This is a genomic window from Pseudomonas caspiana (assembly GCF_040224095.2).
Lineage (GTDB): Bacteria > Pseudomonadota > Gammaproteobacteria > Pseudomonadales > Pseudomonadaceae > Aquipseudomonas > Aquipseudomonas caspiana.
In genome coordinates this window covers 3,790,838-3,848,508 of record NZ_CP167995.1, presented here as the reverse complement: position 1 = coordinate 3,848,508, position 57,671 = coordinate 3,790,838, and the positions used below count along the sequence as shown (strand labels likewise).

49 protein-coding genes and 1 pseudogene (2 of these 50 running past the window's edge) are annotated in these 57,671 nt (G+C 58.1%); 24 read left to right on the top strand and 26 right to left on the bottom strand.

The features are described from left to right. The 3 genes in view from ABRP31_RS17615 to ABRP31_RS17605 are tightly spaced (at most 1 nt apart) and all read right to left on the bottom strand, a layout consistent with a single transcriptional unit that may run on beyond the window. Positions 1-536, bottom strand: partial view of an efflux transporter outer membrane subunit gene (locus ABRP31_RS17615; RefSeq protein WP_349969511.1) — the start only. Its footprint begins 874 nt before the window's first position; only the first 536 of its 1,410 coding nucleotides appear in the window; it begins with the start codon at positions 534-536; the stop codon falls past the left edge of the window. Position 537: 1 nt separating this feature from the next. After that, entirely contained in the window at positions 538-1,569 is a 1,032-nt protein-coding gene (locus ABRP31_RS17610; protein WP_349969510.1) for an HlyD family secretion protein, read from the bottom strand. After that, entirely contained in the window at positions 1,566-3,095 is a 1,530-nt protein-coding gene (locus ABRP31_RS17605) for an MFS transporter (RefSeq protein WP_349969509.1), read from the bottom strand. The genes ABRP31_RS17610 and ABRP31_RS17605 overlap by 4 nt, the downstream gene beginning before the upstream one ends. Before the next feature lie 86 nt (positions 3,096-3,181). On the opposite strand from ABRP31_RS17605, the gene ABRP31_RS17600 reads away from it, so the two are divergent. Continuing rightward, positions 3,182-3,937, top strand: coding sequence for an IclR family transcriptional regulator (locus ABRP31_RS17600; RefSeq protein ID WP_349969508.1), 756 nt, complete (start codon positions 3,182-3,184; stop codon positions 3,935-3,937). A 104-nt stretch (positions 3,938-4,041) separates the two neighbouring features. Here the strand turns inward: ABRP31_RS17600 and ABRP31_RS17595 are convergent, their stop codons facing one another. Continuing rightward, positions 4,042-5,079: an ABC transporter substrate-binding protein gene (locus tag ABRP31_RS17595; protein ID WP_349969507.1), complete on the bottom strand. Its 1,038-nt coding sequence runs from the start codon at positions 5,077-5,079 to the stop codon at positions 4,042-4,044. Positions 5,080-5,368: 289 nt separating this feature from the next. On the opposite strand from ABRP31_RS17595, the gene ABRP31_RS17590 reads away from it, so the two are divergent. After that, positions 5,369-6,529: a DUF1624 domain-containing protein gene (locus tag ABRP31_RS17590; protein ID WP_349969506.1), complete on the top strand. Its 1,161-nt coding sequence runs from the start codon at positions 5,369-5,371 to the stop codon at positions 6,527-6,529. Positions 6,530-6,726: 197 nt separating this feature from the next. Here the strand turns inward: ABRP31_RS17590 and ABRP31_RS17585 are convergent, their stop codons facing one another. The 4 genes and pseudogenes from ABRP31_RS17585 to ABRP31_RS17570 form a co-directional block, all read right to left on the bottom strand. Next, complete coding sequence (locus ABRP31_RS17585) at positions 6,727-7,455, bottom strand: DUF4198 domain-containing protein (RefSeq protein WP_349969505.1); 729 nt, start codon at positions 7,453-7,455, stop codon at positions 6,727-6,729. A gap of 16 nt (positions 7,456-7,471) precedes the next feature. Continuing rightward, entirely contained in the window at positions 7,472-9,586 is a 2,115-nt protein-coding gene (locus ABRP31_RS17580) for a TonB-dependent siderophore receptor (RefSeq protein WP_349969504.1), read from the bottom strand. 141 nt (positions 9,587-9,727) lie between these two features. Next, a complete protein-coding gene (locus ABRP31_RS17575; protein WP_372489447.1) occupies positions 9,728-10,456 on the bottom strand; it encodes a methyl-accepting chemotaxis protein in 729 nt (242 codons plus the stop codon). A 129-nt stretch (positions 10,457-10,585) separates the two neighbouring features. Beyond that, positions 10,586-11,518: pseudogene (locus ABRP31_RS17570) on the bottom strand (cache domain-containing protein); the annotation flags it as partial. 466 nt (positions 11,519-11,984) lie between these two features. On the opposite strand from ABRP31_RS17570, the gene ABRP31_RS17565 reads away from it, so the two are divergent. Continuing rightward, positions 11,985-12,494: a ferritin-like domain-containing protein gene (locus ABRP31_RS17565; RefSeq protein ID WP_027898837.1), complete on the top strand. Its 510-nt coding sequence runs from the start codon at positions 11,985-11,987 to the stop codon at positions 12,492-12,494. Positions 12,495-12,641: 147 nt separating this feature from the next. Here ABRP31_RS17565 and ABRP31_RS17560 read toward each other — a convergent pair whose 3' ends face one another. After that, positions 12,642-13,334 carry a hypothetical protein gene (locus ABRP31_RS17560; RefSeq protein ID WP_087265176.1) on the bottom strand — a complete coding sequence of 231 codons (693 nt, stop codon included), beginning with the start codon at positions 13,332-13,334 and terminating at the stop codon, positions 12,642-12,644. 222 nt (positions 13,335-13,556) lie between these two features. Between ABRP31_RS17560 and ABRP31_RS17555 the strand changes: the two genes are divergently transcribed. Next, positions 13,557-13,910, top strand: a complete 354-nt coding sequence (locus tag ABRP31_RS17555; protein ID WP_087265175.1) for a hypothetical protein — start codon at positions 13,557-13,559, stop codon at positions 13,908-13,910. A 134-nt stretch (positions 13,911-14,044) separates the two neighbouring features. Here ABRP31_RS17555 and rutF read toward each other — a convergent pair whose 3' ends face one another. The 5 genes from rutF to rutA all read right to left on the bottom strand — a co-directional run bounded on the left by rutF (position 14,045) and on the right by rutA (position 17,802). After that, on the bottom strand, positions 14,045-14,572 hold the full coding sequence (gene rutF, locus ABRP31_RS17550; protein ID WP_087265174.1) for an NADH-dependent FMN reductase RutF: 528 nt from the start codon (positions 14,570-14,572) through the stop codon (positions 14,045-14,047). A 13-nt stretch (positions 14,573-14,585) separates the two neighbouring features. Beyond that, on the bottom strand, positions 14,586-15,365 hold the full coding sequence (gene rutD, locus ABRP31_RS17545) for a pyrimidine utilization protein D (protein ID WP_349969502.1): 780 nt from the start codon (positions 15,363-15,365) through the stop codon (positions 14,586-14,588). A gap of 221 nt (positions 15,366-15,586) precedes the next feature. Then, a complete protein-coding gene (rutC, locus tag ABRP31_RS17540; protein WP_027898842.1) occupies positions 15,587-15,970 on the bottom strand; it encodes a pyrimidine utilization protein C in 384 nt (127 codons plus the stop codon). Positions 15,971-15,979: 9 nt separating this feature from the next. After that, the gene (gene rutB / locus ABRP31_RS17535; protein ID WP_349969501.1) at positions 15,980-16,720 is read right to left on the bottom strand and encodes a pyrimidine utilization protein B; all 741 of its coding nucleotides are present in this window, start codon (positions 16,718-16,720) and stop codon (positions 15,980-15,982) included. Then, positions 16,720-17,802 carry a pyrimidine utilization protein A gene (rutA, locus tag ABRP31_RS17530; RefSeq protein WP_349969500.1) on the bottom strand — a complete coding sequence of 361 codons (1,083 nt, stop codon included), beginning with the start codon at positions 17,800-17,802 and terminating at the stop codon, positions 16,720-16,722. Before rutA ends, rutB begins: the two co-directional genes overlap by 1 nt. A 405-nt stretch (positions 17,803-18,207) precedes the next feature. Here rutA and rutR point away from each other — a divergent pair, with 405 nt between their 5' ends. The 7 genes from rutR to ABRP31_RS17495 all read left to right on the top strand — a co-directional run bounded on the left by rutR (position 18,208) and on the right by ABRP31_RS17495 (position 26,797). Further along, the gene (rutR, locus tag ABRP31_RS17525; protein WP_087265170.1) at positions 18,208-18,966 is read left to right on the top strand and encodes an HTH-type transcriptional regulator RutR; all 759 of its coding nucleotides are present in this window, start codon (positions 18,208-18,210) and stop codon (positions 18,964-18,966) included. A 428-nt stretch (positions 18,967-19,394) separates the two neighbouring features. Next, complete coding sequence (locus tag ABRP31_RS17520) at positions 19,395-20,486, top strand: BMP family ABC transporter substrate-binding protein (protein WP_144443233.1); 1,092 nt, start codon at positions 19,395-19,397, stop codon at positions 20,484-20,486. Further along, a complete protein-coding gene (locus tag ABRP31_RS17515; RefSeq protein WP_349969499.1) occupies positions 20,483-21,997 on the top strand; it encodes an ABC transporter ATP-binding protein in 1,515 nt (504 codons plus the stop codon). Before ABRP31_RS17520 ends, ABRP31_RS17515 begins: the two co-directional genes overlap by 4 nt. Continuing rightward, positions 21,990-23,111 (top strand): ABC transporter permease, encoded by a 1,122-nt coding sequence (locus tag ABRP31_RS17510; RefSeq protein WP_349969498.1) that lies wholly within the window; start codon positions 21,990-21,992, stop codon positions 23,109-23,111. The genes ABRP31_RS17515 and ABRP31_RS17510 overlap by 8 nt, the downstream gene beginning before the upstream one ends. Next, entirely contained in the window at positions 23,111-24,049 is a 939-nt protein-coding gene (locus ABRP31_RS17505; RefSeq protein WP_087265167.1) for an ABC transporter permease, read from the top strand. Before ABRP31_RS17510 ends, ABRP31_RS17505 begins: the two co-directional genes overlap by 1 nt. A 129-nt stretch (positions 24,050-24,178) precedes the next feature. Beyond that, complete coding sequence (locus ABRP31_RS17500; protein ID WP_238599520.1) at positions 24,179-24,670, top strand: GAF domain-containing protein; 492 nt, start codon at positions 24,179-24,181, stop codon at positions 24,668-24,670. Between the two features lie 228 nt (positions 24,671-24,898). Next, positions 24,899-26,797, top strand: a complete 1,899-nt coding sequence (locus ABRP31_RS17495; RefSeq protein ID WP_349969497.1) for a methyl-accepting chemotaxis protein — start codon at positions 24,899-24,901, stop codon at positions 26,795-26,797. A gap of 135 nt (positions 26,798-26,932) precedes the next feature. On the opposite strand, the gene ABRP31_RS17490 is transcribed toward ABRP31_RS17495, so the two are convergent. From ABRP31_RS17490 to ABRP31_RS17475, 4 genes are all read right to left on the bottom strand, one after another. Then, positions 26,933-28,396 (bottom strand): D-aminoacylase, encoded by a 1,464-nt coding sequence (locus ABRP31_RS17490; protein WP_349969495.1) that lies wholly within the window; start codon positions 28,394-28,396, stop codon positions 26,933-26,935. Positions 28,397-28,399: 3 nt separating this feature from the next. Beyond that, positions 28,400-29,260 (bottom strand): MurR/RpiR family transcriptional regulator, encoded by an 861-nt coding sequence (locus ABRP31_RS17485; RefSeq protein ID WP_349969494.1) that lies wholly within the window; start codon positions 29,258-29,260, stop codon positions 28,400-28,402. Then, positions 29,261-30,610, bottom strand: a complete 1,350-nt coding sequence (locus ABRP31_RS17480) for a gluconate:H+ symporter (protein ID WP_087265163.1) — start codon at positions 30,608-30,610, stop codon at positions 29,261-29,263. Between the two features lie 503 nt (positions 30,611-31,113). Continuing rightward, positions 31,114-32,097 (bottom strand): GlxA family transcriptional regulator, encoded by a 984-nt coding sequence (locus ABRP31_RS17475; RefSeq protein WP_349969493.1) that lies wholly within the window; start codon positions 32,095-32,097, stop codon positions 31,114-31,116. A 108-nt stretch (positions 32,098-32,205) separates the two neighbouring features. Here ABRP31_RS17475 and ABRP31_RS17470 point away from each other — a divergent pair, with 108 nt between their 5' ends. Beyond that, positions 32,206-32,883 carry a DJ-1/PfpI family protein gene (locus ABRP31_RS17470; RefSeq protein WP_349969492.1) on the top strand — a complete coding sequence of 226 codons (678 nt, stop codon included), beginning with the start codon at positions 32,206-32,208 and terminating at the stop codon, positions 32,881-32,883. On the opposite strand, the gene ABRP31_RS17465 is transcribed toward ABRP31_RS17470, so the two are convergent. Next, positions 32,880-33,503, bottom strand: a complete 624-nt coding sequence (locus tag ABRP31_RS17465; protein WP_349969490.1) for a TetR/AcrR family transcriptional regulator — start codon at positions 33,501-33,503, stop codon at positions 32,880-32,882. The two genes, ABRP31_RS17470 and ABRP31_RS17465, sit on opposite strands and share 4 nt — an antisense overlap. 186 nt (positions 33,504-33,689) lie before the next feature. Here ABRP31_RS17465 and ABRP31_RS17460 point away from each other — a divergent pair, with 186 nt between their 5' ends. Then, complete coding sequence (locus tag ABRP31_RS17460) at positions 33,690-34,772, top strand: MBL fold metallo-hydrolase (protein WP_349969489.1); 1,083 nt, start codon at positions 33,690-33,692, stop codon at positions 34,770-34,772. A 133-nt stretch (positions 34,773-34,905) separates the two neighbouring features. On the opposite strand, the gene ABRP31_RS17455 is transcribed toward ABRP31_RS17460, so the two are convergent. Continuing rightward, complete coding sequence (locus ABRP31_RS17455; protein ID WP_349969593.1) at positions 34,906-35,166, bottom strand: hypothetical protein; 261 nt, start codon at positions 35,164-35,166, stop codon at positions 34,906-34,908. Positions 35,167-35,261: 95 nt separating this feature from the next. Between ABRP31_RS17455 and ABRP31_RS17450 the strand changes: the two genes are divergently transcribed. The 4 genes from ABRP31_RS17450 to ABRP31_RS17435 all read left to right on the top strand — a co-directional run bounded on the left by ABRP31_RS17450 (position 35,262) and on the right by ABRP31_RS17435 (position 41,907). Further along, entirely contained in the window at positions 35,262-36,140 is an 879-nt protein-coding gene (locus ABRP31_RS17450) for a DUF4123 domain-containing protein (RefSeq protein WP_349969488.1), read from the top strand. Between the two features lie 92 nt (positions 36,141-36,232). Further along, positions 36,233-39,541, top strand: coding sequence for a toxin VasX (locus ABRP31_RS17445; RefSeq protein ID WP_349969487.1), 3,309 nt, complete (start codon positions 36,233-36,235; stop codon positions 39,539-39,541). Then, on the top strand, positions 39,531-40,712 hold the full coding sequence (locus tag ABRP31_RS17440; RefSeq protein ID WP_349969486.1) for a DUF6708 domain-containing protein: 1,182 nt from the start codon (positions 39,531-39,533) through the stop codon (positions 40,710-40,712). Before ABRP31_RS17445 ends, ABRP31_RS17440 begins: the two co-directional genes overlap by 11 nt. A gap of 4 nt (positions 40,713-40,716) precedes the next feature. After that, on the top strand, positions 40,717-41,907 hold the full coding sequence (locus tag ABRP31_RS17435) for a hypothetical protein (RefSeq protein WP_349969485.1): 1,191 nt from the start codon (positions 40,717-40,719) through the stop codon (positions 41,905-41,907). 18 nt (positions 41,908-41,925) lie between these two features. On the opposite strand, the gene ABRP31_RS17430 is transcribed toward ABRP31_RS17435, so the two are convergent. Together ABRP31_RS17430 and ABRP31_RS17425 are read right to left on the bottom strand one after the other, a co-directional pair. Beyond that, positions 41,926-42,603 (bottom strand): response regulator, encoded by a 678-nt coding sequence (locus ABRP31_RS17430; protein ID WP_349969484.1) that lies wholly within the window; start codon positions 42,601-42,603, stop codon positions 41,926-41,928. Beyond that, positions 42,578-45,979 carry an ATP-binding protein gene (locus tag ABRP31_RS17425; RefSeq protein WP_349969483.1) on the bottom strand — a complete coding sequence of 1,134 codons (3,402 nt, stop codon included), beginning with the start codon at positions 45,977-45,979 and terminating at the stop codon, positions 42,578-42,580. The genes ABRP31_RS17430 and ABRP31_RS17425 overlap by 26 nt, the downstream gene beginning before the upstream one ends. Before the next feature lie 379 nt (positions 45,980-46,358). On the opposite strand from ABRP31_RS17425, the gene urtA reads away from it, so the two are divergent. From urtA to ABRP31_RS17390, 7 genes are all read left to right on the top strand, one after another. Then, on the top strand, positions 46,359-47,603 hold the full coding sequence (gene urtA, locus ABRP31_RS17420) for an urea ABC transporter substrate-binding protein (RefSeq protein WP_349969482.1): 1,245 nt from the start codon (positions 46,359-46,361) through the stop codon (positions 47,601-47,603). Positions 47,604-47,753: 150 nt separating this feature from the next. Next, the gene (urtB, locus tag ABRP31_RS17415; RefSeq protein WP_349969481.1) at positions 47,754-48,671 is read left to right on the top strand and encodes an urea ABC transporter permease subunit UrtB; all 918 of its coding nucleotides are present in this window, start codon (positions 47,754-47,756) and stop codon (positions 48,669-48,671) included. A gap of 10 nt (positions 48,672-48,681) precedes the next feature. After that, the gene (urtC, locus tag ABRP31_RS17410) at positions 48,682-49,854 is read left to right on the top strand and encodes an urea ABC transporter permease subunit UrtC (RefSeq protein WP_349969480.1); all 1,173 of its coding nucleotides are present in this window, start codon (positions 48,682-48,684) and stop codon (positions 49,852-49,854) included. Continuing rightward, positions 49,851-50,612, top strand: a complete 762-nt coding sequence (gene urtD / locus ABRP31_RS17405) for an urea ABC transporter ATP-binding protein UrtD (protein WP_349969479.1) — start codon at positions 49,851-49,853, stop codon at positions 50,610-50,612. The genes urtC and urtD overlap by 4 nt, the downstream gene beginning before the upstream one ends. A gap of 13 nt (positions 50,613-50,625) precedes the next feature. Further along, entirely contained in the window at positions 50,626-51,315 is a 690-nt protein-coding gene (urtE, locus tag ABRP31_RS17400) for an urea ABC transporter ATP-binding subunit UrtE (protein ID WP_243245768.1), read from the top strand. A 124-nt stretch (positions 51,316-51,439) separates the two neighbouring features. Next, positions 51,440-52,669 carry a formamidase gene (gene fmdA / locus ABRP31_RS17395; RefSeq protein WP_349969478.1) on the top strand — a complete coding sequence of 410 codons (1,230 nt, stop codon included), beginning with the start codon at positions 51,440-51,442 and terminating at the stop codon, positions 52,667-52,669. A gap of 116 nt (positions 52,670-52,785) precedes the next feature. After that, a complete protein-coding gene (locus ABRP31_RS17390) occupies positions 52,786-53,133 on the top strand; it encodes a zinc ribbon domain-containing protein (protein ID WP_349969477.1) in 348 nt (115 codons plus the stop codon). 293 nt (positions 53,134-53,426) lie between these two features. Here the strand turns inward: ABRP31_RS17390 and ABRP31_RS17385 are convergent, their stop codons facing one another. The 4 genes in view from ABRP31_RS17385 to ABRP31_RS17370 are tightly spaced (at most 9 nt apart) and all read right to left on the bottom strand, a layout consistent with a single transcriptional unit that may run on beyond the window. Next, positions 53,427-54,842 (bottom strand): lipid II flippase MurJ, encoded by a 1,416-nt coding sequence (locus ABRP31_RS17385; protein ID WP_349969475.1) that lies wholly within the window; start codon positions 54,840-54,842, stop codon positions 53,427-53,429. Between the two features lie 9 nt (positions 54,843-54,851). Further along, the gene (locus ABRP31_RS17380) at positions 54,852-55,673 is read right to left on the bottom strand and encodes an acyltransferase (protein ID WP_087265150.1); all 822 of its coding nucleotides are present in this window, start codon (positions 55,671-55,673) and stop codon (positions 54,852-54,854) included. Continuing rightward, a complete protein-coding gene (locus ABRP31_RS17375) occupies positions 55,670-57,076 on the bottom strand; it encodes an O-antigen ligase family protein (protein ID WP_349969474.1) in 1,407 nt (468 codons plus the stop codon). Before ABRP31_RS17375 ends, ABRP31_RS17380 begins: the two co-directional genes overlap by 4 nt. After that, positions 57,076-57,671, bottom strand: partial view of a glycosyltransferase family 1 protein gene (locus ABRP31_RS17370; RefSeq protein WP_087265148.1) — the 3' portion only. The gene runs 505 nt beyond the window's last position; the window shows 596 of its 1,101 coding nt (coding positions 506-1,101); the start codon falls outside the window, past its right edge; its stop codon occupies positions 57,076-57,078. Before ABRP31_RS17370 ends, ABRP31_RS17375 begins: the two co-directional genes overlap by 1 nt.

The window sequence follows — 57,671 nt, the reverse complement described above, 5'->3', positions numbered from 1 at the left end:
TAATCGGTGGCGGTTTCGGCGGCGATGCTCAACAGCACGCCGTCGCGCTGGGCCTGGGTCAGTTCGATTTCCGCATCGGCGGCTTCGACGTTGCGCCGTACATGGCCCCAGAGATCTAGCTCCCAACTGGCATCCAGCGTCGCGCTCCACAATTCGAACGGGGACTGGCCTTGTTCGCCGGAAGGATCATTGAGACCTTCGGCGCTGTTGCGCGCACGGCGATAACTGCCATTGGCGGCAACGCCGGGCAATTGCTGGCTGCCGGTGACCTGACGCATGACCCGGCTTTGCTCCAGGCGATTACTGGCTTCGCGCACGTCGAGATTGGCCTTGGCGGCGCGTTCCACCAGCGCAGTCAATTGCGGGTCGCCCAGTTGCTGCCACCATTGGCTGTCCGCAGGGCTGCCCGGCGTAGCGCCGGGGCGCACGCTACCTTGCCAGGTCTGCGGCAGCTGCGCTTGCGGGCGTTGAAAGTCAGGGCCGACCGAGCAGGCACCGAGGCTGACCATAGCGGCAAACAGCAGGCAACGTTTCATCTCAGTGCTCCTGCGCGGTGTCGATTCGCGCCACGACCGACATGCCGATCCGCAGCTTTTGCAAATCTGGCTGATCGGCATCGAACCTGATTTTCACCGGCAGACGCTGGGTCACTTTGGTGAAGTTACCGGTCGCGTTATCCGGCGCGATAGGCGAGAACGAGACACCGGTCGCCGGGGCAATACTGTCGATGTAGCCGCTGAAGGTGTGATCAGGAAAGCTGTCCACGCTCAGTTCGACTTTCTGTTGCGGCTGCATGTGAGCCAGTTGGGTTTCGCGGAAGTTGGCGACCACGAAGGCGTCCTGCAAAGGAACAATGGCCATCAAGGCTTGCCCCTGAGAAACATACGCGCCGACGCGGACCGAGCGCTGACCGACCATGCCGTCTTGCGGCGCGGTAATGCGGGTGTAAGACAGATTCAGATCAGCCTGTTGCAAGGCGGCCTCGTCTTTGGCCAGCGCTGCCTTGGCGACTTCCAGCTGCGCCTTGAGTACGTCGAGACTCTTGGACGCGGCGACACGCGAGGCTTCATCGCGATCACGAGCGGCTTGCCAGCCCAGCAGTTCGGCATCGGCTTTCTGGCGTTCCTGCTGAGTACCGGCCCCGGCGTTGGACAGGTTCAGGTAACGCTTGGCGTTTTCCTGGGCAAACTTGAGCGATGCAGCCGTGGCGCGCGTGGTCGCGGCGGCTTGATCAATGACCGCAGCCTGCCGTTCGATACTGGCCTTGAGGTTCTGGATTTGCGCGGACGCCGCTTCAACGTTGGCCTTGGCCGACAGTTGCGCGACGCGGTAATCGGCATTGTCGATTTCAGCCAGCAGGTCGCCAGCCTTGACCCGCTGGTTGTCTTCAACGGCTATGTTGATGATCTGCCCGGAAAGGCGCGGCGAAACCATTACCGAGTCGGCGCGGATGTAAGCGTCGTCGGTCTGTTGCACGGTGCCGCCGCTGATCAGGCGATAACCGATGTAAGCGACGCAAACGACGACGGCGACGCAGGCCAGGGAGAGGGCGGTTCTGTGCTGTTTCATGACGGTACCGGAGATTGCGGTGGATAGGCGCGCTTGGGCAGGGTCAGCAGAATGACCAGCAAAACGCCGATGATGGCCAGCAATGCGAGGAAGGCATCGCTGAAACTCAATACGTAGGCTTGTTCCTTGACCTGACGGGCCAGTGCTGCGGTGCTCTGAACGCTGTGCAGAGGTTCCAGGCCTTGCAGCCTTGTGCCCACACCGTCGAGCAATACGTTGGAGTGGAAGTGCTCGCGGTGGGTGACAAAGTTTTCCAGCGCAGCCCCGGCAATCACCGAAAACAGCCCGCGCAGTGTGTTGACCATCGAAGAGGCGAACGGCCCTTCAAGGGGCTGAATTACCCCTGTCGCATTCATCAGCAACGGCACCACCACCATGGGCTGGCCGAAGGTGTGGAGTAATTGCAGCAGGTAGAAGTCGTCGCGGATCCATTCGCTGGTGATCTGCGAGCCGCCCAGACAGGCGAGGGTCAGCAACCCGAGGCCGAAGGCAATTACATAACGCGAGTCGACCCAATTGCGATTGATCATCCAGGCCACCAGCGGCGCAATCAGCAATTGCGGCAGGGCGATGATCAACGCAGTCGGCATGGTTTGCAGCGGGCGGTAGCCTTGAATTTGGGTCAGGTAAGACGCCGGGATTGCGCTGCCCGCCAGCCCGACAAAGAGAAACAGGCACAAGGTGATCAGGCCGTAGCTGAAGTTGCGACGCTTGAGCAATTGCAGTTTGAACAGCGGCAGCGGATGAAACCATTCGTTGATCAGAAACGCGGGCAGACACACCGCAGCACCCAGTAACAGGAAGCTGATCAGCGACGAGTTGAGCCAGTCCAGACGCTCGCCCTGTGTCAGCGCGATGATCAGCATGGAGACGCCGCTGACCCCCAGCAACGCCCCGCGCCAGTCTGCCTGTTTGAAGCGTTCCAGACGCAACGGATCCTGCGGCAATCCATAAGCAATCAGCGCAGCCCCGATCAGCCCGGAGGGGATGATCTGCCAGAAGACCATTCGCCAGTCGACACCTTCGGTCCACAGTGCGGCCAGCGGCATCGCCAGATTAGGGCCGAAAGTCGCCGTCAGCGCATAGGCTGACAAACCGTACAACTTGATATGCCACGGCAGAAAGCGTAACGCGGCAGTCATCAGCAACGGCGGTAGCGCACCGCCTGCGATGCCTTGCAATACGCGCAGGGTGACAAGACTTTCCAGATTCGGCGCGAAGGGGATGATTGCGCCGAAAAACGTAAAGGCGAAGGTCGCGACGATGGCAAAGCGACGCAGGGAAAAGGTCACTGCAAACCATGGCGCAAGCAGCATGGCCGAGACTTCGGCAGCAGCGTAGACCGAACTGATCCACGTGCCGTCATCGTGTCCCAGACCGTACACGCCTAGAATGTCGGCCAGCGTGATATCGGTGACCCGATCGTTGATTCCGGAAGTCAGCGCAGCAATCAGCACGCCGACCAGACCCAGTGCCAGGCGGATCGTAAACGGTGCGGGAGAGGGCGGTGGTGGAGGCGCTGACACGTAAAAATCCTGCTGAGAGTGTTTCAGTTATTAACTGTAAGGCGGTACACTGTATCAATCAGTGGTACTTATGACAAGGTGTGTCCATGACGACAACGGATCCAGATCGCGGTGGCGTGCAGGTTATTTCCCGGGCAGCAGCGATCCTGCGCAGCCTTGAGGGAGAGCCTGCCGGTTTGAGCCTTGGGGAAATCGCCAAGCGTTGTGAGTTGCCTCGTTCCACGGTGCAACGATTGGTCGATGCACTGGCACTGGAAGAGCTGCTGGAAGTACACGGGCGAGGCGGAATCTGTCTGGGCCCGGCGTTGATGCGTCTGGCTTCCCATAGCCATGTGGATATCGTGCAGAAGGCGCGCCCTTACCTCGAAAGGCTGGGAGCGGAGACTGGAGAAACAATTGTGCTGGCCAGTGCTGCGGGGGCTGAGCTATTGATTTTGCACACCGTGGTGTCGAGTCATTCCTTGAGGGTTTCCTCCGGGCCGGGGGGCATTTTGAACATCTATGGCATTGGTGGGGGTAAAGCCTTGCTGGCCAGGATGGACAACGAATCAGTGGTCAAACTGATCGGCCGCAAGATCAAGCCGCTGACGGCCAACACCCTCACGTTGCCCGAGCTGCTCGAGCAGTTGGAAGGCATCAGGAAAACCGGGATTTCCTATGGCAACGAAGAGCACACCCAAGGCGTGGCTTCGGTGGCCGTGAGTCTGCAAACTCCGCAGGGCTTTTATTCGATTGACGTCGCAGGCCCAGCCTGGCGAATTGCCCAGGCCAGAGAGAGCATCGAGAAAGCGCTACTCAAGTGCCGGGAAGAGTTGATGAGTGGGTTGCGGGGTGTTGAATAAGAGCAGGAGCAGGACCCTGTAGGAGCTGCCGAAGGCTGCGAAAGCGATCTTCCCGATATGCCGCCATCGCAGCCTTCGGCAGCTCCTACAGGTAGGTATACCTCTCAGCTACCCTGCAACGGCTTGGCATCCTGGAAAAAGTAGTCCTTCCACGATTCAGGCTTGTTCTTGATCGCTCCGACGCGGTGCAGGAACTCGGCCAGTGGGTAGGTATTCTTCGGTGTGATGGTGAACTCGAAGTCCTTGTTGTCGATGATTTTCAACAGCTCATCCCGATCGATCTTCGCCTTGGTGACACGAATGTAAGTGTCTGCCGCAGCGCCTTTGTCCTTGCGGATAAAGTCTTCAGCTTCGCTCAGTGCCTCAATGAACGCCTTGTAGGTCTTCGGATTTTCCTTGCGGAATTTCTCAGTGGCGAACAACAGCGTCGGTGAATTTGGACCCAGCAGGTCGTAGGTGTTGAGCACCACATGTACGCCTTTGGCGGCTACTTCCTGCTCCTGGAATGGCGGGTTGGAGAAGTGCCCGGTCAGTTCGGTGCCGCCGGCAATGATGCTCGCGGCTGCGTCAGGGTGGGGCAGGCTGACGGTGTATTTGTCCAGGCGCGCATATTCCGCATCGCCCCACAGTTTGGCCGAAGCGTATTGCAGATAACGTGATTGCACTGAAACGCTCACCGCCGGGACCGCAATGCGATCTTTATCGGTGAAGTCAGCGATGGTTTTTACCTTGGGATTGTTGCTCACCAGGTAATACGGGAAGTTACCCAGCGAAGCCACGGCCTTGACGTTCTGTTTACCGTGAGTCCGGTCCCAGATGGTCAGCAATGGCCCGACACCCGCACCGGCAATATCCACCGCGCCGGTCAGCAGTGCGTCATTGACGGCTGCGCCACCCGACAATTGCGTCCAGTCGACCTTGATGTCCACGCCATCTGCTTTGCCGTGTTTCTCGATCAGGTTCTGATCGCGCACCACGTTGAGCAGCAGATAAACGATGCCGAACTGCTCGGCGATGCGCAGTTGCCCTTCAGCCTGGGCGGCGGTCGGCATGGCGAGGCTGCCCGTCAGCAGCGTAGCCGCCAGGCCAAGCGAGGTGGCCAGACGGGAAAGTCGGGGGCGACGTGTCGAGGTTTTAGTCATGCCGTGCTCCAGCGTTTAGCAGAGAAAGATGTTAGCGATGGAGCAGACGATATAGGTATAAGAAAAAATATTTAAATAACATTAATGAATAACGTTATGGTCAATAAATGGCTGTTCGCCAAATGATCTTGCGCGCCCTCAAGCAGCTCATGCGTGACTTTACCGCAGTCAATTGTGCTGGTTGTTGATATAACATAACATTGTCCTGTCTTATCAAGATTGTGCGCAGCCGTTCGTTTTTTACTGATAGCAGCCGCTTTTGCTTCAACCCCTCACCATGAGTTTCTCGATGACGACCCATCTTCTGAAGCCGTCGGCTTCCACTCGATTGCAATCGATCGACGCGTTGCGCGGCCTGATCATTCTGTTCATGTTGCTCGACCATGTTCGCGAGACCTTCCTGCTGCATCTTCAGGTTTCGGACCCGATGGACGTGGCCACCACGCCGCCTGAGTTGTTTTTCAGCCGTACGCTGGCGCATCTGTGTGCGCCGCTGTTCATCTTCCTGACCGGCCTGTCGGCATACCTCTATGGCGAACGCCATGGGGCGAGTGAGGTGTCGGGCTTTCTGTTCAAGCGCGGGCTGTTCCTGATTGCTCTGGAAGTTACGCTGGTGAACTTTGCCTGGACCTTCCAGTTTCCGCCGACCACGGTTTATTTGCAGGTCATCTGGGCCATCGGTCTGAGCATGGTGGCATTGGCAATTCTGGTGCGGCTGCCAAGACCTGCATTGGTGTTCATCGGTGTGGTGATCATTGCCGGGCATAACCTGCTGGACGCGCTGCACTTCACTCAGGAATCAGCGATGTATGTGCCGTGGGCGATCCTGCATGATCGGGGTTGGCTGGTGCCTTGGGATGGTCTGCGTTTGCGCACTTCGTATCCGCTGTTGCCGTGGATTGGGGTCATTGCCCTGGGTTACGCGGCGGGTCCGTGGTTCGCTTCCGGGGCTGATGCGCGCAAGCGTCAGAACAGGCTCGCACTGGCTGGTCTGGGTCTGCTGGTGCTGTTCTTCCTGTTGCGTCTGGTGAACGGTTACGGCGAGAAGCCCTGGTCGGTGGGTGAGACCAGCGTGCAGACGCTGATGAGCTTCTTCAACATCACCAAGTACCCGCCATCGCTGCTGTTTCTCAGCCTGACGCTGGGCATCGGTCTGTTGTTGCTGGTCTGGTTTGAAAAGGCGGCAGGGCGGGCGTGGTTCAAGCCGCTGCTGGTGTTCGGTGCCGCACCGATGTTCTTCTACCTGCTGCACCTGTATGTGCTGAAGATTCTGTACCTGATTGCCGTGGCGATCTGGGGTACGAACAAGGGCAATTACTTTGGCTTCGATTCGGTGGGCGCGGTCTGGCTGTGCTCGGTTGTGCTGGCGGTGGGGCTGTTCCCAGCCGTCAACGCGTTCGCCAGCTTCAAGGCGCGGCGCAAGGACATTGCGTGGCTCAAGTATTTCTGAAATCTGAACGTGTAGACGCGGTGTCTCGAGGCAAACGCTAGACCTGTAGGAGCGCACGAGCACCGCGAGGCCGCGATAGCGGTGTGTCAGGCAAATGCTATCGCGGCCTCGCGGCGCTCGTGCGCTCCTACAGGTTTTGGGTGTTTCGCGACAGTGCGGTAATCAGGGACGCGGGCGACCTCGCATCTGTCATGCCGTTACTCGTGATGCGGCTCACCGACAAACGTCAGCGACGTAAACAACCCTTGCTCATCGATGTCCGGGTTGCCGCTGACCTTCACCACAGTCTCGGCGGCGATGATGTTCAGGCCTTCGTTACGCACCACAACATTGGCCCGGCCCTGGGCGTCGGTGGTTGCGCTTACTTCATCCGGCTGGCTGCGGTAGTCACCGATCAATTTGATCCCCGCCAATGGCTTGCCATCCAGCAGCACTTGCACCGGTAACGCTTTACCCGGCCCGACACTCAGCGGGTCGGCCTGGGGCACAATGACCAGCCGCAGACGTTTCAGGGGCGGCAGTTTCACGCCCGGTTCATAGATCGCCAGGCTGTACTTGAACGTTTCCAGCGCCGTGACTGCGCTAGGGACTTTCGTGCGGCCTTCATTGGTCCATTTTTTGTCGGCAGTCTGCGACCACATGCCGTTGTTCAGCGCCATAAACATCACTGCGGGCCTGCTCAAAGGTTGCAGGCGCGCATGGTCGGCAAGCCGCTCGACCGTCACCGGGATCATCTTGCCATTCACGTCATAGGCCCACGCGCCGCTGACTTTTTCCGCTTTGAATTTGCTGTCCTCGGCGCCATGGCCATAAACCACTTCGATGTTGCCGCGACGTTCTTCCGTCCACAGGCCATGAGCGCCGGCTTGTTGGACGGAGAAAGCGCCGAGCAGGCTCAGGGCCAGAATTGTTTTTGTAGCGTGCATGGTAAGTCCTTGTTAATCAGAGGCTGAGGGTAAGGCTGACGGTCAGATTGCGTGGTTCGCCGGGGGCGACCCAGTAGTTGCTGTAGGAACGCTCGAAATATTTCTCATCGAACAGGTTGTTCAGGTTCAGGCCGACGGTGACGTTTTCAGTGGCTTTGTAATGGGCCAGCAAGTCAACGGTGTGGTAGGCGGGCAGTTCGAAGCTTGTGCCAGCCTCGCCGGATCGATCACCGACATAGGTGAATGCCGCGCCCAGATCCGAGCCTTTAAGCAGACCATTCTGAAACTCGTACACCCCCAGCAGACTGCCGCTGTGTTTGGCGACGCCAAGGATGCGGCTGCCAGTCGGGATCGTCGTATCGCCTTTGGTGACCTCTGCGTCGATGTAGGCGAATGCGCCAATCACTCGCACCGCGTCTGTCACTTGCCCGGCAAATTGCATGTCGACGCCCTGGCTGCGAGCTTTACCTACAGCCCGGTTTGAGTCGGTGCCTGGATCAAGCGCGAGTACATTTTCCTTTTCGATACGGAAAGCGGCGAGGGTGGCGCTCAGGCGGTCGTCGAACAGCTCCGTCTTGATCCCGGCTTCATAGCCCACGCCTTCCTCGGGCTTGAAGCTCTTGCCCGCGGCATCAAAACCGTTATTGGGTTTAAACGAGGTAGACGCGTTGGCAAACAGGCCGACGTGCGGGGTGAGTTGATACAGCAGGCCGGTGCGATAGGTCAGCGCATCGTGTTGCTGTTTGTTGGTGACGCTGCGGGTGTAGTCGTCGGTGCTTTGCTCGAAGTGCTCGAAGCGCGCGCCAATCATGCCGCGCAGTTTGTCGGTGAACACGATCTGATCCTGCAGGTTCAGCGCCTGACTTTCGACGTGCTCAAAGAAGTCTGTACCGGAGCGCACGCCGTTGGGCTTGGGCTGGCCATAAACTGGCTGGTAGATATCGATGGCATAAGGGCTGCCGGCGGTATTGGTCACGCGCTCGTTCTTGCGGTAGTTCTCGTACTCGGTACCGATCAACAGCTGATGCTCCCAACTGCCGATGTCCACCAGACCACGCAGCTCAAGCTGGGTAATGCTGTCGTGCCAGTTCATATCCCGTTCGCGGTAGCGACGGTTGACTGTGCGACCATCAGCATTCAGTGCGCGGCTTTCCGAGGCGTAACCGGACAGCTCACCTTCCTTGTAGTGGCTTGCCAGACGCAGCGACCAGAAGTCATTCAACTGGTGCTCCAACGCCGCCTGAATCATGTTGTTGTCGTTATCAATGTCGCCGTCGTTTGGCTCTCCAAGGAAGGTTCGGCGAGACATGCCGCTCCATTTGTTATTGGGGGCAACGATGCCGCGATCAAAGGTTGAGCTGTGGCGGACGAACTCGGTCTCCACCGATAAATGCGTGTCCGGACTCAATTGCCAGCTGAACGTCGGGGCGACGAAGACCCGCTTGCTTTCGACGTGATTGCGAAAGCTGTTGTTGTCTTCCACGGCGAGGTTCACTCGGGAAAGTACAGTCTTGTCGTCGTTCAGCGGAGCATTGACGTCCAGTGCTGTGCGATAACGATCCCAGCTGCCTGCGCTGGTTTGCAGGGTGGTGAAGGCATCGGCCTGGGGTTTCTTGGTGACGATGTTGACCGTACCGCCGGGGTCGCCGCGACCATACAGGCTCGCTGCGGGACCTTTGAGCACTTCAATGCGCTCGACGCTGGCCGCGTCCGGTGTGCTTGGATAACCGCGATTGGCGCTAAAACCGTCCTTGTAGAACTCGGAAGTTGTGAAGCCGCGAATGCTGTATTCGTAGAGCGTCAGGCCGCCGAAGTTGTTCTGTTTCGATACGCCACCGGCGTAGTCCAGCGCACGTTCCACGTTAGAGCTGCCCAAGTCCGTCAGAACGCTGGCGGGGATCACGCTAATGGCTTGTGGGATGTCTTTGATCGCGGTGTCGGTCTTCGTCGCAGTGGCGGAGCGGGTGGCACGGTAGCCGCTGACCGGGCCTGTGGCTGACTCATAGTGGGCGTCAGCATTAACCGTAATCGTATCGAGTTCGTAAGTGTTCGGTGTTTGTTCTGCGTAGCTGGCGTCGGCCAAAAGACCAAAAGCGAGGCCTGCGAATGAAGCCATTTTGCGAGGGGGCATTTCTGACATTCCTTATAGATTCGTTACAGTATAACGTCTCTATCAGGAATTATTTCTATTTGTGTGTTGGAGTGAGTCAGGGCTGATTGTTTCTGAATGTTGCGGCGGGTCGAGGTTTGACGCTCGACCCGCCGCTATCAATCAAGTCCGGAAACGCTTGACCAGGCCGTCCAGTTCGGTGGACAGCGCTGCCAGACTGCGCGAGTCGGCACGGGCTGATTCGGCTAGTTCGGCCACCAACTGCGCATCGCCATGGATCTGGCTGATGTGCCGGTTGATGTCTTCCGCCACGTGATGTTGCTCTTCGGCGGCGGTCGCGATCTGGGTATTCATGTCGCGGATCACGTCCACCGACTCACGGATCTGCCCGAAGCTGCTGCGCGCCTGACCGATTTTCTCCACCGATTGCTGCGATACAGCGAGGCTGGCGTTCATCTGTTGCGTTACCGACGACGTGCGGCGGGCGAGGGTGCCGAGCAGGTTGTCGATCTCGGCGGTTGAGTCGGCAGTCCGTTTGGCCAAGGCCCTGACCTCATCGGCCACCACCGCAAACCCACGACCTTGCTCACCGGCACGCGCCGCCTCGATGGCTGCGTTGAGGGCCAGCAGGTTGGTCTGTTCAGCAATGGAGCGGATCGTGTCGAGGATTGACTGAATCGCGTTGCTGTCTTTTTCCAGTTGCACCATGGCGGTGGCGGACTGGGACAATTCCGAGCTCAACTGATCAACGCTGCTGACCGCATCGTCGATCTGGCGCTGGCCTTCACGGGCCTGACGCTGACCGTTGTCTGCCGACTCGGCGGCCTGACTGCACGAGCGGGCGACTTCGTTGGCGGTAGCGACCATCTCGTGGAACGCGGTAGACACCATGTCCACCGCTTCACGCTGACGTCCGGCGGCGTCGGCCATGTTGTTCGACACCTGAGTCGAGCTGGTGGAGGTGTCGAGAATCTTGTTCGCCGCCAGACCGATGTGCTGAATCAGGCTGCGGATTGCCGCGAGGAATTTGTTGAACCAGTTAGCGAGCTGGGCGGTTTCATCGTTGCCGCGCACGTCCAGGTTATGGGTCAGGTCGCCTTCACCCTGGGCGATACCTTCCAGACCGCTGGCTACGCTGCGGATCGGCCGCACGATGAGCGACGCAAAGCTGGCCCCGACTAAAGCAAAAATGACCGCCAACACGGCGGCGATAATAGCGATCAGCCAGGTCAGGCGGGTGGCCGAACCCATGACTTCTTCCTGCTTGATCAGACCGATGAAGCTCCAGCCCAATTGCTCGGAAGGAAACACGTTGGCCATATACCGTTCGCCATCCAGTGTCACTTCTGTCAGGCCGCTGCCAGCCTTGGCCAGTTGCGCGTAACCGTCGCCCAACTCGCCGATTTTCTTGAAGTTGTGCTCGGGTTTACGCGGGTCGACCAGAATGGTGCCGTTGTTTTCCAGCAGCATCAGGTAGCCGCTTTCACCCAGCTTGATCTGCTTGACGATAGTCGTCAGTTGCTTGAGGGAGACGTCAATCGCGACCACGCCCCCGGGGTTGCCCACCGTGTTGGCGACCGTGCGGACTGTGCTGACCAGCACTGCGTCATCGTTGGCCCAGTAGTAGGCGTCGGTGCGTACGGTTTTGCCAGGGTTGGCCATGGCGGTTTTGTACCACGGGCGCTGACGTGGGTCGTAATTGGCCAGCTTTGCGTCGGCGGGCCAGATTGCATAGCTGCCATTGGCCAGACCGTACGATACGTAGGAGTAAGCGGGATGGCTTTTGCCTATGCCTTCAAAAAACTGGAACAGTGTTTTGTGTGCATCGGATTCAGGAAGGTTTGGCGCATCGGCGCTCATGTAGCTTTTGATACTGTCCCCGGCCCCGGTGACCAGTGGGTTAAGGGCCAGGTAGTCTGCGTTCTGGCCAATGCTTTCGAAAAACAGCTGCATTGCATTGGCGACCTGCCGTATTTCGCGACCGCTACTGTCGGAGAAGCCATCAGTCGCATCGCTGCGCAGGTTGATGATGACGATGCTGGCCACGACGATGATTGGCAAAGACGCGATCACCGCGAATGCCCACGTCAATTTCTGTTTGATGTTCATCCATGCTCCGATTGCAGTTCTGGCTCACGTCCCGGGTATAGCCCGGGTTAGTTTTGGCAGGCACGCAGTAGTGTGGCGAATTTATTGTTGTGGTAATCGGCTATCGGCTTGGCAAACCGGTTCTTGAAGGTCTTCAGATGATATGTCGGTAATTGATCGGCGCATTTCGTCGGCATTAGCCTGCGATGCTCTGAACGTCTGCCATCAGGGGCCACTCCACCTAACTGACGGTTGCGTCATTCAGGTGTTTTCGCAGCGGTTTACGTCCCAGGAATCCAAGACGATCCATAACCGATCTACGAGGTGCCGCATGGCCAAGACAAACACCAGAACGACCGTTGCAGACTTGTTCATTCATGAGCTGTCCGACGTTTACAGCGCAGAGAAACAGATCACCAAGGCTTTGCCCCGTCTGGCGCGAGCGTCAACCAACCCACTGCTCAAGGAAGCCTTTGAGGCGCACCTTGAGGAGACCTACGGGCAGATTGAGCGTATCGATCAGTTGGTGGAGCAGGGCGAACTCAAGCTTAAACGCATGAAATGCGCAGCCATGGAAGGGCTGGTTGAGGAAAGCAAAGAATTGCTTGAGGAGATCGAGAAGGGCGAGGTGCTGGATGCGGCATTGATTGGCGCCTGCCAGAAGGTCGAGCATTACGAAATCGCGGCTTACGGCACGTTGATCGCCATGGCGAAACAGCTGGGCATGAAAGATGCCGCCAAGCTGTTGGGCGAGACGCTGACAGAGGAAAAGTCTGCGGATGAAAAACTGTCGGCGATTGCCGAGCAAGGTGGGAATCAGGCGGCGACTATAGCGTCGTAGGTTCTGCCTGAGAGCTTCGGCTGATGTGGTAATTCTGTAGGAGCGCACGGAGGTTACGACGGCCGCGATGCGGTGTGTCAGGCAGACCGCTATCGCTGCCTCGCGTTGCTCGTGAGCTCCTACAGTCCAGTGTGCTGTGAAACAAATTCAAGCGATGCTGTAACCCTCAAACGCCTTACCCTGCTGCAGCGCAGTGACGACGTTCTTGCGGTTGACCGGCAATTCGTTGCCTTCGTTATCGGTGAATGTCTCGCTCTGCAGGGTGGCTTCATCGCCTTCGCCTACAAACGTGAAGCCGAGGAATTCAAAGGCTTCACGGTCGACATTCAGGTTGGAGCGAGGCGTACGCAAAGGCAGGCTGACACTTTGGCCGTCCTTGCTGATGGTATAGACCTCGGCTTCTTTCTTGGCGCGGGCCGTTTTGCTTTTACCGGTGCTCGGATTGCTGATCGCCTGATGAGTCTGGTTCAGTACCTTGAGCGCGAGGCTGTAAACCAGTTCCTGAAAGGCTGGATCGTCTTTGTAGCTGGACAGGATCCGGCTGATCGGGAACTGCGTGCTCAGGTCGGCCAGTGCCAGACTGTCGGCCGCTTCGGCGTCCTTCAGGCGCTTGAGTTCGCCCATCAGTTCGTAAGCCTTGTCATCGTCGTAACTGTCCTGGGCGGTACGGATCGCGGCACGCAGTTGACGGATTTCGTCACTTTCCTTGGCAGTCTGGAACGCATCAAGCACCATCTCGCTGATGGTCTTGGCTTGAGGCACGTGCTGTGAAAGACCGATGGCGTTTTCGTATTCGAGCTTGGCGGAAGTCACGGATTCAGTTGTCTGGGAATCAAGCATTGAATTTCACTATTTCAGGTTTGAGGCGCGAAAAGTCACTGGCCTTTCGGGGCGCATAATCTAGTGGACACAAGCGCTGTTGTCACGGACCAATACCGGATCGGTCTATTCCGGGCGTTTCAGGCGAGTAATAGCAAAACCGTACAATACCGCACTTGTTTTTTCCCTTGCGCCTGTTGATCATCGCGCCCTTGAATCACTGACCAACAGAGAAAGCGGCACATGAGCACAGGGTTGACCGAAGACGATATGCGCAGAGCGCTGGGTCTTGATGTTCCTTCACCAGCTACACCCGCGCCCGTGGAGCCTGAGCCAAAACCCGAGCCGGTTCCGACGCCAGCGCCTGCTCCGGTGGCCAAAAAAGAGCCGCCTGCGCCGCGCCCGAAAGCCAAACGCTTGTCGCCAGCCTTGGTGGTGACGTTGCGGGTAACCAAAGAGTTTGAAGGCGACGAGACGCTGTTTGTCCACGAAGCCAAAACCCTGAGCACCTTCGACGCCGAGCAGGAAGCCCGCAAGGCGGCAGCGAAAGAGAAGTACAAGTATTTTGAAGTGGTATCGATCAAGCGGGTTGAGTGACGCAACTTTTTCAGATGAAACACGTTACTGGTAGGAGGCAACTTGTTGGCGAGGCGTTAGTCGAGTTAACACAGGGCAAAAAGCCTCGCCAACAAGTTGCCTCCTACCGGTTGTGCGGCGGGTAAAGATAGCTGTCACCCCGCAGCGCTCAAACCGTGATACCCCCGGTCAAAATAAACCAGTGCCGCGGCATCCTGCTGCCTGCTCAGCGCTAAAACCTCGCAGAACAGAATGTCATGAGTACCGACGCTGACGGTCTGGCTGACCCGGCAATCAAACGACGCAGCGGCACCTTCCAGCACCGGCGAGCCGGTGACCCAGGATTCCCATCGCGCGGCGGCAAAACGCTCAGCCATTGGCGTCTTGCCGCCAAACAGATTGGACAAGTCCCGTTGCTCGCAGGTCAGGGTGTTGACGCACAGGGTCGCGTTGGCCGTCAGCGCTGCATGCACTGACGCTGAACGATTCAGGCAGACCAGCAAGGTCGGCGGTGTGTCAGTGACGCTGCACACGGCGGTCGCGGTGAATCCGCAGCGCCCGTGCGGACCGTCGGTGGTGATCACGTTGACCGCCGCAGCCAGACCGGCCATGGCGTTGCGGTAGTCCTGTTGCGGGATCGGCAGCAACGTCTGGGCGACGGCGAGAAGTTCGGATGCTTGCATGGTTTTTCTCCGCTCAGGCCTGGCTGGCCAGGTAATCGAGAATGACGCGATTGAAGGGTTCGCCATCGCTGACGCTGGATGCATGGCCGCCATAGTCGAGTAGCGTTAATTGTCCCGCCGAAAGCTTGCTCGCCAGATGTTGCGAGCGCTGCCATGGCACTAACATGTCATCGCGGTTGGCGAGCAGCAGGGTCGGCGTGGTGATCTTGTGTAACTGATCTTCGATATCGAATGCCTGCAACGCGGCAATCCGGCGCAGCAGGTTGTTGGTCTCGGGAAAGTGCGCCAGCGCGTGGGCTTCATCTTCGGCCAGTTGCGCGCTGTGCCCGGCGATCCAGTCGGCGGGGTACAGAAACAACGCTTGAGCCTGGACGTAAGCTGCCGGACCGCTGTCGCGCAATAGATTCTTGCGCACCGCGAAGCAGCGTTCGCTGTGCGGATTCGGGCTGCTCCAGGCGTTGATCAGAATCATGCTTTGCAACAGTTGCGGGCGTTGCAGAGCCAGCTCAAGGCCTACCAGTCCACCCAGCGCATGGCCCATGAAGTGACAGTGCTGCACTTCAATACTGTCGAGCAGCGCCAGTAATTCGCTGGCCATGCTCGCAATCGAATAATCCTCGGCAAGGGTCGCCGGGCTGCGGCCGGTACCGGCCTGATCGTAAACCACCACCCGATAGTTTTCGCCCAGGACCGGCAGTTGCGGTGCCCAGAATCTGGCCGAACCGCCCAGGCCTGAACTCAGTACCAGCGTTGGCGCATCGGCGGCCCGGCCGCCGAGGATTTCGTAGTGCATGCAAGACTCCATTACAGGTGCTCAAGCGCCTGCTTATTGTGGGTGGGGCTCTGTCCCTGACACCGCGCTGCCGCTTGTCAAACCTTGCACCTGTAGGAGCGCACGAGCACCGCGAGGCCGCGATGGCGTCTTGTCTGACACACCGCCATCGCGGCCTCGCGGCCTCGCGGTGTTCGTGCGTTCCTACAGATCCAATGCAGCGCAGCTTCTATCCTGTGAGATCAGCCGATGTGAGCGATGCTGGCGATTTCGATCAGGGCTTCGGGTTTCACCAGGCCGCACTGGATGCAGTAACGCGCTGGTTTTTCTCCCGCAAAGTATTCGGCGTAGACCTCGTTGACCTTCGCGTAGTCGGCCCAGTCCTTGATCATGATCATGTTGAACGTAACGTCGTCCATCGTGCCGCCTGCGGTTTCAATCACGCTCTTGATGGTTTCCAGTACGTGGCGGGTCTGCGCGGTTGCGTCGCCCACATGCACGACGTTGTTGTCTTTGTCGAAGGGCAGGGTGCCGGACACATACAGCACGCCGTCGGCCATGGAACCCGGAACGAACGGGGCGATGGGCTTGGTAGTGCCAGCTGGGATGATCGCTTTCTTGGTCATGGGTTTTCCTCAGAGAGTGGACGTTTTTGGAGTGAAAGTGCTGCAGAAATCTTCAACGCTGGACACCCAGCCGAAAAACGTTTCGATGTTGAACAGCGCCGCCTGCTGCGCAAATGCCGGACCCGCCTGATGGGTGGCATCGGCCAGCACCACGCCGAAGTATTCGAGGAAGAATCCGTCGCGCAGGGTCGACTCGACGCAGACGTTGGTGGCGATGCCGGTGAACACCAGATTGCGAATGCCACGGCTGCGCAGCACGCTGTCGAAGTTGGTGTTGAAGAAGCCGCTGTAACGGGTTTTCGGCAATACGATGTCGCCCGGCTGCGGCTGCAGTTCGTCCACCAATTGGTAGTCCCAGCCGCCTTTGGCCAACAGTTGACCTTGCAGCTCGGGGCGTTTGCGCATGGTTTTCAGGGCATTGGATTTATGCCAGTTGGGCGAACCCGGTCCGCCAGCTTCGACGTAGTCCGGGTCCCAGCCGTTCTGGAAGAAAATCACTGGCATGCCTGCGGCGCGCGCCGTGACCAATGCTTTCTGAATGCTGGCGATTACCGGGCCGGTACTGCTCACATCAAATCCCGCGAGGTCCAGATAGCCGCCCAGTGTTGAGTAGGCGTTCTGCATGTCGATCACGATCAAGGCCGTTTCGCAGGCTTTCATGCTCAGCGGTTCCGGGCTGGCCGGGAGTTGACGGGCGGGCTCGTCGGAGTGGATTGGCAGATAACCCGATACGGTGGCAAGTGCATTCATCAGGCAGATTCCTTGAGCAGATTGATGTGTTGGCGACTGGTCATCAGTGGCTGAATCTTCTGCCCGAAATCTTCCACTCCTTTGACGAAGTCATCGAAGGTCAGCATCACGCCCTGGGTGCCGGGTACGCTGGCCACTTCATCAAGCATGCGGGCTACCGAGGCCCAGGAACCCACCAGCGTGCCCATGTTGATGTTCACTGCCGAAGTCGGGTCGGCCATCTGCCGCATATTCGAGCCGGGGCTCTTGTCGGCTGAGCCTTTATCGCTGAGCCAGGCGATGGCTTCCTCGTCGGCCCCAGCCTTGATGTGCTCCCAGCGGGCGCGGGCGGCTTCATCGGTGTCATCGGCGATGATCATGAACAGCGGGCAGGAAGTGACGTTGCGGCCGGTTTTTTCGTTGGCCTCAATCAGCTTGGCAGCGGTCGGCGCGTAGGCCATCGGGGTATTCACGCCCTTGCCGAAGCAGAAGTTGTAGTCAGCGTATTGCGAGGAAAACGCCATGCCTGCTTCGCTCTGGCCTGCGCAGATGATTTTCATATCGGCCTGAGGTTTAGGGCTGACGCGGCAGTCATTCATGGTGAAGTATTTGCCTTTGAGATCGCTGTGCCCGGTGCTCCACAGGTCCCGCAATACCTGGGCGTATTCGGCCAGGTATTCATAGCGCGTCGAGAAGAAATCATCCCCCGGCCACATGCCCATCTGCTCGTATTCCGGCTTCTGCCAGCCCGTCACCAGATTTACACCAAACCGCCCGTTGGAAATCGAGTCGATAGTCGAGGCCATGCGCGCCACGATCGCTGGCGGAATAGTCAGGGTCGCAACAGTAGCGAACAGATGGATGCGGCTGGTGACAGCGGCCAGACCCGCCATCAACGTGAAGGACTCCATGTTGTGTTCCCAGAACTCGGTCTTGCCACCGAACCCGCGCAACTTGATCATCGACAGGGCAAATTCGAAGCCGTAATGCTCTGCCTTCTGCACGATTGTCTTGTTCAGTTCGAACGTCGGCATGTACTGCGGCGCGTTGCTGGAAATCAGCCAGCCGTTGTTACCGATAGGGATGAAGATTCCAATATCCATGTGAAGGCCTCTTGCATGCGGTGGCAATGAACGGTGCACCCGGAGAAGTCCGGCAGCACGCTACACAAGCTGTTTTGCATGAAGCAGGCCAGTTTTAGATTGTCTTTTTAAAACAAAGGGTTGATTGAATAGTGGAATAAGTTTCAGACCATTTGGTCTGGATTAGAGCACTTGGTTTGTGCGTGGTGCACGCAGACAGGGCATGGGCCTGGATTTGATTGTGCCGCGCTGTCTCGCAGTTAACACCGAGCTGTAGGAGCGCACGAGCATCAGACAAAACGCTATCGCGGCCTCGCGGTGCTCGTGCGCTCCTACAGGTTTCGTGTTTTCTGCATGAGTGCTTTACCCAGCCCCCATCTGCCAAGGTAAAGTGCCCCGGTCTTCAATGTTGATGCGGTCGTAAATGTGAACAAAGAACCTCCAGTGGCGCCGTCCAAACCCGTCAAACGTAGCCGTGTGGTGAAACCCAAGGCACCTGCGGTCAAGGCTAAAGCCAAGCCTGTGGCTAAAGGAAAAGGCAAAGCCACGCGCGAGGCCAGTGCGTCGACGGTCAAGCGGCGGATGCGTCTGGTAGAAGGCAAGCGTGCCGCGATTCTGGAAGCCGCGCTGGAAATCTTCTCGCGCTTCGGCCTGCATGGCACCAGCCTGGACCAGGTGGCGAGCATGGCCGATGTCTCCAAGACCAATCTGCTTTATTACTTCGCCAGTAAAGAAGAGTTGTACACCAGTGTGCTGCGCCAGTTACTGGATGTCTGGCTCAAACCGTTGCGCGGGTTCAGTGCAGAGCAGGACCCGATTGAGGCGATCAGCGAGTACATCCGGGTCAAGCTGGAGTTGTCCCGTGACCATCCCGCCGAGTCGCGCCTGTTTTGTCTGGAGATTATTCAGGGCGCGCCGTTGATGCTGGCTGAACTGGAGCAGCCACTGCGCGATATCGTCGAGGCCAAAGTCTCGGTGATCCAGGGCTGGATCGAGGCGGGCAAACTGGCACCGGTTGAACCACATCACCTGATCTTTTCGCTGTGGGCAACCACTCAGCACTACGCGGACTTTGCCAGCCAGATCAATGCGGTGACCGGCAAGACGCTTGATGATCCGGTGTTCTTTGCGCACACGCTGGAAAACCTGCAGGCGCTAGTCCTCAATGGCATCAGGCCGCGTTAACTGTCTTATTTGGGTTTTGACGAGCGCCGCGAGGCAGCGATGGCGTCCTGCCTGATGCACCGCGATCGCGGCCTCGCGGTGCTCGTGCGCTCCTACAGATCCTGTGTGTGCGTCGCGACGGCGCGGCGTACGGACGACGCGGCACCGCTCATGCCCGCGATTGTGTCGGGTCAGCAATCTTTTTCAAGCCCATCTCTTTGACCCATCTCAACCCCCATGCCCGCTTTTCGTGCTTGCCCCGCCCAAACCAAGTGCTCTGCTTCGGACCATTTGATCTGTTTTTGCCTGCTTAAAACGCTAAGCGACTGAAACCTATAGCTATTCATGGAATGGCACAGTTACTGCTATCTCCTGAGCAGCTGTTCGATCGGGGGTTCTGATCGGGCGAGCTTTATCCCGCTGCTGGCCTACCATCAGGATGATCAACAATGCTCAACAGATTTCTTAAGCAAACTTTGGGTGCGGCAATATTGCTGGGTCTGGCGCACGGCGCTTCGGCAGAGGGCCTGACCCTGGAGAAGCCGGCGAAGATCGCCATGGTTTATATCAGTCCACGCAATGACGGTGGCTGGACTCAGGCGTTCGATGAGTCGCGGGTCAAGCTGGAGAAAGAGCTGGGCACCAAAATCCAGTACGTGGAAAGCGTTCCGGAGAACGCCGCTGCAATCACTCCGGTGGTTGATCGACTGATCGCTCGAGGCGCGAATGTCATCATTGGTACCGCCTTCGGCTACTCCGATACTTTTCTCGACCTGGCGAAGAAGTACCCGAAGATCGCTTTCCTCAACGGTTCGGGCACAACCAATGCGCCCAATCTGGAATCCTTCTACGGTCGTACTTACGAAAGTCAGTACCTGTGCGGCATGGTGGCTGGCGCGGCATCGAAGACCGGCAAACTGGGTTTCGTCGCTGCCAACCCCTTTGGCCAGGTCAACTGGACAGTCAATGCCTTCGCGCTGGGTGCGCAGCAGATCAACCCCAATGCCACGGTCAACGTGATTTACACCGGCGCGTGGAACGATCCGGTCAAAGAGCGCGCGGCCGCCATGGCCTTGATCGATAACGGCGCGGATGTGATCGGCCAGCACGTGGACAGCCCGACGCCACAAATCGTTGCGCAGGAGCGCGGCGTGCTGGGCACCGGTTATCACCGTGACTTGAGTGAGTTTGCGCCCAAGGCCACCGTGTGTTCTTCGGCCTGGGTCTGGGATCGCTTTCTTGCCCCTGAGTTGAAGAAAGTCATCGCCGGTAACTGGGTGCCCGACCCCAAAGGCGCACTGCTGTCCATGGAGCAAGGTGGCACAGACATTACGCTGACGGCTGGCGATCATATTTCTGCCGAGAACAAACAAAAGATCGAGGCCGCTCGCGAGCAATTGATGAAGGGTCAGAAGATCATTTACAGCGGCCCGATGAGTGATCGGGATGGCAAGGAGCGGATAGCGGCGGGCACGAACATGCCAGATGCCGACTTGTGGAAAATGGACTGGTTCGTCAAAGGCGTGGCTTCGCAGCAATGAGCCAGGCGACCGCGATCCAGCTCACCGGTATCAGCAAATCATTCGATGGCTTCAAGGCCCTGACTGACGCGCACTTCACTGGCAAATGGGGGGAAGTGCATGCGTTGCTCGGCGAAAACGGCGCGGGTAAATCATCGCTGATGAACATCGCCGCCGGTTTGTATGCGCCGGAGAGCGGGTCGCTGTTGATCGATGACAACCCGGTACGGCTCAGCGGCCCCAAGGACGCGAGCCGTTACCACATCGGTATGGTCCACCAGCATTTCAAGCTGGTGCGACCGTTCACCGTTGCCCAGAACATTCTGCTGGGCTTGCCTGATTCTGTGGGGCAGGGCAGCTACAGCAAGCGCTTGAGAGCACTTGAGCAGCAGATCAGCGGCAAGGCTCAGGAACTTGGCTTTGCCATTGATCCGCGCCAGACCATCGAAAACCTGTCGATTGCCGAACAGCAACGGGTCGAGATTCTCAAGGTGCTGCTGGCCGGTGCGCGGATCCTGATTCTCGACGAGCCCACCGCCGTACTCACCGATCAGGAAGCCGAACGCTTGCTGGCGACCGTGCAGTCTTTCGCTCGGCAAGGTGCGGCGGTGATTCTGGTGACACACAAAATGTCCGACGTTAAACGCTATGCCGACCGGGTGACGGTGATGCGTGGCGGGCGGACGGTGGAAACTCTGGATCCGCAAAGCGTATCGGTTGAGCAACTGGTGCGTTTGACGGTGGGCGAGTCTCAGGCAAATACAGAACATCCGCAGGCTGCGGCGGGCGAGGCGAAACTGGTGGTGCGCAATCTGCGTTCTGCACCGGGTCAGGGCCCGCTCGCTGGTGTCGACATGACCCTGCATGCCGGGCAGATTTACGGCATCGCCGGGGTAGGCGGTAACGGCCAGAGTGAATTGGCCAATGCCTTGATGGGCCTGCCTCAAGCGGTAGAAGGCGAAATGCTGCTGCAGGGTTTCGGCGATTTGTGCGGCGCATCTGCCGAGCAGCGCCGGGAACTGCGCATCGCGTCGATTCCTGCCGACCGTTATGGCGCAGCGTTAGCCGGTTCACTGTCCGTGGCCGAGAACTTTGCTATCGGGCAGATTCACAGCGGTCGTTACGGTTCTTTTTTACACCTGCGCAGCAAGCGGATGGATGAGGACGCTACGGCCGCTATCAGCGCTTTCGACGTGCAGGGCGTTCGCTCCTTGCAGCAAAAAGCCGCGCTGCTGTCCGGTGGTAACGCGCAGAAACTGGTGATCGCCCGGGAATTCAGCCGCGATCCGCAACTGGTGCTGGTGCACAGCCCCAGTCGTGGTCTGGATGCCAAAGCTACTGCTGCGGTGCACGGTCGTTTGCGGGCCGCGCGCGATGCGGGAGCTGCGGTGTTGGTGATCAGCGAAGACCTTGATGAGGTGCTGATGCTCGCTGATCGCATCGGGGTCATGAACAGCGGCCGGATCGTCGCAGAATTCGAACGCCCGGCGGATCGTCAGGCGATAGGCAAAGCCATGGTGAGTCATGACTGAAGTCACACTGCAATCCCCGACCCATAAGCCTGCACGACGTCAGCCCCTGCTTTCCCGCCGCTATGCCCTGGAAATTCGTCAGCAACTGGCCTGGTACTGGCAGGCGCTGGTAATTGCTCTGGCCTTGGTGGTCGGTCTGGCGGTTTCGGCGGCGATTCTGGTCGGCGCCGGTGTTCCGGCTGAAGAGCTGCTCAATGAGTTTGTCGTGCTGACCGTGATGGACCCGCAGAACTTCAAAGCGGTGCTGTTCCAGGCCGCGCCGATGATTCTGGTGGGGCTGGCCGGGTGCATGGCGTTTCGGGCGCGATTCTGGAACCTGGGCCTGGAAGGCCAGATGATCTGGGGCGGGATCGGGGCCACGGCGATCTCCCTGTTCGAAGTCGGCCCGCCGTCGATCCGTCTGCCGTTAATGCTGGCAGCGGCGGTGGTTTGCGGCGTGCTGTGGACTATCGCCCCGGTGTTGCTCAAGTTACGTCTCAAGGTCAACGAAATCATCTCGACCCTGATGCTTAACTACATTGCCGCCAACTTCCTCCTGCATCTGCTCTACGGCAGTTGGAAAGACCCCCGCGACAACTTTCCATACTCTCCGGCATTCCGCAGTTTCGAGCGCTTGCCGGATCTGCTTGATGGCTATAACGCAGCAATCATCCTGGCGATCCTCGTGACCTTGTTCGCACTGTGGTTTGTCGGCATTTCCCGAGCGGGTCTGTACCTGCGTTTCGTGGATGCCAATCCGCGAGTTGCCGATGCTGTGGGCGTGCCGGTACGCAAGATGATCATCGGCACGGTGTTGCTTTCCGGGGCTTTGGCCGGGATTGCCGGATTTATCGTCACCGCCGGGCAGGAAGGTCGTCTGACCCAATCGTTCTATCAGGGTTACGGATTTTCCGGAATCCTGATTGCCTTCCTGGCGCGCAACAACCCTGTGGCGGCCACCATCGTTGCGTTGCTGGTCGCGCTGCTGTTCGTCGCCGGTCGCAGTTTGCAGGTTTTCTACCAGATCCCGTTTTCCATGGTGCAACTGATCCAGGCGATTCTGGTGATCTGTGTCGCCTCGTCGGACTTTTTCATTCGTCATCGCATGCGACTGATTCAAAGGGGAGAGCAGTGATGGACATGATTGCCAACTGGCTGGGCAATTCCCCGGACTTTGCCGTGCCATTTGCCTTGGCTGCTCTTGGCCTGATTCTGACCGAGCGTGCCGGAGTTCTTGCGCTGGGTGCCGAAGGCTTGATGCTGGTCGGTGCGCTGGCGGCGATTGGTGCACAACTGAGCTTCAGCACGCCGATGATCTCGCTGATCATGGCGATGCTGGCCGCCAGTGTGGTGTCGCTGCTGTTTGCGCTGATGGTGCTGGTGATGCGTATCAATCAAGTCATCGCGGGGCTCGCACTGGTGTTTTTCTGCCAAGGGCTGACCGGATTGCTTGGCACCTTGTTGGAATGGACCAATCAACCGGTGACCGGGCTCGCCGCCGTCGCTCTTTGGCCGCTTTCCGAGTTGCCGCTGATCGGAAAAATCTTTGTACAAAACCCGCTGGTTTATCTGACGCCGCTGATTTTTCTCGGCGTAGTCTGGTTTCTTTATCGCAGTCATACGGGCTTGCGCTTGCGAGCCGTTGGCGAAAATCCTCAAGCGGCGGATGCGGCGGGTATTTCGGTACTGGGTTATCGACTGGCTGCCATTCTGGCAGGTGCCGCGCTGATCGGTCTGGCAGGCGGCTACATCTCGGTGCTCAGCACCAAAATGTGGATCGCGGACATGACCGGCGGACGCGGCTGGATCGCGGTGTCGCTGGTGATTTTTGCTCGCTGGTCGCCATGGCGGGCGCTGGCCGGTGCGATTCTGTTCGGCTGCATTGAGGCGCTTATTCCACAACTGGCGTCCACCGGAATTCGCTTGCCGCAATACTTCGTGCTGATGACGCCGTATGCGGTGACGTTGCTGGTTATGATCTGGGTGGCGATGGCCAGGAACGGTGCTTCGACAGGTTCAGGTAATCAACCCGGCGCGCTGGGCGAAGCGTTCATTCGTGAGGAGCGACGCTAAGGCGCTGAGGGTGCGGCAACGCAGGCAGTTGCCCGGCAGGGGACTGCCAACGTACGATGCGCAACCACCCGGTGGTTTGTGACGGTGCTCACAGCATCTCGGGAATCCGAAACATACGAGTAGACAAACGTGACAGCCATCCAATTGACTGATGCAGAAGTCGCTGCGATCGCCGAGGTTGAGGCGACTTCCAACATTTTGCGTCTGATGACGCGCCTGACATCCCTGCGCTTTGCGGCCATTGCCCGGGTCACCGATCAGCGCTGGATTGCCTGCGCTGTCCATGACGAAATCCAGTTTGGGGTCGGCCCTGGCGATGAGCTGGACGTCGAGGCGACCATCTGCAAGGAAATTCGTCAGCACCACGCCGCCGTTGTGATTTCCAAAGTCAGTGAAGACCCGCGCTTCGTCAACCATCCTGTGCCCAAGCAATATGGCTTCGAAAGCTATGTGTCGCTGCCGATCATCCTGGCTGACGGCGCATTTTTCGGCACGTTGTGCGCCCTTGATCCGTTGCCCGCCAGGCTGGATGATCCGGATCTGATCCACACTCTGGAGATCTTTGCGCGCTTGATCGGCGTAACGCTCGATCTGCAGACGCGGGTTGCTGCTGCGGCCTAGAAATAATCTGAAATACTGTCCTGCAATTCCCGCATCACACCTGCATTCCCCACAAAACAAGCCTCTGGGCCGGTAGCGTCAGCTAACCGGCCTTTGTGCTTTGGTGCTTTTTTTCTTGAAGCTGAAACGTTTCTGATAGGGTGATGTCATTTTGATGTCGCGCAAAACGGACGCGCGGGTAAGAGAGCAAGGCCGCCCTCACACACTCAACTACTTTCGGACGGTTCTATGCTTACAGCGATTAACACGACTCTGGCGAATATCAGTGTCAAAGCAAAACTCTCACTGGGCTTCGCTCTGGTGTTGATCCTTACGTGTCTGATCGCTTTTACTGGCTGGTCCGGTTTGCAGTCGTTGGCTGAGCGCGGTGACAAAGTCGCATCCATTGCGACGCTCAACGAGCAGGCTCGCGATCTGCGTATTGCCCGTCTGTCTTACATGCTTAGCCCCGACGCTGAGCGTGCCGCGTTGGTCACCAGCAGCCTTGGCAAGCTGGAGACTCAGACACGCGGGATGAAAACTCTTTTCGTCACCGGCGCCAGCCTTGGCCTGATTGGCGAAGTCAGTGATGCCGTGACCATTTACAAAACTCACTTCAATGAGTTTGTTCAGGCGACCCAAAACCGTGAAGCGGCACGCAACACAATCGGCGCTCAGGTCGACACGATGATTGCCGAACTGGAGAAGATCCAGGATCAAGCGGGTGAAACTGAGTCTCAGGCTCGTGTCATGACCGCGCAACAGCGCCTCATTCAGCAGGCACGCTCACAAGCCCAGACTTACACTTACAGTGCTAAACCTGAATACCTCCCGCCTGCGCTCGCTGCTGTTGAAGCGGCGCGCAATAACCTGAAAAACCTCAATCAGGTTTCACCTCAAGTGGCTCAAGGCATTGATCAGTCTCTGGTGGCGTTCCGTGCGGCAATCGGTCAGTTCAGCGACAGCCTGGCCAAAGCCAATCAGGCGCAGATTGCGCTGACGGACGACGTGACCCGCTTGCTGGACGCCAGCAAGAAGATGACTGCCAACCAGATTGTCCTGCGTAACGACGATGTTCACGACGCCAACATGATGCTGGCCGGGGCGACGATTGCCGCGCTGTTGTTCGGCATTCTGGCTGCCTGGGTGATCACTCGTCTGATCGTCGCGCCGTTGATGGAAACGCTGCGCAATGCCGAGCTCGTGGCAAACGGTGATCTTAGTCACGACATGGTGGTGACGCGTAAAGATGAATTGGGCCAACTGCAAACCAGTATGCAGCGCATGACGGTTGGGCTGCGTGACCTGATTGGCGGGATCCGTGACGGCGTAGTGCAGATCGCCAGCGCTGCCGAGCAGCTGTCGGCGGTCACCGAGCAGACCAGCGCTGGCGTCAACAGCCAGAAGGTGGAGACTGATCAAGTGGCTACGGCCATGAACGAAATGACCGCCACTGTGCAGGAAGTCGCTCGTAACGCCGAAGAAGCGTCTGAAGCCGCGATCAACGCCAGCCGCGAAGCGAAGCAGGGCGATGAAGTGGTCACCCAGGCCATGCAGCAGATCGGTCGACTGGCTGAAGAAGTGAGCCACTCCACGGTCGCCATGAACGATCTGCAAAGCGAAAGCGACAAGATCGGCAGCGTGCTCGACGTGATCAAGTCGGTGGCACAGCAAACCAACCTGCTGGCCCTCAACGCTGCCATTGAAGCGGCACGTGCCGGTGAGGCCGGACGTGGTTTTGCGGTGGTGGCCGATGAAGTCCGTAGCCTGGCGCAACGTACCCAGACCTCCACCGAGGAGATCGAAGGCCTGATTAGCGGCCTGCATACCGGCACTCAGCGCGTCGCGACGATTCTGGAAAACAGCCGTTCGTTGACCGACAGCAGCGTTGAGCTGACTCAGCGCGCCGCAACATCGCTAGTCAGCATCACGCGTTCTGTGTCGTCCATCGAGTCGATGAATCAGCAGATCGCGGCAGCGGCTGAACAGCAAAGCGCCGTCGCCGATGAGATCAACCGCAGCGTGCTCAATGTCCGGGATATCTCCGAACAGACCTCTGCGGCCAGCGAAGAAACGGCAGCGTCCAGCGTTGAGTTGGCGCGCTTGGGTGTGCATCTGCAGAGCATGGTGGGCAAGTTCCGGCTTTAACGGCAAACAACCTGCAACCGCTAAATTGAAATGCACTTCCTGTAGGAGCTGCCGAAGGCTGCGAAGCATTTGCCCTGACACTCAGCCATCGCAGCCTTCGGCAGCTCCTACAGGTTTTACCTTGCGGTTTAGCTTCTACTTTGTGGCGAACCCCGCCACCAGCGAGCCACTGCGTGGCAAAAACTTCCCTTGCCGCTCGCCGCGCGCCTTGCCTTCGGCATAGCTCAATTGCCCGTTGACCCACACCCCGTCGATGCCTTCGGCGGCGCGTTTCGGGTCCTTGAAATCCGCCACATCACGCACCGTGTGCGGGTTGAACAACACCAGATCTGCCCAGTACCCCTCGCGAATCAAGCCTCGTTCGTGCAAGGCAAAGCGCGCTGCCGATAACCCGGTCATCTTGTGCACGGCGGTGTGCAGCGGAAACAGGCCCAGATCGCGACTGAAATGCCCAAGCACACGGGGGAATGCACCCCAGAGTCGTGGATGCGGAAACGGATCCTCGGGCAGCCCGTCAGAGCCGATCATAGCCAGTGGATGACTCATGATCCGCTCGACGTCCTTCTCATCCATGCCGTAATACACCGCGCCCGCCGGTTGCAGTTTGCGGGCGGTATCCAGCAGCGACAGTTGCCAGTCAGCAGCAATGTCTTTCAAGTCGCGGCCACTCTGATCCGGGTGCGGTGTTGACCAGGTAATTGTGATGCGGAACGCGTCAGTCACCTGCTTGAGATCCAGAGTCGAAGAGCTGGCTGCGTAGGGGTAACAGTCGCAGCCTACTGGATGATCCTGAGCGGCTTTTTCCAGGGCCGCGAGCAGTTGCGGGCTGCGTCCCCAGTTACCAGCGCCTGCGCATTTCATGTGGGAAATCACCACGGGCGATTTTGCGTGGCGACCGATATCGAACGCTTCGTCCATGGCCTCCAGTACCGGCTCGAATTCGCTGCGTAAGTGGGTGGTATATACCGCGCCGAACGCAGTCAATTCCTCGGCCAGTTGCTTGACCTCGGTGGTTTCTGCCGAGAACGCAGAAGCGTACGCGAGACCGGTGGACAGCCCCAGCGCACCCGCTTCAAGGCTGTCGCGCAATTGTTCGCGCATGGCGCTGATTTCGTCCGGGGTGGCGGTGCGCTGAAGATCGTCCATGTGATTGCTACGCAACGCAGTATGGCCGATCAGTGCGGCGACATTGACCGCTGGGCGCGCCTTGTCGACAGCACTTCGATAGTCGCCAAAGCGCGGGTAAACGAACGCCGCAGCGTTGCCCAGCAGATTCATCGGATCAGGCGGATCACCGGCCAGAGCAACCGGCGAAGCGCTGATTCCGCAGTTACCGACGATCACCGTCGTCACCCCTTGGCTTATCTTGGGCAGCATCTGCGGATGACGAATCACTACCGTGTCATCGTGGGTGTGTACATCAATGAAACCCGGCGCCAGAACACGGCCCGCCGCGTTGACTTTTTCTTTCGCCTGCACGCCGTCGAGGTCGCCGACACGCTGGATGCGACCTTCGTAAATCGCCACGTCAGCGCGGAAGCCGGGAATATCGCTGCCATCGATCACCAGCGCATCGCGAATGATCAGGTCATAAAGCATGGTTCAATCTCCAAGCGGCAAGCCGTCTTCACCGCCGCGATAGTCATCGAGGGCGAGTTTGATGCGCCGCAGTCGTTCCTGATTTTCCTCAGGGGCGAGCAGGGCCAGTTCAGTCGCAAGCACGTCGATGGTCAGCAGCATGCCGTAGCGCGCTGCCGTGGGTTTGTAGATGAAATTGGTTTCGGCAATCTGCAGCGGCAGCACCACGTCGGCGAGTTGACCTAGCGGTGAGTCGGGCAGCGTGATGGCGAGAATCTTCGTGCCGTAGCTGCTGGCCAGCTTGACGGCGTCCAGCAGTTCCGGAGTGCGACCGCTGAGTGAGCAGGCAATCAGGCTGTTTTCCGGGCCAAGCGTTGCGGCGATCAGGCGCATCATCACCGGGTCACGACTGGCGGCGATGGGATACCCAAGGCGCACCAGGCGTGTTTGTAACTCTTCGCTGCACAGGCTGGAACAGCCACCCATGCCAAACGCATGAATCATCCGTGCCTTGCCGAGCAGTTCGATAGCCGCGGTAAAGCGCGACTCGTCAAAGCCGGACAGATGCTGACGCAGGGTGGATTCGATATCGCCAACGATCTGAGTGAAAAACGCCGACTGCTCGGGGGCCTGTTCCGGGTTGAGGAAACGATTTCCTACCGTACTGGCCTGAGCCAGTTGCAGGCGCAGGTCGCGCAGGTCCCGGCAACCGATGTTGCGTGCGAAACGCGACAGGGTTGCGCTACTGACTTGCGCCTGGCTGGCCAGCTCATCGAGGCTGGCACTGGCGGCAAATGCCACGTCGCTGAGAATCAGTCTGGCAATCCGGCTTTCGCCTGCGCTGAGGGAGTCCTGGCGCGCGCGGATCTGGTAAAGGATATCCACTCAGAGCACCTGGGCCAGGCCCAGCGTCAGGGCGAACGCCACAACGGAAATCAACGTCTCCAGCACCGTCCAGGTTTTGAAGGTTTGTGCCACGGTCATGTTGAAGTACTCCTTGATAAGCCAGAAACCGCCGTCGTTGACGTGGGAAAAGATCACCGAGCCTGCGCCTGTTGCCAGCACCAGCAACTCCGGATGCGGGTAGCCAAGGCCCAGCGCAACGGGGGCAACGATACCGGAAGCGGTGGTCATGGCCACCGTCGCCGAACCGGTAGCAACCCGCATCAGCGCGGCGAACAGCCAGCCCATGAGCAGCGGCGACAGGTGAAATTGCTGAGCCAGGCCAACGATTTCGTTGGTCACGCCGCTGTCGATCAGAATCCGGTTCAAGCCACCGCCAGCGCCCACCAACAAGGTGATGCTCGCAGTAGGGGCCAGGCATTCGTTGGTGAATTTCAGGATCGAGTCGCGGTTGAAGCCTTGGGCGATGCCCAGTGTCCAGAAGCTTAGCAAGGTGGCCAGCAGCAGGGCGATCACCGAGTTGCCAATGAACAGCAGAAAACTGTTGAAGCCACTGCCCGGGGTGCTGATCAGGTTAGCCCAGCCGCCCAGCAGCATGAGGACCACGGGCAGCAGAATCGTGGTCATGGTCAGGCCGAAGCTTGGCAGTTTCTGACGCGGTTCACGGTCCAGGAACTGCTTGCCTAGCGGGTTCTCGGCGGGCAGTTGAATGCGCGGCACAATGAACTTTGCGTACAGCGGACCGGCGATGATCGCGGTAGGAATGCCGATCAGAATGGCATAGAACAGGGTTTGTCCGACCGACGCCTGATAGGCCTGAACCGCCAGCATCGCTGCCGGGTGCGGCGGCACGAGCGCATGCACGACAGAGAGACCAGCGACCATCGGCAAGCCGACCATGAGGATCGAAACGCCAACCCGACGCGCCACGGTGAAGGCAATCGGCACCAGCAATACGAAGCCAACTTCGAAGAACAGCGGCAGGCCCACCAGGAAGGCAATGCAGACCATCGCCCAGTGCGCGTTACGCTCACCAAAGCGGTCGATCAAGGTCCGCGCAACCTGCTCGGCGCCACCGGATTCGGCCATCATCTTGCCAAGCATCGTCCCCAGTGCGACGACCAGAGCAATGTGCCCAAGGGTTTTGCCGACCCCGGCCTCATAGGACGCGACCACGCCACTGGCGGGCATGCCCGCGACCAGCGCCAGGCCGACGGAAATCAGAGTGATGACAATGAACGGGTTAAGGCGGTAACGCGCAATCAGAACGATCAACGCAATGATCGCGACGGCAGCGTAAACCAACAGCGAAAGACCAGCGGACGGCGGCATAGGGCGGTTCCTTGCAGAGAATGGAAGTCGAATGGCTCAGCACGGGCGGGATAAACCGTCAGTGAGGAGGCGTTCCGGAAAAACTCGGCAGAGGTATCGCTAAAGATTTGCACGCTGGAGCAAGGGGAGAGCAACGGCGATCACAGGCAGTCATTATTGTTATCTCTGTTTTCGTGATGAAATTAAATTACACGAAATCAAAAACAGAAATCAATACATGAAAATAGTTTTCTATGGTGCGGTTTGTTTTCTGGCGTAGATACTTGTGGGAGCAGAGCTTGCTCGCGATCAGGCCAGGCATGATTTGCCTGAAACCTGCGGCGTCCTCATCCCTGGCAAGCTTGGTTTTTATCAAACAAAAGTAGTTTTCTGAGTTGACCCAAACCCTGTAGGAGCTCACCGAGGTTACGAGGCCAGCGATAGCGATTTTGTCTGACACTCCGCCATCGCTGGCCTCGTAACCTCGGTGAGCTCCTAAAAATTTAGGTACACAAATGTTTTACCTACTCGCTAAACCGCTCCCGATAAGCCATCGGTGTCACTCCCAATCCGCGCAAGAAGCTACGCCGCAAGGTCTCCTCGCTGCCAAACCCACACCGCGCCGCAACGCGTTTGATCGGCTGTGTGCTGTCCGCCAATAACCGCCGGGCCGCTTCGACCCGCAATTGTTCGATGGCCTTGGCCGGGGTAATGCCGGTCTGTGTGCGGTAGTGGCGGACGAAACTACGTTCGCTCATACCCACCTTTGTAGCCAGAGCGGTAACACTGAGGTCGCTGGTCAGGTTCTCGATAATCCAGCCATGCAGATCGGAAAAACGTCCATCGTCAGCGGCGCTGGCCTGCTGCATTGACAGGGTTGCGCTGAATTGCGACTGGCCGCCCGGCCGCTTGAGGAACACCACCAGATCGCGCGCCACGGCCAGTGCCATGGCGTGGCCCAGATCCTCTTCGACCAGTGCCAAGGCCAGATCAATGCCTGCTGTAACACCGGCTGAGGTCCAGTAACCATGGTCGTTGATGAAGATCGGATCGGGATCGACCCGTAACGCTGGATATTGCCGGGCCAGCGCCTCGCAACTGTGCCAATGGGTCACCACGCGGCGGCCGTCGAGCAAGCCGGTCGCGGCCAGCAGAAACGCGCCACTGCACACCGAGGCCACGCGTCTGGCAGCGCGGGCTCGTTCGTGCAGCCAGCGCACCAGCTCAGGATCGCTGGCCGCTACTTGCACACCGCGGCCTCCCGCCACGATCAACGTGTCGCTGGGTTCACTGGCCAGCGGCAAAGGCCAGGTCAGCAAGCCCAATCCGGCGGACGACTCTACCGCCTGATCCTGCGCCGCGATGACCTTCACCTGGTAGGGCAACGGCAAGCCTTGTTGCCGGGCTTGCACGTTAGCCGATGCAAAGACCTGCAAAGGGCCGCAGACGTCGAGGACCTGAACATTTGGAAACGCAAGAATGTGCACGGATCTGGGTTGATCGGTCATGAGCGTGATCCGCAAACCGTTGGCGTAAAAAGAGGGGTATATGGCGAATGCGCCAAAGGCTAAACCGCTAGAGTTGTTGCGTCTACCTCAACCTCAAGCGAACTCCATATGACCCTGCACATCGGCTTGCTCGTATTTCCCAAAGTGCAACAACTGGACCTGACCGGTCCTTACGACGTGTTTGCCTCAACACCCGGTGTGACCGTGCATTTGATCTGGAAGGACATCGAACCTTTGTATTCCAGCACCGGCCTGCAACTCAAACCGACTCAGACCTTTGCTGCTTGCCCGCCACTGGACGTGTTGTGTATTCCGGGCGGGCAGGGCATCGACACCCTGCTGGAGGACGAACAAACCCTGGCTTTCATCCGCGAGCAGGCGCCGACCGTGAAATACCTGACCTCGGTCTGCACCGGTGCATTGGTGCTTGGCGCGGCCGGGTTGTTGAAGGGCAAGCAAGCGACCACTCATTGGGCCTCGCATGAATTGCTGGAGAGTTTCGGTGCAATCGCCGTGCATGAACGCGTGGTCCGCGATGGCAACCTGATGACGGGTGGCGGTGTGACGGCGGGAATTGATTTCGCCTTGACGCTGGTAAGCGAAATGTTCGGAGCGGTGCAGGCGCAGACCGTGCAGCTGCAACTGGAATATGCCCCTGCGCCGCCTTTCCATGCAGGCCACCCCTCAACCGCACCCGCCGAAGTCCTGGCATTGGCCAGCGAGCGACTCCGGGAGTCCATCGCGCAACGCCGCGAGATCGTGGCGCGACGGGTGGCGAAGTCTTAGGGGTTTACGGCAGGAACTTCATACCAGCCGAGGAACATGTCGAGTGTCGACTCGATGACACGGGTTTGATCTTGGGCACTCAGTACCGGCTTGTTGAAAGTCACCTGAGGCCAGAACGCGAAGCCCTTGAGCAGACCATGCATCTGCGTGGCGGCGAAGGTTGGGTCGGCAGGCTTGAGACGGCCGTCGGCCTGGGCAGCGCGGATCCATGCGGCAAAGGTTTCTTCGCGTTCATCCAGACGCGCCAGCCAGGCTTGCGCGCGTTCGGGTGAGTGGATCGTTGCACCCAGCGCAACCCGGGCCAGATCAAGGCAATTAGGATCAGAAAGGGTCTGCATTTTTGCCTGCAACATACTGCGCAACTGATGACGCAGTGTCACGCCGGGCCGATAGATTGAATCCGCAATCTCGCCAATACGGCACCAGAGGCGCTGAAGGATTTCCGCGAACAGTTCTTCCTTGCTCGGGAAATGGTTGTAGACCGTGCGTTTGGAAACCTCCGCCCGTGCGGCAATGCGGTCCATGCTGGTCACTTCAAACCCGGTCTCGCGGAACTCGGCAATGGCTGCCAGCACGATAGCTTCGCGTTTTCGGTCGGTGAGTCGCAGGGGAGCAGTCATAGGTCTCGCTTCAAACAAGTGTTTTGATAAAAAGTACACCCGGCAGTTTACTTGTCATCAATGATGATGCAAGCTTAAAACTACACTGTGTAGTGTAAAACTAGGTTACACATTATCTTCCTTTTCCGCTATTGCAAAGCGGAGGCGATGATGAGCAGCGCGGCAAACTCCCGGAGTCAGCAGACCATGTCAAAGACCACAGAAAATTCGTCAGCTCAGCCATTACCAACCCTGCAGAAGCACGAGGGGCGTTATCGCAACCCCGTGCCTATGAGTCGTATGGGCTTTTTCAAAACGCTGGGGATTTTCTGGAACATGGCCTTCAAGAAACCATCGGTCACACGTCCCTCGGGGGAAATTCCAGTGCAATCATTGTCGCGTCAACAGCTTCTGGCTGCGCCTGACTACACGGTCTACCGCCTTGGGCATTCCACGGTTTTGCTGAAAATGCGCGGGGTGTTCTGGCTGACTGATCCTGTCTTTGCCGAGCGTGCTTCGCCGGTGCAATGGGCTGGGCCGCAGCGCTTCCATCAGCCGCCTGTAAGCCTGGAAGAACTGCCGCCGATCAAGGCAGTGATTCTGTCCCATAACCACTACGATCATCTCGACCACATGGCGATCAAGGCGCTGGAAGCAAAGACCGAGCACTTCCTGACGCCGTTGGGTGTGGGGGATACGTTGATGGAGTGGGGCGTGCCCGCGCACAAGATTCAGCAACTGGATTGGTGGCAGTCCACTGAAGTACATGGCATGCAGTTTGTGGCTACGCCCTCGCAACACTTCTCCGGCCGTACGCTGCTGGACCGCAATCGCAGCCTGTGGGCGTCCTGGGTCATGCACGATGAACATCAACGGATCTTCTTCAGCGGCGATACTGGTTACTTCGACGGCTTCAAAACCATTGGTGAGCAGTACGGTCCGTTTGACCTCACCTTGATGGAAACCGGTGCCTACAACGTCGACTGGCCCGACGTGCACATGCAACCAGAAGAAACCCTGCAAGCGCACATTGACCTGCGCGGGCGCTGGCTGCTGCCGATCCATAACGGCACCTTTGACCTGGCCATGCATGCCTGGCACGAGCCCTTTGACCGCATCATCGCGTTGGCCTGGGAGCGGAATGTCTCAATCACCACGCCACAAATGGGACAGCCGTTTTACGTGCAATACCCGTGTCGCGGCAATGCCTGGTGGCTGGGCATGGAAGGTGTGCGGGAAGTGCCGCTGGAAGAAAACCGACGTTTTCAGTACGTGCGGCGCAATGCTTGACGCCTGCCTGTGCAGGCGAACTCACTGCCACTGACTACGCGCGGGGGCCTGTGGGAGCGGTGCTGGCCCGCGATTGGGTTTGCAAATTATCGCGGGCAAGCACCGCTCCCACATGAGATCACCGGTAATACCCTCAGCCCTGCTTGGGATCCGCAGGTGTGCCCGGTCTCGGTTGCTCGCCTTTCTCATTCATCTGCTTATTCTTCTCGCCAATCTTTCCGGCATTTTCCGGTTTGTGGTCGAGGTCTTCGCGGTTCGATTCCTGGTCTTTCGCTTTCTCGGTCATCACGGCATCTCTTGTTTGTTGTTGATAGAGATTGGGCAACGACAACCGGCTAAAAATTCGAAATGTTTTACGAACGTGCTGGTGTATCGAGATAGAGCCTTCGTTCATATCCGAAATATCCCACAACATCTCTCCTACATTCCCGACTGACTATTGAGTCATCCAACGGCAAAGTCCGCGCTTTCTTTGGCCAAGGATTTGCCATGCACGGTCAGTCAGTGACGTCCGCCATTTCGCTGCCGGATGACTTCACGTGGGATAAGCCTGTCGGCCTCCTTCTGGATGCCATTCAGGTCGAAAACCTCGTTCGCCGTCTGTATGAGTGGTCCCCGGCCCCGGAAGCTCATGTGCTCTACAACGGTACTCGATGGGCGAGTATCAGTCGGCTTTCCCCTTGTCTCGTTCGCATACGCGATGATCAGAACCCGGTACTTCAGCAGTTTCTGGCCAACACAGCCGGTAGCTGGGGATACCTGCTTGTCAGTGATGGCTCGTGGGACGAACTGCTGGCCCACATGCGCTGGTTGACCAGCTTCCGTCCAGCACAGCATGACGATATGTATTTGCGTATTTCCTCTCCTGACGTAGCCCATGCGCTGTTCGCACCGGAACATCAACCGGACGTGGAGCTTTTCGGACCCTGCGAGACAGTATTGGTCAGTCAATATCCCGTATCGGGATGGCGGCAATATCAGCGTCCGGGAGACAAACCGCTATTAAGGCCTTTTGAGTCGTTCAGACCCAACGACGAGCAATGGGCTGCCCTCCAGACGGTTGCCTATCGAATGTCTGTGAATCAGCTCTATGTGCATATGAGCCGCTTCTTCCCGGATTACCTGGCTGACTTACCTACGGAACAACGTCTGGAACGTATTCACCAGCTTGTTAAATCAGCCGTTGAACGCGGCTTTCGGGCCCGACGGGAAATATGGCTGTACGCCAATGTTTTCGGCTTTTTGGGCGATGAAGGGCTTCAATCCCATCCGGATATCGTGGAGCTGCTGAACAGAAAATCTGACCTGACACCCCATCAACGTGTCCATCGAGCAGCCACCCTGGCGGCGCAGCGGAGTACCCAATGACTGACCTTCAGACCCCTCGTGGTCATCTGGCAAACCTGACGGCCAACGCGCAACACGTCGATGAACTTGACGCGGGCGGCATGTGCCCATTGATGAAGCCTACCCTCCAGTTTTTGCCTCTTCGGTACGGCCTTGTGGAAAACCTGCAGCCACCCCGAAGCTTTTCTATACCGCACCACTTGCAAAGCCGACAAACCGGTATACGCCTGCTACGCGACGGCTACCTGTATATCGTCGATGACTCCAGCGGCTACCTGCATGAATACCGAATAGAACAAGGCTCGCTAAGCAAACTTCTATGGAAAGGAGCAGAGGTCAGCGCTGATATCCGGACTCACTCGATCGGCGAACCCGAGTTGGTATTCCCTAGGCACAGCACCCTGTATGTAGCGTATTCAGAGTTTCAATGGACGGCATACAAATGTTCTCAGGTTATCGGTCAATTGCCTGAGCGAGAACACTTCATGCAACGCGTCAGCCTTGAAAAGGTGCAATGCGCAGATGTGGGAAAACATCTACTGAATGAAAAGCAGGCACGCCAATGGCTCGCCGAAACTGCTGAAACCTTGCCCAATCAAGACTTGCCTGATGGCGCAAACGCGCAGGAGAGCATCCCTTACAGTTGGGAGCATGAGGCATTGTTTCGCAGCACCTGGATTGAAGAACTGACAAGCCAGGTCAATGCAGCACACAAACATGATTTTCTGTTTCTGGTGGTTCGTGATGATATCGGCATCATGCTCGATCTGGCTGCGGCACAACTCAAACTGGCTGACTGGATCGGCCAGTGGAGCGAGGATGAAAACACTCAGCATCAATACCTGACAGGTGCTTACGTCCAGGCCATGTATGAGGTGAATCAGAAACGCCTGGAAAAGCTGGGTAGTACAGACCCGCGCTACGAAGCACTCATCGACGATACCGACGACGCCGAGCGGGAAAAGCTCTACGAATACCTGCGTGTGAAGCGCGACTATCGCGGTCCGGCAATCTTCGGTGACGAGCAAAGCTGGCGCTATCAGGCGCAAAACAACCCGCTGGCCAAGGCCACAGTTGAACTCCTCGACACTCTCGGACAATCGCGTTGGGAAACTCATCGTCCGGCAATCAACGACCTTGAAGTGGATACCTGGCATGCGCTGGGTGGCAAGGAAATCGGCGAGCGGGGCATTGATCAACTGGTGCATCGTGAGGCGATGCAACGCTTCATGCTCAAGCAACAGGCATTACTGAGCCATTGGCACGGCCAGCTCAAGCGTGTCCGTGCCGACCGCCTGAAAATGATTATCGAAGGTCATTTTCACCGTGCTGCCTGGTATTACGATTTCAACCAAAGCGAGCAGATTCAGCATCGGTTGGAGCGAGAGTTCAACTGCGTGGCGGCGATCTGTGACGATGAGGCGTCCGTTCGGCAACTGCATGACTATCTGGAGAAAAACCCGCTGGTCCAGATTCCGGGTCTCGACACCTTGAATCTGGCAGACCAAACCGACGTGCAGAAAAAGCTCGCCGAGCTGAGTAACTTCAGCATCAAACTCAGCGACGCTCCGGCGGTGGTTCGCGACATGGATTTACTGGCCAATCAGTTCAACAGCCTGATGCGTCAGAGGTTGCCTGACTTCGACAATCTGAATACTCAATTCACGGGTTTGAGAAGCTTGTTGGGGAATGCTTATGATCCGGCCTCACAGATGCAACAGGCTCATGAGCTTGATCTTATCAAGCAGCAATTTCGCAACAGCCAGCCAATAGATCCTAATAGCTTTATTCGCAATATTGGTACTGCGGCGCGACTTCGCCTAATCAGCGCTTACGCTACAAGCGGGCTGCAGTTGCGTATTGCCTCGGATGCTGAATACGGGCAATTCAATCGAGATCGTAAGGCAGCCTTGACGCTGCGTGATGAGCTTAAAGGACTTTATAAAGAACGTCGCGAACTGCTCAAGTACAAAACTAATGACGCAGATCCGTTGGGCTATCGCATGCGTATTAACGAGCATATTGGTGCTCTCCAGTATCAACTGGCCCCTATTGAGGAGCGCCTGAGTCTGGCATTGACCCCCGGTGGTGGTGCAGGGAAGTTCGGGCTGGTGCTCGGAAATATGGACCCCCAACTTTTGGAGGAGATGCAGCGTACTGTAAGCGACTATCGAAGGACTGGGACCTTTAAGGAGCCGATACGTGGGTTGTTGACGTCGAAGGGGGATCAGATTGCAGCGGTGCTGTTTTTGATTCAAACAATTAAATTTATTGAGGTTTATTCAAAGATCTCATCGAAAGAAGACCTCGGGTGGAGAGACCTAATTGATTTAACAGATGCAGGGATTACCATGTCATCTGCTGGTTTTGCAGCGATTCAAGGTATATCGATTAACGTGCTGCAAGCACATATCAGCCAAAGGTACAGTGCAAGTGGCAAGCTGGATACTATGGGTCGCTTGGGTCAGTGGTCTGCATTCACTGGTTTGGGCGCTTTTGGCTTAGGGCTGGCTGCCGCATCTGCCGATTTCGGTAAGCATACTAAACAATGGGCAAACGCATTGGCAGAAGGTGACGGCAAAAAACTTGCTGCGACCTCGTTGCAAATGAGTGGGGACGTGGTATTAGTTAATACGAATGGGTGGGCGCTTAAACACACCGCATCTATAACTCGAAAAATCATGCGCGAGCCTGCGAAGTTACGTGCGCTAGCCTGGGCACAACACAGTTCCTCGCTGGTCGGCATTGCCGCCAGAGCAAATCTGATCGGTATCGCTGCCACCGGCCTTCAGCTTTCAGGGGAGGCGTTGTACAACTACTTCAATCTCGACTCACTGAAAAAGTGGGTCAGAGGCAGCATCTGGGGACGGGAGAATCTCGGTCTGAGTCTGGACGAGAGCTGGGGGAAACTGGCCGGGATCGTTCAGCAGCCCTTATGCGAATTGGTGCGTACCCGGCACAGTGTCGAGCTGCGGCTGACCTTTCCAGGCATCCGCAGTGCGGACCTGGAGCGTCGCAACGTGTGGATCGAAGCTCATCAGCGCCAGAGGGATCCGGGCCTTTCACGGGGGCTGCAAAATCCTGTTTATTGGTCGAAATGTACCGAGGTATTGGTAAGCCAGCTGAGGCGTGTTGATCGTCCTGATGCGGCGCTTGTTTTGTGTCTGGATCTGCGCCCCTTGATGACGGACCACTTCGGGCTGGCCCTGGCGGTCAGCTATGACCTTGAAGAGCACCGCACTATCAGTCACCGCTCTACCTTTTACGTGGTGGATTTGCATCGCAGGTTGATCGAGGATCGTTGGCAGGAGCGAATCGGCACTTTCGCGTACAAGGCAGAAACAGAGGAGTCGATGCAACTTAAACCCTCCGCGCCGTGGCTGCTTAGGGGCATTGATCTGGTGAAGCCTGATGCTCAGTAAGCTGTTTAAGCGCGAAGCCGACCGCGTGCCGCCAGTTGCTAATGACTTAGATACCTTGCGACCCAAAGTAGGAGAAATACGCAAGACGGCTTTCGAGGAAACCCTGTATCTGGCTCCTTTGCCTGTTTATACCGGTCAGTTGCCGGTGAGTACTCATGATTTCTCGGAAGTGAACGACGTATATCTTCAAGTAGGTGGAAGTAATGGAGGCATGGTATGGCAGGCGAAGTTGCTTGCCTGGGTCATTTGGATTGCAATCATTATTCTGATTGGAATGCCTGTCTGGATTGCGACGTTTGTTCATTTTTTTGGGGTGGAGAGTGCCAGTAACACGTTTTCCAGAATTTTAATTTTAGGGCTTAAAGTTGTTTGGACATATTATCTGCCGGGGGTATGTCTAATGGTTGGGATTTTTGTCCATACCATAATTTCCCAAACCCGAGAACAAGCAAGACAGTACCCATTACGCTTTAATCGTCAGCGTCGAGAAGTCTGCTATGTCAGCAGCGATACCCACGAAGTCCTGATAGTGCCTTGGGAAAAGGTAACCGCCTGGGTGTCGCAAGGAGAGATGGTTAGCCAATACGGGGCCACGGTTTTCTTTACCTTTGGTCTTGCGCTGGAAAATGAAAAGACGGAAATGGTACAGCCTTTGTTGCTTGGCAAACCCAGCCAAGCCCACGCCATAGGGACTTGGGAAGCCATTCGGCATTACATGGAGCATGGCGTGCCCGAGGATCAACACGATATATGGCCAGGACGCGCCCTTACGGAATATGAGTTGCGGCCATACGAGGGCTTGCACACATGGGAAGTTGAAAAGCGACTGAAGGAGGACATGGGGGGATTGCACAGCTGCTTCAGCGATGAGGAGCGTGCGGAGATCGGTCTGGCTCCCCGCACCCGCTGGCCCCTGCGCCGCTGGTATATCTGGCGTGTACTCAGCTTCTGGAAAATGCCCTATATGATTGCCGAATGGGGCCATAAAGCGGGCACTCCGTATATCCCGGAAAAAGTCCACGAGTGGTCAGCGCCTATTCCTCCAGATCAATGGGCCAAACCCAGCCCGGAACTGCAACGAGCTACAAAAATTGTTGAGCAGGCCATGAACAGGAAAAAGAACAAGCTGGACTTTCGCGCTGCTTGCCTGCTGATCGAAAGCAAGAGTTGACTTAATGTTCAGTAAACTGTTCAAACGTAAAGCAGAACCTGTGCGGCCGTCGGCTCATGACTTAGATACCTTACGACCCAAAGCAGGTGAAGTATGCAAAACGGCTATCGAGGAAACCTTGTATCTTGCTCCTTTGCCTGTCTATACCGGTCAGTTGCCAGCGAGTATTCATGATTTCTCGGAGGTGAATAACGTATACCTTCAAGTAGGTGGAAGTAATAGAGGCATGGTATGGCAGGCGAAGTTGCTTGCCTGGGTCATTTGGATTGCAATCATTATTCTGATTGGAATACCGGTCTGGATTGCGACTTTTATTTATTTTTTTGGAGTGGAGAGCCCCAGCAACACGTTCTCCAGAGTTTTAATTTTGGGTCTTCAGGTTACCTGGACCTATTGTCTGCCGGGGGTATGTCTGATGGTTGGAACTTGCGTCCACACGACAATCTCCCAAACCCGAGAACAAGCAAGACAGTATCCATTACGCTTCAATCGTCAGCGTCGAGAAGTCTGCTATGTCAGCAGCGATACCCACGAAGTCCTGATAGTACCTTGGGAAAAGGTAACAGCCTGGGTGTTGCAAGGAGAGGTGGTTAGCCAATACGGGGCCACGGTTTTCTTTACCTTTGGTCTTGCGCTGGAAAATGAAGAGACGGAAATGGTACAGCCTTTGTTGCTTGGCAAGCCCAGCCTGGCCCACGCCATAGGGACCTGGGAAGCTATTCGGCAATATATGGAGCATGGGGTGCCTGAGGATAAATACGACGTATTGCAACGTCTTTCCCATGGTCGCGCCTATACGGAATATGAGCTTCGTCCTTATGAGGGCCTGCATACCTGGGAAGTCGAAAAACTGTTGAAAGAGGAAGAAGGGGGCCTGCACTGCTGCTTCAGCGATGAGCGCCGTGCTGAGATCGGCTTCTCCCCGCGCACTCGCTGGCCCCTGCGCCGCTGGTACATCTGGCGTGTACTCAGCTTCTGGAAAATGCCCTATATGATCGCCGAATGGGGCCATAAAGCGGGCACTCCGTATATCCCGGAAAAAGTCCGCGAGTGGTCAGCGCCTATTCCTCCAGATCAATGGGCCAAACCCAGCCCGGAACTGCAACGCGCGACAAAAGTGGTTGAGCAGGCCATGAACCGGAAAAAGAACAAGCTGGACTTCCGTTCGGCCTGCCAATTGATCGGGGGCAGGTAAACAGACACCTACTGGCAATCAAACCCGATCCGTCATCGCCGCCAAGGCTACCGAAGTCGCTGCCGTCCGGGTTTCGACGCCCAGCTTGATGTAGATATGTTCCAGGTGCTTGTTCACCGTGCGCGGGCTGAGTTGCAGGATGTCGCCGATGTCTTTGTTGGTCTTGCCGCAGGACACCCAGCGCAGTACTTCGATTTCTCGTTCGGTGAGCTGGAAGCGGCTGGAGAGTTTGCCGTAGGCGGGCTTGTCGTCGAAGCCCAGGCTGGCGGATTGTGAGGCGTTGCGGGCAGATTGCAGGATGCGCGCGGTGCGTAAATGGGAGGCGACCCGGGCCAGAACTTCGTCGCAGACGATAGGTTTGGTCACGTAGTCGATGGCCCCGGCTTCGAAGCCTTTGACCACATGTTCGCTGTCGGTGAGGGCCGTCATGAACAGGATCGGAATGTTAGCGCTTTCCGGCTGTGCCTTGATCCGGCGACAGGTTTCGAAGCCGTCCAGACCGGGCATCATGGCGTCCAGCAGGATCAGGTCCGGGCGCCTGCGTTGAATGCGGTTTAGAGCGCTGCTGCCGTCCAGAGCCACCAGCACCATGTAGCCGGCTTCGTCCAGCGCGTCGGAGAGCAACGCGAGATTGTCCGGTGTGTCGTCGACGATCAGGATCACGCTGTTATCAGCGGGTTGGATCGGGGCGTTCATTGAGGGCCTCCTTCAGTTGCAGGCTGAGTTCATCCAGACGAAAGCCCTTGGCAAGGGTTCGCAGGTCGGCGATGAAGCTGGCGCTGGTGATGCTTTCCCGCTCGATGGCATCGAGTTTGGCCTGGATGCCACGCACATAACCCAGGCCGCACAGCTCGTACAGATCCAGCAGGTCCTGACGGGGCGGCAGAGTCCACGGCGCTTTGACCACCGAGACCGAGCGCAGGCGACGCAACCATTGCAGTTGCAAGTGGTGCTGAATGCGGTCCAGCAGTTGCTGGATGTGTACCGGCTTGGCGAGATAGTCGTTGCAGACCTCAGGCAGGCTGCGTTCCTTATCTTCAGTAAACGGGTTGGCGTTCGCTGAAATGATGATGATCGGTGCCAGCGACAGGGCGTTGCGGCGGATCAGGCGGCTGGTTTCCCAACCGTCCATGTCCGGCATCGATAAATCCATGAGAATCAGGTCCGGGTGCAGCAGCGACACCTGACGAATTGCTTCCTGACCATTCGCTGCCTGGGCGACTTCAAAGCCCAGCGGTGTGAGCATGCCGCTGATGACTTTGCGATGCTCGATATGATCATCCACCACCAGAATCAGCTGTCGTTCGCCCTCATAGCCCATGACGTCGTGATCCACATGGATCACCGCCTTGGGCACGCGCACTTCGGACAGAAACAGCCGGACCTGAAAGCGCGTGCCTTCGTCGGGCTGACTGGTAACGGACAAGGCGCCGCCCATCAACGAGGTGAGCATGCGCGTGATGGTCAACCCCAGGCCCACGCCGTTGTCCTGACGCACCAGACCGCCGCGTTCGAAGGGCTGGAAGATCCGCTCGATCTGCTCGGGAGCGATGCCGATTCCGGTGTCGATGATGTCGAAAATCGCCGTTTCCCGGCGATAACTGACGCGCAGGCAGACTTCGCCGCTGTCGGTGAAATTTACTGCGTTGCCCAGCAAATTGATCAGGATTTGCCGCACGCGTTTCTCGTCGCCGCGAACCACCGCAGGCATGCGCCCCTCCACATCGAGCCGGAAGGTCAGGCCCTTTTCCCGCGCTGTCGGGGCAAACATCTGCTCAAGATCGTGAAGGAATTCCTGAAAGAGGATTTCCGACGGCTCAAGGCGCAGTTTGCCTGCCTCGATTTTGGCGACATCCAGTAAGCCGTCGATCAACGACAGCAAGTGCGAACTGCTGCGCAGGATGGTCGCCAGCGGATCCTGCTGATGGCCCGGTGTTGCAGGATCGCGTTGCAGAATCTGGGTGAAACCGAGAATGCTGTTCAGCGGTGTGCGCAGCTCATGAGACAGGCCGGTCACGTAGCGGCTCTTGGCCGCATTGGCTGCCTCCGAGGCTTCCTTGGCTTTTTGCAGGGCCTGATCAGTTTTGTCGTGGGCATCGATTTCCTGCATCAGCAATGAAGTCTGGCGGTCCGATTCTTCCAGCGCCACACGACGGCTTTCCCGGGTCAGCACTACCCACCAGGCCAGAATTCCGGCGAACACGCAGAGGGTGAAGAACGCTTTGAGAAAGGCGAGAAACAGCGTGTGATGCACGGCGGGGGACTGGTCAATCAGGCTGTGAGACACCTGGCCATAGATCACCGCAAGTGCACCGGAAATGGTTAGCAGCAGGACCGTCAACAGACCCAGGTATTGCGCCAGTCGGGTATGCAGATAGTGCAGCGGCAGTTTCGGCAGCACTTTGCTGATCACGTCTTCGAACTGCATCGACAGCCGCGCGCGGCTTTTGCACTGGTCGGCGCAGCGGGCATCCAGCGAACAGCACAACGAGCAGATGGGCGAGCTGTAGGCCGGGCAGTAAGCCATGTCCGGCGTTTCGAATTCATTGCTGCACAAGCCACAGCGCAGGCTCGTTTGTTGGCCAAGAGGAAAGAGTTGCAGCGGGTCGCTGGTGCGGGCGATGTAGTACTTGCCTTGGGTCCACCAGGCGATCAACGGTGCGGCAATCAACGCAGTGGTCAGGGAAATCAGCGGCGGGGCGGCCTGAGCCAGTTCGCCGAATGCCCCGAAATGGGCACTGATCGACAGCAATGAAGCAATCGACATGGCGCCGACGCCGACGGGGTTGATGTCATACAGGTGCGCGCGTTTGAATTCGATGTGTTTCGGCGAGAAGCCCAGCGGCTTGTTGATCACCAGATCCGCTACGAGCGTGCCGATCCAGGCAATGGCCACGTTGGCGTACAGGCCGAGCACTTGCTCGATCGCGTCGAATACTCCCAGCTCCATCAGGATCAGGGCGATGGCGACGTTGAACACCAGCCACACAACCCGTCCCGGATGACTGTGGGTGACGCGGGCAAAAAAGTTCGACCAGGCCAGAGAACCGGCGTAGGCATTGGTCAGGTTGATCTTGATCTGGGAAATGATCACGAACAGCACCATGGCCGCCAGGGCCCATTCCGGCGAGCTGAACACGTAACGAAACGCCACCAGATACATCTGCGTCGGTTCAGCGGCGCGCTCGATGGGCACTTCGTGTTGCAGGGCGAGGAAGGCCAGAAAGGCGCCAGCCATTATTTTCAGCGCACCGGGGATGATCCATCCGGGCCCGGCCATCAACAGTGCGGCCCACCAGCGTTTGCGGTTCTTGCGGGTTTTTTCCGGGAGAAAGCGTAAATAGTCGACCTGTTCGCCGATTTGCGTCACCAACGACAGCGCAACGCTGAACGCTGCACCAAAGAACAGCAGATTGAAGGTGCCGCCTTCGCCTTCGCGCCCGGCAAAGGTCGTCAGGTCGGTGAGGGCTTCTGGGTTTTTCCAGATGACGAAGATGTACGGCACCAGCAACAAGGTCAGCCACAGCGGTTGTGACCACATCTGCAAACGGCTGATCAGGGTGATGCCGTAAGCCACCAGCGGGATGACGATGATCGAGCAGATGACGTAAGCCATGGCCAGCGGGATCTGGAAATACAGCTCGATGGCCAGCGCCATGATCGCCGCTTCAAGGGCAAAGAACAGGAAGGTGAAGCTGGCGTAGATCAGCGAAGTAATGGTCGAGCCGATGTAGCCAAAGCCTGCGCCGCGGGTCAGCAGATCCATGTCCACGCCGTAGCGGGCCGCGTAGTAGCTGATGGGCAGGCCGGTCAGGAAGATCACCAGCGCCGTGGCAAGGATCGCCCATAACGTGTTGGTGAATCCATAACTCATCACCAGCGCACCGCCGATGGCCTCCAGCGCCAGAAACGAAACCGCCCCGACGGCGGTGTTGGCGATGCGAAATTCCGACCATTTGCGAAAGGACTTAGGGGTGAAACGTAAGGCGTAGTCCTCCATGGTCTCGTCCGCGACCAGGCTGTTGTAATCGCGGCGTACCTTGACGATGCGTTGGGAGCCGGAGGGTCGCACGGTCGATTTCCTGAAAGGTTATTGAATTGCCGACAGCAACTTCCGTGCCTGTGAGTTGAATCTCCGTTGTTCCTGACACGGCGCTGACCCTGTGGGAGCTGGGCTTGCCCGCGATAAAGCTGGATACGATCCAACGTGAACCGCGTCCTGACTTGTCGCGGGCAAGCCCGGCTCCCACATGAGATATGCGCAAGGTTTCCAGGCGCACATATGCGCGCAATCATCCTCGTTTTTGCGCAATCCGGCCCTACGTCAAATGACGTAGCCCGGTACGTCATGGTGCGTATACCGGCTTTGGTTCTTCGACCTCATGCTTGCCGCAACTTCGCTGCGATGCCCTTTGGAATCGCCGCGAACCCACAAGCACAGGAGCGGGAACATGGATTCACGACTGACAGGCGCCAAAAGATTTTTGCCACGTCGATTGGCGCTGGGCGCTGCTGCGCTTTCGCTGATCGCGGCCGGAGTGTTCGGGCAAGTGGCACTGGCCGATGACGCCAACACCACCGGGCTCGCCGTGACCGCCACCGAAGTGACCGTCGGCCAGTTGCACTCGGCTACCGGCACCATGGCGATTTCCGAGACCGGTTCGATCCAGGCCGAGCGTCTGGCCATCGAGCAGATCAACGCCTCGGGCGGCATCCTCGGTCGGCAGATCAAAGTCGTGCAGGAAGACGGCGCGTCTGACTGGCCGACCTTCGCCGAGAAAGCCAAGAAACTGCTGGTCGGCGACAAGGTTGCCGCGGTGTTCGGTTGCTGGACCTCGGCCTCGCGCAAAGCGGTGTTGCCGGTGTTCGAGAAGGAAAACGGCCTGCTGTACTACCCGACCTTTTATGAAGGCTTGGAACAGTCGAAAAACGTGATTTATACCGGTCAGGAAGCCACCCAGCAGATTCTTGCGAGCCTTGACTGGATCGCCAAGACCAAAGGCGCCAAGACCTTCTACCTGATCGGCTCGGACTACATCTGGCCGCGCACCTCCATGAAGATCGCCCGTAAACACATTGAAAACGTGCTCAAAGGCACCGTGGTCGGCGAGGACTACTACCCGCTGGGCAACACTCAATTCGGTTCGTTGATCAACAAGGTCAAGCTGAAAAAGCCTGACGTGGTGTTCGCCGCCGTGGTCGGTGGCTCCAACGTTGCCTTCTACAAACAGATGAAAGCTGCGGGTGTGACGGCTGACAAACAGAACCTGCTGACCCTGTCGGTCACCGAAGACGAATTGCTGGGCATCGGCGGCGAAAACATGAAGGGCTTCTACGCCTCCATGAAGTACTTCCAGAGCCTGGATAACCCCAACAACAAAGCCTTCGTCGATGCCTTCAAAGCCAAATACGGCAAGGATTCAGTGATGGGCGACGTGACCCAGGCCGCTTATCTGGGCCCATGGTTGTGGAAAGCAGCGGTTGAGAAGGCCGGTAGCTTCGACATCGACAAGGTAGTCGCTGCATCGCCCGGCATCGAGCTGAAAACCGCGCCTGAAGGCTACGTCAAAGTTCACGAAAACCACCACCTGTGGAGCAAGACCCGCATCGGTGAAGTACAGAGCGATGGCCAGTTCAAGGTGATCTACGAGTCGGACCTGATCGAGCCGAATCCGTTTCCGAAGGGTTATCAGTAACAGTTGACGAAACCCCGTAGGAGCGCGCTTGCCCGCGATAAGGTCGGAGCGACCTTCCAGCTGTAGTGCGTTCACTATTTTTGCGACTGCTTCGCAGCCGATCGCGGGCAAGCGCGCTCCTACAGCTTTTAATCCTCGGAGACCATCATCATGGAATGGCTATCGGAATTTGGTGCCATCGCGGCCATGCAGGGGTTCAACGGGTTATCCGTGTTCTGCGTACTGCTGCTGATGGCCTTGGGGCTGGCGATCATTTTTGGCCAGATGGGCGTGATCAACATGGCCCATGGTGAATTTCTCACCATCGGTGCGTACACCACTTACGTGATGTCCAGCCTGACGTTGCAGTACATGCCGTCCATGCAGCCTTACTACTTTTTCTTCGCCATCGCGTTGTCGTTCGTGGTGGCCGGTGCCATCGGCTGGGTTGTCGAATCGGTGATGATCAGCCGTTTGTACCATCGGCCGCTGGATACTTTGCTCGCCACCTGGGGGTTGTCGCTGGTGATGCAGCAGGCCTTTCGCTCGATCTTCGGCGCCCGGGAAGTCAGCGCTACGCCGCCTGAATGGCTGATGGGCTCGGTGAGCCTCAGCGATGCCATCGAAATTCCCCGCAACGGCCTGTTCGTCATGGGCCTGACCATTGTGCTTACCGCGACGATTTTTCTGATGCTGTACCGCACTCGTTGGGGGCTGCACGTTCGCGCCACGGTGCAGAACCGGATCATGAGCCGAGCGGTGGGGATCAATACCCGCAAGGTCGATCGCATGACGTTTGCGCTCGGCTGCGGCGTCGCCGGGGTTGCCGGTGCCGCGTTCACCACCATCGGCTCCACCGGGCCAACCGCGGGTTCGCTGTACATCGTCGACACCTTTCTGGTGGTGGTTTTCGGTGGTGCGCAGAGCCTGTTTGGCACCATTGCCTCGGCGTTTGCCATCGCTCAAACCCAGTCGATTTCCGAATTCTTCATGAGCGGTTCCATGGCCAAGGTCCTGACCCTGTCAGCCGTGATCCTGATTCTGCTGATGCGCCCGCAAGGGTTGTTCTCCAGCAAAGTACGCAAGTAGAGGCGGCCTGATGAATGCTCTAAATAAATTAATGGGTGGTCGGCAGGGTGTCGTGGGGCTACTGATACTTGCCACGTTGATTCTGGTGGTGTTTCCGCTGACGCTGGACGCCTTCAGGCTGAACATGGTCGGCAAATACCTGACCTACGCCTTCGTCGCCGTCGGCCTCGTGCTGTGCTGGGGCTACGGCGGGATTCTCAGCCTAGGCCAGGGCGTGTTCTTCGGTCTGGGCGGTTATTGCATGGCGATGTTTCTCAAGCTGGAAGCGTCGGACCCGGAAAGCACCAAGATCCAGTCCACCCCCGGCATTCCGGACTTCATGGACTGGAACCAGATCACCGAACTGCCGTGGTTGTGGGTGCCGTTTCACAGCTTTACATTCACGGTCATTGCGGTGATCGGCGTGCCGGTGATTCTCGCGCTGGTGATCGGTCTGGCAATGTTCAAACGCCGGGTGGGCGATGTGTATTTCTCCATCGTGACCCAGGCCATCGCGCTGATTCTTACTGTGCTGATCATCGGCCAGCAAGGCCTGACCGGCGGCGTCAACGGCATCACCGACCTGAAGACCTTGCTGGGTTGGGACATCCGCAGCGACGGGGCAAAACTGGCCCTGTACTTCATCAATGCCGGGCTGCTGCTGGCTTGTATTCTGATTGGCAAATTCATCCTCGCCTCCAAGCTTGGCCGACTGCTGATGGCGATGCGTGACAAGGAGGAACGGGTGCGTTTTTCCGGCTATGACGTGGCCAGTTTCAAGATTTTTGTGTTCTGCGTCGCAGCGGCATTCTCGGCCATTGGCGGGGCGATGTTCGCCTTGCAGGTGGGTTTCATGTCGCCGTCCTTCGTGGGCATCGTGCCCTCCATCGAAATGGTGATCTTTGCCGCCGTGGGTGGACGCATGTCCTTGCTTGGCGCTGTGTACGGCTCGCTGCTGGTCAATTACGGCAAGACCTACTTCTCCGAATCTTTCCCTGAGCTCTGGCTGTACCTGATGGGTGGCCTGTTCATCGCGGTAGTCATGTACTTCCCCAACGGTCTGGCCGGTTTGTGGGAAAGCCATGGCCGCAAATGGCTCGCCGCAGTACGCGGCAAACCTGCGCCGGTGCTTGAAAAGCCGCATATCACACCGGTTCAGGCCATCCCCAAAGCCAGCGTCACGCCTCTGGAGACTCAGCCATGACCAGCCCGACTGGCTTTCAAATGAACAAACCGGTGCTGGCGATCGAAGGGCTGACGGTGTCATTCGACGGCTTCAAGGCGGTGGACGACCTCAATCTGTACATCGACCGCAATGAAGTACGGGTGGTGATCGGTCCCAACGGTGCGGGCAAGACCACTGTGCTGGATCTGATCTGCGGCAAGACCCGCGCTACGGGCGGCAGCATCCAGTTCGAGGGCCGGGAGCTGACCAAAATGCACGAGTACGACATCGTTCGCGCCGGTGTCGGACGCAAATTCCAGACCCCGTCGATCTACGACAATTTGAGCGTGTTCGAAAACCTGGAAATGTCTTTTCCGGCAGGTCGTTCGGTGTTCGGCGCGTTGTTTTTCAAGCGCTCCGATGAAGTGGTTGCGCGGGTCAGGGACGTCGCGGCGGACATCTTCCTCGGTGATCTGCTTGAGCAGCAGGCGGGCTTGCTCTCCCACGGCCAGAAGCAGTGGCTGGAGATCGGCATGTTGCTCATGCAGGACCCGCAATTGCTGATGCTCGACGAGCCGGTCGCCGGGATGAGCGTCAGCGAGCGTTCGCAGACCGCCGAGCTGCTCAATCGCATCAGTCAGGGACGTTCGGTGCTGGTTATCGAGCACGACATGGAATTCGTCAAAAGCATCGCCCACAAGGTCACGGTGCTGCATCAGGGCAAGGTGCTGGCCGAGGGCAGCATGGAGTCGGTGCAGACCAACCCGAAAGTCATTGAAGTTTATCTGGGCCACTAATCAGGAGCGCGGCATGTTCAAGATCAATCAGCTGGCGTGCGGTTATGGCCAGAGCCAGATCCTTCATGGCCTGGACCTCAGTGTCGAAAAGCAGGAAATCGTTGCGGTCATGGGCCGCAACGGCATGGGCAAGACCACGTTGTTCAAGAGTCTGATGGGCATCCTGCCGCAATGGGGCGGGCAGGTGCAGGTCGAGGGTGTTGACGTGTCGGCCATGGAAACCCATTCGCGGGTTGAGCACGGCATGGCTTACGTGCCGCAAGGGCGGATGATTTTTCCGGCCATGAGCGTGCTGGAAAACATTCAGACCGGCTTGCCGGCATCGGCTCGCGGCATCGTCCCGGAAGACTTGTACGCGTTGTTCCCGGTGCTCTACGACATGCGCGGTCGACGCGGCGGCAACTTGTCAGGCGGTCAGCAACAGCAGCTGGCGATTGCCCGTGCGCTGGCGACCAACCCCAAGGTTTTATTACTCGATGAGCCAACCGAAGGCATCCAGCCGTCGATCATCAAGGACATCGCCCGCACCCTGAAAGAGATCCGCACCTTGCGCAACCTGACCATTGTGGTCTCCGAGCAAGTGCTGTCATTCACCCTGGAGATCGCTGACCGATTCCTGGTGATCGAGAAAGGCCGCTTCGTGATTGAAGAGACCCGGGCCAATGTCGATGAAGCGACGATCAGTCGGTATTTGTCGGTGTAGCAGATCAAAGATTTTTGTTGTTTGACCTGCCGTCATCGCGGGCAAGCGCGCTCCTACATGGGGTTGCCTGTAGGAGCGCGCTTGCCCGCGACAGGGTCGCCACCTATCCAAAAGGAGAAACGCCATGACCGAAACGCTGATCAAAGTCGACCTCAACCAGCCCGCCACTGAAAACGAGAACATTCACAACCGCTGGCATCCGGACATTCCGATGGCAGCGTGGGTCAAGCCGGGGGATGACTTCATCCTTGAAACCTATGACTGGACCGCTGGCGCGATCAAGAACGATGACGACGCCAGCGATGTGCGCGACGTGGACCTGTCCACCGTGCATTACCTGTCCGGGCCGATTGGCGTGCATGGCGCCGAACCGGGTGACTTGCTGGTCGTAGACCTGCTGGACATCGGTGCGCGAGCGGACTCCCAGTGGGGGTTCAACGGGTTCTTTTCACGCAACAACGGTGGTGGCTTTCTCACCGATCATTTTCCTTCGGCACAGAAAGCCATCTGGGACTTCAAGGGCATGATGACCAGCTCCCGGCACATTCCCGGCGTGGAATTCGCCGGGTTGATTCACCCGGGCCTGATCGGCTGCCTGCCGGATCACAAGATGCTAGCCGAGTGGAACAAGCGTGAGCAGGAACTGATCGACACCAACCCGACCCGCGTACCGCCACTGGCCAATCCACCCCATGCGAAAACCGCGCACCTGGGCAAGCTGAAAGGCCCGGCTCGGGACATGGCGGCCGCGACCGGCGCTCGTACCGTGCCGCCTCGTGAACACGGTGGTAATTGCGACATCAAGGATTTGTCCCGTGGCTCTAAAGTGTTCTTCCCGGTCTACGTCGACGGTGCGGGTCTGTCGGTGGGCGATCTGCACTTCAGCCAGGGCGATGGCGAGATCACCTTCTGCGGCGCCATCGAAATGGCCGGCTGGGTGCACATGCGTGTCGAGCTGATCAAGGGCGGCATGGCGAAATACGGCATCAAGAACCCGGTGTTCAAACCGAGCCCCATCGTGCCCACTTACAACAAGTACCTGATCTTCGAAGGCATCTCGGTGGACGAATCAGGCCAGCAGCATTACCTGGACGTCAACATTGCGTATCGCCAGGCGTGTCTGAACGCCATCAACTACATGACCAAGTTCGGCTATTCACCGGCTCAGGGTTACGCGTTGCTTGGCTCCGCGCCAGTGCAGGGACATATCAGCGGCATCGTCGACATCCCCAACGCGTGTGCCACGTTGTGGCTGCCGACCGAGATCTTCCAGTTCGACATCAACCCGAACGCCAACGGGCCGACCAAATTCATTGATGGGTTGGTTGATCTGCCGATTGCCTACGATTTGTAAATTGTCGCCACCTTCCTGTAGGAGCTGCCGAAGGCTGCGAAAGCGTTGGATCAGTTAAATCCATTCGCAGCCTTCGGCAGCTCCTACAGGAGATCACTTTTCAGGGATTTGCCTATATGCCCCTATACGAATTCGATTGCCCCCGCTGTGGGGATTTCACGGCGCTCAAGCCCATGGCCGAAAGCGGCGCGCCGTGTGCGTGCCCGGAATGCGGTGAGTCGAGCATGCGGGTGATTTTGTCTGCGCCGGGTTTGAGCTCGGTATCAGGCAACAAACGCCGCGCTATCGAGACCAACGAACGCAGCGCCAACGCCCCGAAAACCGTTGCCGAGTATCAAGACAGCAAACGCCACCCCAGTGGCTGCAGTTGCTGCGGGCCGAGCAAACCCGTTGTGCCTACCAAGGCCAACCCCCACGCGCTGAAAGGCAAGGCGGCGGGGCGGCCGTGGATGATCAGTCATTGAAATGCAAATCCTCACAATTGCACAAGTGCTGAGATCACACCGGTGGGAGATTCTATGTTGGCCTGCAAACCTGTGGGAGCGAGGCTTGCCCGCGATGCAGACGACTCGGTTTGTCAGCTATACCGTGTCATCGTTCATCGCGAGCAAGCTCACTCCTACAGGTGAGTACCAATATTTGTGAGCGGTGCCTTGGCCGAGCCGCATCCGGACAGGACGATAAACGATAACGCAGTGTGTCTTCCAACCTCGTCTCATGTATCGCGGGCAAGCCCGGCTCCCACAAAAGCATCGCGTCAAAAGGGGCAATTGCGCCAAGGCCTCAGCCAGAACGCCAGCCCAACCAACAACACCGCCCCATACGCACAACTCAACCCCAATTGCAGCCAGGTGTCGCTGATCGGATGCAGCACCAGCGCCGCGATCAGCATGGCAACCGCGCCCAGTGCCCATTGACTTTGCCAGGGTACAAAGGTCAGCAGTTGTTGGCGGCGCATCAGCAGCAGGCCGGTGATGATCGCCCCGATCAGCGCCGCGATGGCGATGCCGATCAGACCGAGGAAAAACGGCAGAGCACCCAGCAGCAGGGCATTACACAGGTTGCCGATCAACTCGCAGTTCAACGGCATTCGGGTATCGCCGGCCGCGTAGGCGTAACGCGCAAGCAAGGCATTCCAGGCACCGAACATGAGGGGCACGGCGAACCAGGCAAGCAGCTCCGGCAACGGCCCGTCATGGGCGAGGGTTGGCAGAAGTACAACCACCAGCGCACCCGACGCGCCGATCAGACCGGCGATGGCGGGCAGGGTCAGCAAGGTGGCGCTGCTCAAACCTTTGCGCAGCAGCACCAGACGCTGATCGGCGGCGCTGCCGCTCATCAAACCCAGCAACACCTGGTTGAGACTCATCAGAGCAATCAACGGCAGGTTGATCAACTTGCGCGCCAGGTTGATCCAGGTCACCGCGCCTTCGCCCAGCAGCGAAGCGACCATGCGCTCCAGCAAGGCCAAGCCCTGGCTGGCGAGGTTGCTGCTCAACAGTGGGCCGATGCGTTGCAGCAGCTCCCGGCCAACGCCCGGTTCGGCCTGCCACTGAAAAGGTTTCCAGCCCATTCGGTACAGCGTTGGAAGCAGCGTGCCGGGCATCAGTAAACTGCCCAGCACGCAAGACAACGCCAGGCCGACCGGTGTGGCTGCATGACTGGCGACGGCGAGGTAGATCACCGGCGGCAGGTTGAACAACAACGAGCCCAACCCGGCCATGACGAAACGCGAGCGTGCCTGCAACGGCACACACAACAACGCATGTAACAGAAAACCCGGTGCGCACCACGCCAGCCATTGCAGGCTGCTGCCCGCCAGCGCGTAACCACTGTCATCCAGCCCTGGCCCGACGCCCCGTACCCACAGCGGTGCGCCAAGACTCAACAACAACGCCAGCGCCAAACCACACAGCAACAGCCGCGGAGCCAAGGCATTCAGCCAGCGTTGCTGGGCGGGCAGTTCACGCTGTTGATACAACGGCAATGCAGCGGCGCTCAACAATCCGGCCGCCAGGGCCATGCGCAGCGCTTCTGGAAGAAACATCGAGACCAGAAATGCGTCGCTTCGCGCGCCTGCACCCCAGGCAGCGACCAGCAGCCACTCACGGGCAAAACCGGCTGCCAGACCGGTCAGCGTGGCGAGCGTCAGCCAGAGTGTTGAACCCAGCATGCGTCAGCCTTAATGGAACAAAGCGAACAGGCCTTTGCCGCCCACTTTGTAGTTGAGGCCACGGGCGCGCTCGCCTTTGATTTCGGCGTTCGGACCACTGACGATGGCGTAGGGCGGGATAGGTTTGGAGACCACGGCTGCACCGCCCACGACTGCACCTTCACCGATTTCAGCGCCGAAAGAGAGCAGGGCACGGCTGCAGATCCAGGCGTAGTCATGGATGTAGACCGGTCCGCCGACAGCCCAGAACTCTGGTGCTTGCAGGTCGTGACCGCCGGCGATGATCAGCACGTGAGAGGCCACCGTTACATGATCGCCAATGATCAGTCCGCCGCGGGCATCCAGTTGGCAGTGCCAGCCGATGGTGGTGTCGTCACCTATACGCAAGCTGTCGACGCCAAGGATTTCGGTATTGCGCCAGACGCTCGAACCCTTGCCGATTTTCGCCCCGCCAAGTCGTAGCCAGGCCAGGCGCAGGGTGTGGCTGGGGATCTTGCAGATCAGAATGTTGTAGGCCTGCTCCCAAGTGCGCAGCATGCGGTCGCGCAGGGTCGGCCAGTTGATGCCGTACAGCGGAATCAACGCGCCTTTCATTTCACTGGCCAGCAAGCGGTAGAAGCGCCTGGCCAGCGGATGTTCGATGTGCGGCTCGATATTCAGGTAGCTGATGAACGACAGCGTGCGACCCTTGATAGTGGTTTCAAAGCACACGTCGTGACTGAGCATCCATTGATAAGCGCTTTGCAGTTCTTCGAGCTCTACGCCCATTTTGCGCGCGTATTCAGGCAAGGCCAGGTGCAGGTCGTGGGAGTGCATCAAACGGTGTTTCATGATTTGGATTCCTGCTCCGGTAAGACGTGTTGAACGAGGGCCGCCTGGCTTTTCAAGCGTTTTGCTTCATGCAGATTGATGCCCAGCATCAGCCAGAACACGGCGATCAGTACGCTGGTAAAACTGAAGTAGTGGTCGAACAGGCCGCTGGTCAACGCGGCCAGCAAGCCGGTGGTGGTGCCGAGCCAGATGGCATTGTCATGAGTGAGGGTGATGAAACCCTCTTCAGGGCGGGTTTCACGCCACCAACTGGCCGTTACCGCAATAAACAGCAGCATGCCGGGGATGCCCGTCTTGTAGATGAAGTTCAGCCACAGGTTGGAGATCCCGAACAGCGTTGCACCGGGTACTGGCGGGTCGATCTTGAAGCCAATACCCATGGGGAATTTGGCCATGGCATCAGGGAAGTGGCTGTACTCCAGAAAGCGAATGGCGGTACTGGTGTCGTCGTTGGTGAACAGGGTGAAAATCCGTTCCTGCAACGGCGGGTAAAACATCAACAGCAGTGCCCCGGCGACAGCACCGCCCATCAGCACACGACCAATGAAAGGCACCCGTTTACGCGCCATCCACATCATCACCAGGGCCAGGCTGACCAACGCGCCCCGCGAGCCCGTCAGCAACAGGCCGACGCTGCCCAGAATCGCCACGGCAAACCCCAAAGACTTCGGCCAGCCGCTGCGGGTCATGCCGATGCAGAACCCCAGCGGCACTATTAGTGCCATGGCACCTCCCGCCACGTTGGGGTGCATCCACGGTGTACCCATGCGATCGGCCAGTGAGAGCAGGCTGTCATTCAGCACGTCGACACCGCCATAACCAAGGGTGCCAAGGATCGGAATCATGGCGACGGCAGTGCGGGCTTTCAGGAACACCGGGATCGACAGTAACAGCAGCAAAAGCGTGCCGAGCAACAGGGCGCAAATCATCTGCTCGCGGTATTTCTGCTGATCCAGCAAACGCGGCACCAGGAACAGTGCCGACAGGTTGAACAGCCAGCGCACCCAGTTGATCGGTCCGTTACCCAATGCCGTAATGGTCAGTTGCCCGACAATGAACGGCAGCGCGCTGTACAGCATCAGCGCAATCAGCAGGCGTTCGGTACGCAGCAGCGGTGGCAGCTGCGGCGGGTTGGTGAACATCCGGTGCGCCAGATACGCGGCCCATACCAGCATCAGCAGCGCTTCGGACACCGTGGTACGGATGCCGACATTCACCGTGGAGTAAGGCAGGAACGTAGCCAGTACGCCGAACAGCAACAAGCCCCGCAATGGCCGACGAATCACCGTGGCGATGGCGACCACGCCAATCATCGCTGCCAGCACTTTGAACGCCGGTAACAGCCAGAACATCGCGCCGAACAGCAGACCGAAGAGCAAGCCGACGGGCATTGCCAATGGCATCAGCGCAACTCCTCGATCAGCTCATCGAAGCGTCGATTGAACGCTTCAGGGCCGTAGCCCGCGGCCCAGGTTTTGAGTACTTCAGGGTTTTCCTTTTCGGCATTGGCCAGTTCGCCCATGAGTGTGATCAATGCGCCCGTGTCGGTTGGCGAGAAGCGTGGGCTACCGGGTGGGGTGATCTCATCCAGCGAGGAACCGCTGGCAACGGCAACGGGTGTGCCGACACCCAGTGCTTCCACCACCGGCAGGCCAAAACCTTCGGCGTAGGAGGGCTGCCACATGCGATCGGCTCGCGCGTAAATAGCGTGCAGTTCAGCATCAGTGATGTCACTCAAAAAGTGCAGGCCGGGCAGCGCTTGCTGGGCTGGAGGCAAGTGTTCCGGGGCGCCGATCAGGATCAGGTCCGGCACGTTGTCGAACTGTCGCCGGGCACTTTGCCAGGCATCGATGAACCATCCCATGTTCTTGCGTGGTTCGCGGGTGCCAACGCACAGCCAGTAGCGCTCCGGCAGCGTCCAGCCTTGCAGGTCCGAAGGCGCATCGCTCCAGCCGCTGACCAGCGCGGGCAGCACTCGCAATTTGTCGCGGGTTTCGG

Excerpts from the sequence above, each read along its gene's own strand:
- ABRP31_RS17480 (WP_087265163.1), bottom strand. The coding sequence starts at position 30,610 with ATGCCGCCGTCCGCTGGTCTTTCGCTGTTGGTTTACGCTGCCGTCGCG.
- ABRP31_RS17585 (WP_349969505.1), bottom strand. The coding sequence starts at position 7,455 with ATGCACGCTACAAAAACAATTCTGGCCCTGAGCCTGCTCGGCGCTTTC.
- ABRP31_RS17375 (WP_349969474.1), bottom strand. The coding sequence starts at position 57,076 with ATGCCATTGGCAATGCCCGTCGGCTTGCTCTTCGGTCTGCTGTTCGGC.
- fmdA (WP_349969478.1), top strand. The coding sequence starts at position 51,440 with ATGACCGAAACGCTGATCAAAGTCGACCTCAACCAGCCCGCCACTGAA.
- rutA (WP_349969500.1), bottom strand. The coding sequence starts at position 17,802 with ATGGATATTGGAATCTTCATCCCTATCGGTAACAACGGCTGGCTGATT.
- urtD (WP_349969479.1), top strand. The coding sequence starts at position 49,851 with ATGACCAGCCCGACTGGCTTTCAAATGAACAAACCGGTGCTGGCGATC.
- ABRP31_RS17610 (WP_349969510.1), bottom strand. The coding sequence starts at position 1,569 with ATGAAACAGCACAGAACCGCCCTCTCCCTGGCCTGCGTCGCCGTCGTC.
- ABRP31_RS17515 (WP_349969499.1), top strand. The coding sequence starts at position 20,483 with ATGAGCCAGGCGACCGCGATCCAGCTCACCGGTATCAGCAAATCATTC.
- ABRP31_RS17475 (WP_349969493.1), bottom strand. The coding sequence starts at position 32,097 with ATGACCGATCAACCCAGATCCGTGCACATTCTTGCGTTTCCAAATGTT.
- ABRP31_RS17580 (WP_349969504.1), bottom strand. The coding sequence starts at position 9,586 with ATGCCCCCTCGCAAAATGGCTTCATTCGCAGGCCTCGCTTTTGGTCTT.
- ABRP31_RS17460 (WP_349969489.1), top strand. The coding sequence starts at position 33,690 with ATGTCAAAGACCACAGAAAATTCGTCAGCTCAGCCATTACCAACCCTG.
- ABRP31_RS17430 (WP_349969484.1), bottom strand. The coding sequence starts at position 42,603 with ATGAACGCCCCGATCCAACCCGCTGATAACAGCGTGATCCTGATCGTC.
- ABRP31_RS17490 (WP_349969495.1), bottom strand. The coding sequence starts at position 28,396 with ATGCTTTATGACCTGATCATTCGCGATGCGCTGGTGATCGATGGCAGC.
- urtC (WP_349969480.1), top strand. The coding sequence starts at position 48,682 with ATGAATGCTCTAAATAAATTAATGGGTGGTCGGCAGGGTGTCGTGGGG.
- ABRP31_RS17560 (WP_087265176.1), bottom strand. The coding sequence starts at position 13,334 with ATGCTTGATTCCCAGACAACTGAATCCGTGACTTCCGCCAAGCTCGAA.
- ABRP31_RS17435 (WP_349969485.1), top strand. The coding sequence starts at position 40,717 with ATGTTCAGTAAACTGTTCAAACGTAAAGCAGAACCTGTGCGGCCGTCG.
- ABRP31_RS17590 (WP_349969506.1), top strand. The coding sequence starts at position 5,369 with ATGACGACCCATCTTCTGAAGCCGTCGGCTTCCACTCGATTGCAATCG.
- rutF (WP_087265174.1), bottom strand. The coding sequence starts at position 14,572 with ATGCAAGCATCCGAACTTCTCGCCGTCGCCCAGACGTTGCTGCCGATC.
- ABRP31_RS17600 (WP_349969508.1), top strand. The coding sequence starts at position 3,182 with ATGACGACAACGGATCCAGATCGCGGTGGCGTGCAGGTTATTTCCCGG.
- ABRP31_RS17575 (WP_372489447.1), bottom strand. The coding sequence starts at position 10,456 with ATGGTGTCTACCGCGTTCCACGAGATGGTCGCTACCGCCAACGAAGTC.
- urtE (WP_243245768.1), top strand. The coding sequence starts at position 50,626 with ATGTTCAAGATCAATCAGCTGGCGTGCGGTTATGGCCAGAGCCAGATC.
- ABRP31_RS17565 (WP_027898837.1), top strand. The coding sequence starts at position 11,985 with ATGGCCAAGACAAACACCAGAACGACCGTTGCAGACTTGTTCATTCAT.
- ABRP31_RS17455 (WP_349969593.1), bottom strand. The coding sequence starts at position 35,166 with ATGAACGAAGGCTCTATCTCGATACACCAGCACGTTCGTAAAACATTT.
- ABRP31_RS17520 (WP_144443233.1), top strand. The coding sequence starts at position 19,395 with ATGCTCAACAGATTTCTTAAGCAAACTTTGGGTGCGGCAATATTGCTG.
- ABRP31_RS17470 (WP_349969492.1), top strand. The coding sequence starts at position 32,206 with ATGACCCTGCACATCGGCTTGCTCGTATTTCCCAAAGTGCAACAACTG.
- ABRP31_RS17555 (WP_087265175.1), top strand. The coding sequence starts at position 13,557 with ATGAGCACAGGGTTGACCGAAGACGATATGCGCAGAGCGCTGGGTCTT.
- ABRP31_RS17595 (WP_349969507.1), bottom strand. The coding sequence starts at position 5,079 with ATGACTAAAACCTCGACACGTCGCCCCCGACTTTCCCGTCTGGCCACC.
- rutC (WP_027898842.1), bottom strand. The coding sequence starts at position 15,970 with ATGACCAAGAAAGCGATCATCCCAGCTGGCACTACCAAGCCCATCGCC.
- rutD (WP_349969502.1), bottom strand. The coding sequence starts at position 15,365 with ATGCACTACGAAATCCTCGGCGGCCGGGCCGCCGATGCGCCAACGCTG.
- urtB (WP_349969481.1), top strand. The coding sequence starts at position 47,754 with ATGGAATGGCTATCGGAATTTGGTGCCATCGCGGCCATGCAGGGGTTC.
- ABRP31_RS17465 (WP_349969490.1), bottom strand. The coding sequence starts at position 33,503 with ATGACTGCTCCCCTGCGACTCACCGACCGAAAACGCGAAGCTATCGTG.
- ABRP31_RS17445 (WP_349969487.1), top strand. The coding sequence starts at position 36,233 with ATGAAGCCTACCCTCCAGTTTTTGCCTCTTCGGTACGGCCTTGTGGAA.
- ABRP31_RS17495 (WP_349969497.1), top strand. The coding sequence starts at position 24,899 with ATGCTTACAGCGATTAACACGACTCTGGCGAATATCAGTGTCAAAGCA.
- rutB (WP_349969501.1), bottom strand. The coding sequence starts at position 16,720 with ATGAATGCACTTGCCACCGTATCGGGTTATCTGCCAATCCACTCCGAC.
- ABRP31_RS17390 (WP_349969477.1), top strand. The coding sequence starts at position 52,786 with ATGCCCCTATACGAATTCGATTGCCCCCGCTGTGGGGATTTCACGGCG.
- ABRP31_RS17505 (WP_087265167.1), top strand. The coding sequence starts at position 23,111 with ATGGACATGATTGCCAACTGGCTGGGCAATTCCCCGGACTTTGCCGTG.
- ABRP31_RS17440 (WP_349969486.1), top strand. The coding sequence starts at position 39,531 with ATGCTCAGTAAGCTGTTTAAGCGCGAAGCCGACCGCGTGCCGCCAGTT.
- ABRP31_RS17385 (WP_349969475.1), bottom strand. The coding sequence starts at position 54,842 with ATGCTGGGTTCAACACTCTGGCTGACGCTCGCCACGCTGACCGGTCTG.
- urtA (WP_349969482.1), top strand. The coding sequence starts at position 46,359 with ATGGATTCACGACTGACAGGCGCCAAAAGATTTTTGCCACGTCGATTG.
- ABRP31_RS17380 (WP_087265150.1), bottom strand. The coding sequence starts at position 55,673 with ATGAAACACCGTTTGATGCACTCCCACGACCTGCACCTGGCCTTGCCT.
- ABRP31_RS17510 (WP_349969498.1), top strand. The coding sequence starts at position 21,990 with ATGACTGAAGTCACACTGCAATCCCCGACCCATAAGCCTGCACGACGT.
- ABRP31_RS17450 (WP_349969488.1), top strand. The coding sequence starts at position 35,262 with ATGCACGGTCAGTCAGTGACGTCCGCCATTTCGCTGCCGGATGACTTC.